The 54,597-nt window shown below is 70.8% G+C and carries 53 protein-coding genes (2 of these 53 cut by a window edge); 20 read left to right on the top strand and 33 right to left on the bottom strand.

Annotated elements, in window-relative coordinates; all coding sequences use genetic code 11:
• The 5 genes from ACFZDK_RS09825 to thpD all read left to right on the top strand — a co-directional run.
• On the top strand, positions 1-271 hold the 3' portion of the coding sequence (locus tag ACFZDK_RS09825; RefSeq protein ID WP_390971488.1) for a DUF664 domain-containing protein. Its footprint begins 257 nt before the window's first position; only the last 271 of its 528 coding nucleotides appear in the window; its start codon lies beyond the left edge, outside the window; it ends in the stop codon at positions 269-271.
• Between the two features lie 239 nt (positions 272-510).
• Positions 511-1,026 carry a diaminobutyrate acetyltransferase gene (gene ectA / locus ACFZDK_RS09820; protein WP_390971487.1) on the top strand — a complete coding sequence of 172 codons (516 nt, stop codon included), beginning with the start codon at positions 511-513 and terminating at the stop codon, positions 1,024-1,026.
• An 11-nt stretch (positions 1,027-1,037) separates the two neighbouring features.
• The gene (gene ectB, locus ACFZDK_RS09815) at positions 1,038-2,309 is read left to right on the top strand and encodes a diaminobutyrate--2-oxoglutarate transaminase (RefSeq protein ID WP_390971486.1); all 1,272 of its coding nucleotides are present in this window, start codon (positions 1,038-1,040) and stop codon (positions 2,307-2,309) included.
• 31 nt (positions 2,310-2,340) lie between these two features.
• Positions 2,341-2,769 carry an ectoine synthase gene (locus ACFZDK_RS09810; RefSeq protein WP_390971485.1) on the top strand — a complete coding sequence of 143 codons (429 nt, stop codon included), beginning with the start codon at positions 2,341-2,343 and terminating at the stop codon, positions 2,767-2,769.
• A gap of 2 nt (positions 2,770-2,771) precedes the next feature.
• Complete coding sequence (gene thpD / locus ACFZDK_RS09805; protein WP_390971484.1) at positions 2,772-3,659, top strand: ectoine hydroxylase; 888 nt, start codon at positions 2,772-2,774, stop codon at positions 3,657-3,659.
• A 71-nt stretch (positions 3,660-3,730) separates the two neighbouring features.
• On the opposite strand, the gene ACFZDK_RS09800 is transcribed toward thpD, so the two are convergent.
• From ACFZDK_RS09800 to ACFZDK_RS09780, 5 genes are all read right to left on the bottom strand, one after another.
• Positions 3,731-4,792: an aminotransferase class V-fold PLP-dependent enzyme gene (locus ACFZDK_RS09800; RefSeq protein ID WP_390971483.1), complete on the bottom strand. Its 1,062-nt coding sequence runs from the start codon at positions 4,790-4,792 to the stop codon at positions 3,731-3,733.
• A gap of 97 nt (positions 4,793-4,889) precedes the next feature.
• Complete coding sequence (locus ACFZDK_RS09795; protein ID WP_390971482.1) at positions 4,890-5,606, bottom strand: DsbA family protein; 717 nt, start codon at positions 5,604-5,606, stop codon at positions 4,890-4,892.
• Between the two features lie 75 nt (positions 5,607-5,681).
• Positions 5,682-6,185 carry a GNAT family N-acetyltransferase gene (locus ACFZDK_RS09790; protein WP_390971481.1) on the bottom strand — a complete coding sequence of 168 codons (504 nt, stop codon included), beginning with the start codon at positions 6,183-6,185 and terminating at the stop codon, positions 5,682-5,684.
• Positions 6,186-6,241: 56 nt separating this feature from the next.
• The gene (locus ACFZDK_RS09785; protein ID WP_359220646.1) at positions 6,242-6,850 is read right to left on the bottom strand and encodes a DUF1349 domain-containing protein; all 609 of its coding nucleotides are present in this window, start codon (positions 6,848-6,850) and stop codon (positions 6,242-6,244) included.
• Positions 6,851-7,002: 152 nt separating this feature from the next.
• Positions 7,003-8,532 (bottom strand): aldehyde dehydrogenase family protein, encoded by a 1,530-nt coding sequence (locus ACFZDK_RS09780; RefSeq protein WP_390971480.1) that lies wholly within the window; start codon positions 8,530-8,532, stop codon positions 7,003-7,005.
• A gap of 146 nt (positions 8,533-8,678) precedes the next feature.
• Here ACFZDK_RS09780 and ACFZDK_RS09775 point away from each other — a divergent pair, with 146 nt between their 5' ends.
• Together ACFZDK_RS09775 and ACFZDK_RS09770 are read left to right on the top strand one after the other, a co-directional pair.
• Positions 8,679-9,452 carry an IclR family transcriptional regulator gene (locus ACFZDK_RS09775; protein ID WP_351694752.1) on the top strand — a complete coding sequence of 258 codons (774 nt, stop codon included), beginning with the start codon at positions 8,679-8,681 and terminating at the stop codon, positions 9,450-9,452.
• Positions 9,453-9,537: 85 nt separating this feature from the next.
• Positions 9,538-10,998, top strand: coding sequence for a penicillin-binding transpeptidase domain-containing protein (locus ACFZDK_RS09770; RefSeq protein WP_390971479.1), 1,461 nt, complete (start codon positions 9,538-9,540; stop codon positions 10,996-10,998).
• Positions 10,999-11,100: 102 nt separating this feature from the next.
• On the opposite strand, the gene ACFZDK_RS09765 is transcribed toward ACFZDK_RS09770, so the two are convergent.
• Positions 11,101-12,552, bottom strand: coding sequence for a solute carrier family 23 protein (locus tag ACFZDK_RS09765; protein ID WP_390971478.1), 1,452 nt, complete (start codon positions 12,550-12,552; stop codon positions 11,101-11,103).
• Positions 12,553-12,795: 243 nt separating this feature from the next.
• Here ACFZDK_RS09765 and ACFZDK_RS09760 point away from each other — a divergent pair, with 243 nt between their 5' ends.
• Entirely contained in the window at positions 12,796-13,365 is a 570-nt protein-coding gene (locus tag ACFZDK_RS09760) for a SigE family RNA polymerase sigma factor (RefSeq protein ID WP_390971477.1), read from the top strand.
• The gene (locus ACFZDK_RS09755) at positions 13,362-14,204 is read left to right on the top strand and encodes a hypothetical protein (RefSeq protein WP_390971476.1); all 843 of its coding nucleotides are present in this window, start codon (positions 13,362-13,364) and stop codon (positions 14,202-14,204) included. Before ACFZDK_RS09760 ends, ACFZDK_RS09755 begins: the two co-directional genes overlap by 4 nt.
• A gap of 243 nt (positions 14,205-14,447) precedes the next feature.
• On the opposite strand, the gene ACFZDK_RS09750 is transcribed toward ACFZDK_RS09755, so the two are convergent.
• The 17 genes from ACFZDK_RS09750 to ACFZDK_RS09670 form a co-directional block, all read right to left on the bottom strand.
• On the bottom strand, positions 14,448-15,602 hold the full coding sequence (locus ACFZDK_RS09750) for a right-handed parallel beta-helix repeat-containing protein (RefSeq protein ID WP_390971475.1): 1,155 nt from the start codon (positions 15,600-15,602) through the stop codon (positions 14,448-14,450).
• Positions 15,603-15,735: 133 nt separating this feature from the next.
• Entirely contained in the window at positions 15,736-16,533 is a 798-nt protein-coding gene (locus ACFZDK_RS09745; RefSeq protein WP_390971474.1) for an HAD family acid phosphatase, read from the bottom strand.
• A gap of 108 nt (positions 16,534-16,641) precedes the next feature.
• Positions 16,642-17,754, bottom strand: a complete 1,113-nt coding sequence (locus tag ACFZDK_RS09740; protein ID WP_390971473.1) for a chondroitinase-B domain-containing protein — start codon at positions 17,752-17,754, stop codon at positions 16,642-16,644.
• Between the two features lie 22 nt (positions 17,755-17,776).
• Positions 17,777-18,898 (bottom strand): pectinesterase family protein, encoded by a 1,122-nt coding sequence (locus tag ACFZDK_RS09735; protein ID WP_390971472.1) that lies wholly within the window; start codon positions 18,896-18,898, stop codon positions 17,777-17,779.
• A gap of 105 nt (positions 18,899-19,003) precedes the next feature.
• On the bottom strand, positions 19,004-20,320 hold the full coding sequence (locus ACFZDK_RS09730) for a polysaccharide lyase family 1 protein (protein WP_390971471.1): 1,317 nt from the start codon (positions 20,318-20,320) through the stop codon (positions 19,004-19,006).
• Between the two features lie 17 nt (positions 20,321-20,337).
• Positions 20,338-21,108, bottom strand: a complete 771-nt coding sequence (locus ACFZDK_RS09725; protein ID WP_390971470.1) for a GDSL-type esterase/lipase family protein — start codon at positions 21,106-21,108, stop codon at positions 20,338-20,340.
• A gap of 81 nt (positions 21,109-21,189) precedes the next feature.
• Entirely contained in the window at positions 21,190-22,524 is a 1,335-nt protein-coding gene (locus ACFZDK_RS09720) for an extracellular solute-binding protein (RefSeq protein ID WP_390971469.1), read from the bottom strand.
• A 175-nt stretch (positions 22,525-22,699) separates the two neighbouring features.
• Positions 22,700-23,551 carry a DUF6807 family protein gene (locus ACFZDK_RS09715; protein ID WP_390971468.1) on the bottom strand — a complete coding sequence of 284 codons (852 nt, stop codon included), beginning with the start codon at positions 23,549-23,551 and terminating at the stop codon, positions 22,700-22,702.
• The gene (locus tag ACFZDK_RS09710) at positions 23,548-24,687 is read right to left on the bottom strand and encodes a Gfo/Idh/MocA family oxidoreductase (protein ID WP_390971467.1); all 1,140 of its coding nucleotides are present in this window, start codon (positions 24,685-24,687) and stop codon (positions 23,548-23,550) included. Before ACFZDK_RS09710 ends, ACFZDK_RS09715 begins: the two co-directional genes overlap by 4 nt.
• 94 nt (positions 24,688-24,781) lie before the next feature.
• Positions 24,782-25,666 (bottom strand): ABC transporter permease subunit, encoded by an 885-nt coding sequence (locus tag ACFZDK_RS09705; protein WP_390971466.1) that lies wholly within the window; start codon positions 25,664-25,666, stop codon positions 24,782-24,784.
• A complete protein-coding gene (locus tag ACFZDK_RS09700; RefSeq protein ID WP_390971465.1) occupies positions 25,663-26,598 on the bottom strand; it encodes an ABC transporter permease subunit in 936 nt (311 codons plus the stop codon). The genes ACFZDK_RS09705 and ACFZDK_RS09700 overlap by 4 nt, the downstream gene beginning before the upstream one ends.
• 116 nt (positions 26,599-26,714) lie before the next feature.
• Positions 26,715-28,457, bottom strand: coding sequence for an L-arabinonate dehydratase (gene araD / locus ACFZDK_RS09695; RefSeq protein ID WP_390971464.1), 1,743 nt, complete (start codon positions 28,455-28,457; stop codon positions 26,715-26,717).
• On the bottom strand, positions 28,454-29,365 hold the full coding sequence (locus ACFZDK_RS09690; protein WP_390971462.1) for a dihydrodipicolinate synthase family protein: 912 nt from the start codon (positions 29,363-29,365) through the stop codon (positions 28,454-28,456). The genes araD and ACFZDK_RS09690 overlap by 4 nt, the downstream gene beginning before the upstream one ends.
• Entirely contained in the window at positions 29,362-30,018 is a 657-nt protein-coding gene (locus tag ACFZDK_RS09685) for a GntR family transcriptional regulator (RefSeq protein ID WP_365680794.1), read from the bottom strand. The genes ACFZDK_RS09690 and ACFZDK_RS09685 overlap by 4 nt, the downstream gene beginning before the upstream one ends.
• A gap of 163 nt (positions 30,019-30,181) precedes the next feature.
• Positions 30,182-30,736: a GNAT family N-acetyltransferase gene (locus ACFZDK_RS09680; protein WP_390971459.1), complete on the bottom strand. Its 555-nt coding sequence runs from the start codon at positions 30,734-30,736 to the stop codon at positions 30,182-30,184.
• Positions 30,737-30,878: 142 nt separating this feature from the next.
• Positions 30,879-31,631: an MBL fold metallo-hydrolase gene (locus ACFZDK_RS09675; protein ID WP_390971457.1), complete on the bottom strand. Its 753-nt coding sequence runs from the start codon at positions 31,629-31,631 to the stop codon at positions 30,879-30,881.
• A 51-nt stretch (positions 31,632-31,682) separates the two neighbouring features.
• Positions 31,683-32,264 (bottom strand): TIGR03086 family metal-binding protein, encoded by a 582-nt coding sequence (locus tag ACFZDK_RS09670; RefSeq protein ID WP_390971455.1) that lies wholly within the window; start codon positions 32,262-32,264, stop codon positions 31,683-31,685.
• A gap of 170 nt (positions 32,265-32,434) precedes the next feature.
• On the opposite strand from ACFZDK_RS09670, the gene ACFZDK_RS09665 reads away from it, so the two are divergent.
• Positions 32,435-33,664 (top strand): MFS transporter, encoded by a 1,230-nt coding sequence (locus ACFZDK_RS09665; RefSeq protein ID WP_390971453.1) that lies wholly within the window; start codon positions 32,435-32,437, stop codon positions 33,662-33,664.
• Here ACFZDK_RS09665 and ACFZDK_RS09660 read toward each other — a convergent pair.
• The gene (locus tag ACFZDK_RS09660; protein WP_390971451.1) at positions 33,607-34,764 is read right to left on the bottom strand and encodes a hypothetical protein; all 1,158 of its coding nucleotides are present in this window, start codon (positions 34,762-34,764) and stop codon (positions 33,607-33,609) included. The two genes, ACFZDK_RS09665 and ACFZDK_RS09660, sit on opposite strands and share 58 nt — an antisense overlap.
• A gap of 26 nt (positions 34,765-34,790) precedes the next feature.
• Positions 34,791-35,732 (bottom strand): 5-dehydro-4-deoxyglucarate dehydratase, encoded by a 942-nt coding sequence (locus ACFZDK_RS09655; RefSeq protein ID WP_390971449.1) that lies wholly within the window; start codon positions 35,730-35,732, stop codon positions 34,791-34,793.
• A gap of 224 nt (positions 35,733-35,956) precedes the next feature.
• Here ACFZDK_RS09655 and ACFZDK_RS09650 point away from each other — a divergent pair, with 224 nt between their 5' ends.
• From ACFZDK_RS09650 to ACFZDK_RS09620, 7 genes are all read left to right on the top strand, one after another.
• Positions 35,957-36,781, top strand: a complete 825-nt coding sequence (locus tag ACFZDK_RS09650) for an NAD-dependent epimerase/dehydratase family protein (protein WP_390971447.1) — start codon at positions 35,957-35,959, stop codon at positions 36,779-36,781.
• A 285-nt stretch (positions 36,782-37,066) separates the two neighbouring features.
• Positions 37,067-37,837, top strand: coding sequence for a DeoR family transcriptional regulator (locus tag ACFZDK_RS09645; protein ID WP_390971445.1), 771 nt, complete (start codon positions 37,067-37,069; stop codon positions 37,835-37,837).
• Between the two features lie 77 nt (positions 37,838-37,914).
• Complete coding sequence (locus tag ACFZDK_RS09640) at positions 37,915-39,282, top strand: extracellular solute-binding protein (protein WP_390971443.1); 1,368 nt, start codon at positions 37,915-37,917, stop codon at positions 39,280-39,282.
• Positions 39,279-40,214, top strand: a complete 936-nt coding sequence (locus tag ACFZDK_RS09635; RefSeq protein ID WP_390971441.1) for an ABC transporter permease subunit — start codon at positions 39,279-39,281, stop codon at positions 40,212-40,214. The genes ACFZDK_RS09640 and ACFZDK_RS09635 overlap by 4 nt, the downstream gene beginning before the upstream one ends.
• Positions 40,211-41,056, top strand: a complete 846-nt coding sequence (locus ACFZDK_RS09630; RefSeq protein WP_390971439.1) for an ABC transporter permease subunit — start codon at positions 40,211-40,213, stop codon at positions 41,054-41,056. Before ACFZDK_RS09635 ends, ACFZDK_RS09630 begins: the two co-directional genes overlap by 4 nt.
• Entirely contained in the window at positions 41,053-42,042 is a 990-nt protein-coding gene (locus ACFZDK_RS09625) for an alcohol dehydrogenase catalytic domain-containing protein (protein WP_390971437.1), read from the top strand. Before ACFZDK_RS09630 ends, ACFZDK_RS09625 begins: the two co-directional genes overlap by 4 nt.
• Before the next feature lie 52 nt (positions 42,043-42,094).
• Positions 42,095-43,291, top strand: coding sequence for a TerD family protein (locus ACFZDK_RS09620; protein WP_390971435.1), 1,197 nt, complete (start codon positions 42,095-42,097; stop codon positions 43,289-43,291).
• Positions 43,292-43,325: 34 nt separating this feature from the next.
• Here ACFZDK_RS09620 and ACFZDK_RS09615 read toward each other — a convergent pair whose 3' ends face one another.
• The gene (locus ACFZDK_RS09615) at positions 43,326-43,892 is read right to left on the bottom strand and encodes a TetR family transcriptional regulator (RefSeq protein WP_390971433.1); all 567 of its coding nucleotides are present in this window, start codon (positions 43,890-43,892) and stop codon (positions 43,326-43,328) included.
• A 152-nt stretch (positions 43,893-44,044) separates the two neighbouring features.
• Here ACFZDK_RS09615 and ACFZDK_RS09610 point away from each other — a divergent pair, with 152 nt between their 5' ends.
• Positions 44,045-45,499 (top strand): MFS transporter, encoded by a 1,455-nt coding sequence (locus ACFZDK_RS09610; RefSeq protein ID WP_390971431.1) that lies wholly within the window; start codon positions 44,045-44,047, stop codon positions 45,497-45,499.
• On the opposite strand, the gene ACFZDK_RS09605 is transcribed toward ACFZDK_RS09610, so the two are convergent.
• Positions 45,500-45,682, bottom strand: a complete 183-nt coding sequence (locus ACFZDK_RS09605; protein ID WP_390971429.1) for a hypothetical protein — start codon at positions 45,680-45,682, stop codon at positions 45,500-45,502. It abuts the gene before it with no gap.
• Positions 45,683-45,928: 246 nt separating this feature from the next.
• Between ACFZDK_RS09605 and ACFZDK_RS09600 the strand changes: the two genes are divergently transcribed.
• The gene (locus ACFZDK_RS09600; RefSeq protein ID WP_390971427.1) at positions 45,929-46,591 is read left to right on the top strand and encodes a hypothetical protein; all 663 of its coding nucleotides are present in this window, start codon (positions 45,929-45,931) and stop codon (positions 46,589-46,591) included.
• A gap of 267 nt (positions 46,592-46,858) precedes the next feature.
• On the opposite strand, the gene ACFZDK_RS09595 is transcribed toward ACFZDK_RS09600, so the two are convergent.
• From ACFZDK_RS09595 to ACFZDK_RS09585, 3 genes are all read right to left on the bottom strand, one after another.
• Positions 46,859-47,875 (bottom strand): 1-aminocyclopropane-1-carboxylate deaminase, encoded by a 1,017-nt coding sequence (locus tag ACFZDK_RS09595; RefSeq protein WP_390971425.1) that lies wholly within the window; start codon positions 47,873-47,875, stop codon positions 46,859-46,861.
• Between the two features lie 22 nt (positions 47,876-47,897).
• Entirely contained in the window at positions 47,898-48,554 is a 657-nt protein-coding gene (locus ACFZDK_RS09590; protein ID WP_390971423.1) for an FCD domain-containing protein, read from the bottom strand.
• Between the two features lie 149 nt (positions 48,555-48,703).
• Positions 48,704-49,162 carry a MarR family transcriptional regulator gene (locus ACFZDK_RS09585; RefSeq protein ID WP_390971421.1) on the bottom strand — a complete coding sequence of 153 codons (459 nt, stop codon included), beginning with the start codon at positions 49,160-49,162 and terminating at the stop codon, positions 48,704-48,706.
• A gap of 63 nt (positions 49,163-49,225) precedes the next feature.
• On the opposite strand from ACFZDK_RS09585, the gene ACFZDK_RS09580 reads away from it, so the two are divergent.
• Complete coding sequence (locus tag ACFZDK_RS09580) at positions 49,226-49,594, top strand: VOC family protein (protein WP_390971419.1); 369 nt, start codon at positions 49,226-49,228, stop codon at positions 49,592-49,594.
• A gap of 160 nt (positions 49,595-49,754) precedes the next feature.
• Here the strand turns inward: ACFZDK_RS09580 and ACFZDK_RS09575 are convergent, their stop codons facing one another.
• The 3 genes from ACFZDK_RS09575 to ACFZDK_RS09565 all read right to left on the bottom strand — a co-directional run.
• On the bottom strand, positions 49,755-51,338 hold the full coding sequence (locus ACFZDK_RS09575; RefSeq protein ID WP_390971417.1) for a TROVE domain-containing protein: 1,584 nt from the start codon (positions 51,336-51,338) through the stop codon (positions 49,755-49,757).
• A gap of 446 nt (positions 51,339-51,784) precedes the next feature.
• A complete protein-coding gene (locus tag ACFZDK_RS09570; protein WP_390971415.1) occupies positions 51,785-53,227 on the bottom strand; it encodes an alkaline phosphatase PhoX in 1,443 nt (480 codons plus the stop codon).
• Between the two features lie 327 nt (positions 53,228-53,554).
• Positions 53,555-54,597 carry the 3' portion of a hypothetical protein gene (locus tag ACFZDK_RS09565; RefSeq protein ID WP_390971413.1) on the bottom strand. Its footprint extends 388 nt past the window's final position, so only the last 1,043 of its 1,431 coding nucleotides appear in the window; its start codon lies off the right edge, out of view — the gene reads right to left on this strand; it ends in the stop codon at positions 53,555-53,557.

Raw genomic sequence — 54,597 nt, 5'->3', positions numbered from 1 at the left:
TCCGGTGTACGAGGACGAGACGGGGTACGCGCTCGACCCCGGGCGCGGGCTCGGCGAGGCGCTGGACGTGTGGCGGCGGGAGATCGCGCGGGGGCGGGAGCTGTGCGCGGGGCGGTCGCTCGACGACACCGGGCGGATCTCCGGTGGTCCGCTGGACGGTGTCGAGGTCAGTCTGCGGTGGGTGTTCGTGCATCTTGTCGAGGAGTACGCGCGGCACAACGGGCACGCCGACATCCTGCGCGAGGGTATCGACGGCGTTACCGGAGCCTGAATTCAGAGCAATTCCGAATTCCCTTTCAGTGGATGGCTTACCCGAGTTCTTCTGCCCGCTTTTTGCGGAGCTAAACAGGGGAGATTTCATCCGGGTTTCAACCCTGTGACACACTCCACATAGCAGGGCTTTTTGTCTGGTTTGTGGTGGGAAATATCGGCACATAAGGGCACCCCTGGTTGAGCTGACAAGACCACCCGCCGTGCATTTTTGTATTTGCCTCGCTAAATTCAAGCCGCATGACTGCCCCACAAGCAGACCTGACCGTCGAGCGCCCGCTGGTGACCGACGGCGCCGCTCTCTGGCGTATCGCGAAGGATTCGAGAAGCCTCGATCTGAACTCCTCCTACAGCTATCTGCTGTGGTGCCGGGATTTCGCCGGCACGTCGGTGGTGGCGCGCGGCGCGGACGGTGAGCCCGTCGGGTTCGTGACCGGGTACACCCGGCCGGACCGGCCGGACACCCTGCTCGTCTGGCAGGTGGCCGTGGACGCCGCGCAGCGCGGACGCGGTATCGCGGCGCGGCTGCTGGACGGCCTCACGGCCCAGGTGGCCGCCGACCGGCCGCTCACCGCCGTCGAGACCACCATCACGCCGGGCAACACCGCCTCGGAGCGCCTGTTCACCTCGTACGCCGCCCGGCACGGCGCCACCCTGGAGCGCTCGGTGCTGTTCGAGGCGGGCGAGTTCCCCGACGGTCCGCACGACCCCGAAGTCCTGTACCGCATCGGCCCCTTGACCCCCACATCGCACTGAGGAGCCCTACCGTGACCATCATCCAGCCCGACCTGAGTATCTTCGAGACCCTGGAGTCCGAGGTCCGCAGCTACTGCCGCGGCTGGCCGACCGTCTTCGACCGTGCCCGGGGCAGCCGGATGTACGACGAGGACGGACACGCGTACCTGGACTTCTTCGCCGGCGCCGGGTCGCTCAACTACGGCCACAACAACCCTGTGCTGAAACGGGCGTTGCTCGACTACCTGGAACGCGACGGGGTCACCCACGGCCTCGACATGTCGACCACGGCCAAGCGGTCGTTCCTGCAGACGTTCCAGGACCTGGTGCTGCGGCCGCGCGACCTGCCGTACAAGGTCATGTTCCCGGGGCCGACAGGGACCAACGCCGTGGAGTCGGCGCTCAAGCTCGCCCGGAAGGTGAAGGGGCGCGAGGCGATCGTGTCGTTCACCAACGCCTTCCACGGGATGTCCCTCGGCTCGCTCGCCGTCACCGGCAACGCCTTCAAGCGGGCCGGCGCCGGGATCCCGCTGGTGCACGGGACGCCGATGCCGTTCGACAACTACTTCGACGGGACCGTGCCGGACTTCCTCTGGTTCGAGCGGCTCCTCGAGGACCAGGGGTCGGGGCTCAACAAGCCGGCCGCGGTGATCGTGGAGACCGTGCAGGGCGAGGGCGGCATCAACGTCGCCCGGCCCGAGTGGCTGCGCGCGCTGAAGGCGCTGTGCGAGCGGCAGGACATGCTGCTGATCGTCGACGACATCCAGATGGGCTGCGGACGCACCGGTGCCTTCTTCTCCTTCGAGGAGTCGGGGATCGTCCCGGACATCGTCACCGTGTCCAAGTCCATCAGCGGGTACGGGCTGCCGATGTCGCTGTGCCTGTTCCGGCCCGAGCTGGACGTGTGGGAGCCGGGCGAGCACAACGGCACCTTCCGCGGCAACAACCCCGCCTTCGTCACCGCGACCGCCGCCCTGGAGAGCTACTGGAGCGACGGCCCGGCGATGGAGAAGCAGACCCGGACCAAGGGCGAGCAGATCGAGCGGGGGCTCATCGCGATCGTCGAGGAGAACCTCGCCGACGTGCGCGAGTACCGGGGGCGAGGCCTGGTGTGGGGCCTGGAGTTCCACGACAAGGAGCGAGCCGGGCGGATCGCCGCGCGCGCCTTCGAACTCGGGCTGCTCATCGAGACGTCGGGGCCGGAGAGCGAGGTCGTCAAGCTGCTGCCCGCCCTGACCGTCACCCCGGAGGAGCTGGACGAGGGGCTGAGCATCCTCGCCCGGGCCGTCCGGGAAACCGCCTGACCAAGACCGAGCAAGGAGGCTGTACACCACCGTGATCGTCCGATCGTTCAAGGAAATCGAAGGCACCGACCGGCATGTGAGGTCCGCGTCCGGTACCTGGGAGAGCAAACGCATCGTCCTCGCCAAGGAGCGGGTCGGGTTCTCGCTGCACGAGACGATCCTGTACGCGGGCACCGAGACGTCGATGTGGTACGCCAACCACATCGAGGCCGTCGTCTGCGTCGAGGGCGAGGCCGAGCTGACCGACCGCGAGACCGGGACGTCGTACACGATCACGCCCGGGACCATGTACCTCCTCGACGGGCACGAGCGGCACACGCTGCGCGTCAAGGAGGACTTCCGCTGCATCTGCGTGTTCGACCCGCCGGTCACCGGGCGGGAGGACCACGACGAGAACGGCGTCTATCCTCCCCCAGAGCCAAATGCCTGGGGGGACCCCCAGCTGACGGAGGAGGGCTGACCATGACCACGATCACCGACCTGTACCCGAGCCGTGGCCCGGTCGAGGTCGCCGTACCCCGCAAGGACCCGGTCGTCTGGTCGGCGCCCGGCGCGCCCGGGCCGATCCCCACGGACCGGCTGGAGGCGTTCGACCGCGACGGCTTCCTCGCCGTCGAGCAGCTGATCGGGGACGACGAGGTCACCGTCTACCGGCGGGAGCTGGAGCGGCTGATCGCCGACCCGGCGGTCCGGGCCGACGAACGCTCGATCATCGAGCCGAAGTCGCAGGAGATCCGGTCCGTCTTCGAGGTGCACCGGATCAGCGAGATCTTCGCGAACCTGGTGCACGACGAGCGGGTGGTCGGCCGGGCCCGGCAGATCCTCGGCTCGGACGTGTACGTCCACCAGTCGCGGATCAACGTCAAGCCGGGGTTCGGCGCCAGCGGCTTCTACTGGCACTCGGACTTCGAGACCTGGCACGCCGAGGACGGCCTGCCGAACATGCGGGCGGTGTCCGTCTCGATCGCGCTGACCGAGAACCACGACACCAACGGCGGGCTCATGATCATGCCGGGCTCGCACAAGACGTTCCTGGGCTGCGCCGGCGCCACGCCCAGGGACAACTACAAGAAGTCCCTGCAGATGCAGGACGCGGGCACCCCGTCCGACGAGGCGCTCACCGCCATGGCCGGCGAGTACGGCATCAAGCTGTTCACCGGCAGGGCCGGCTCGGCGACCTGGTTCGACTGCAACTGCATGCACGGCTCCGGCGACAACATCACGCCGTTCCCGCGCAGCAACGTCTTCATCGTGTTCAACAGCGTGGAGAACGCGGCGGTGGAGCCGTTCGCGGCGCCGGTCCGCCGGCCCGAGTTCATCGGCGCGCGGGACTTCACGCCGGTGAGGTGACCGCTCGGTGAGCCGCCGGGCCGGGATCTCCTCGTGTGGGACGGGAGGTCCCGGCCCGGCCGTGTCGCCGGTCAGCCGGCCAGGACGTCCAGCAGCCGGTCCACGTCGGCCGCCGTGTTGTACAGGTGGAAGGCGGCCCGCAGGTTCCCGGCCCGGTTGGAGACCTCGATGCCCGCCCGGCTCAGCTCGGGCTGCCGGCCACCGAGCCCGGGCACCGAGACGATCGCGGAGCCGGGAGCGGCCACCGGCTCGTGTCCGAGGCGCGCCAGCCCGGCGCGGAACCGGTCGGCGAGGCCCACGTCGTGGGTGTGGACGGCGGCCACGCCGAGTTCCTCGATCAGGTCGAGCGAGCGACGCAGGCCCGCGCACGTGAACAGGGCGTGGGTGAGGTCGAACCGCCGGGCGGAGTGAGCGAGTTCGGCGACCGGGCCGTAACAGCTGTCCCACGGCTCCTCGGCCGCGACCCAGCCCGCGAGCACGGGAGTGAGCCCGCCGAAGTCCTCAGGAACCACGAGGAAGGCCGCGCCGTGCGGGCCGAGCAGCCACTTGAAGGCGACGGACGCGGTGAAGTCGAAGGCGTCGGCCTCCATCGGCAGCCAGCCGGCGGCCTGGGAGAAGTCGACGTAGGTCCGCGCCCCGTGGGTGCGGGCGGCCTCGCGCAGCGCGGGCAGGTCGGCGATCCGGCCGTCCGCCGACTGGGCCGCGCTGACCGCGACCAGGGCGGTGCCCGGGCGGACGGACTCGGCGATCCGCTCCAGCGGCACCGCGCGGACCTTGAGGTCGCCGCGGACGTGGAAGGGGTTCAGTACGGAGGTGAAGTCGTCCTCGGCGGTGAGCACTTCGGCACCCGCCGGCAGCGAGGCGGCGATCACGCCGGTGTGCGCGGCGACCGAGGCGCCCACCGCCACCCGGGTCGGCGGGACACCGGCGAGCCGGGCGTACCCGGCCCGGCACGCCTCCACGTCTTCGTACAGGGAGGTCAGCGGCCGGCCCTCGGCCCGCAGCAGCGCCGCCGCGTGCAGGGCGGCCACGGTACGGGCGGGCAGCAGGCCGTTGCTGGCGGTGTTGAGGTAGGTGCTCTGCGGGGTGAACTCGGCGCGGACGAGGCTCTCGAACGTCTCCGTGGTCTCCATGCGTCCACTCTGCGGCCCACGGAACCCCCCGTCCATTGCGGATTGTTACGTGGAACCGCTAAGCGATGCTTATACGACCGTCCCGACCTGGACTTTCTCAGTGCTGCGGGACCGCACACCCGTCCGGCCCACAGGCCTCGGCGCCGCCCTCGTCGATGAGCTTCAGCGGGGAACGCGCGTCCCAGGCCTGGCCGAGCGCCTGGGCGAAGAGCTCGGTGGGCTGGGCGCCGGAGACCCCGTACTTCCGGTCGAGCACGAAGAAGGGCACCCCGTTCGCGCCGAGCTCGGCGGCCTCGCGCTCGTCGGCGCGGACCTCGTCGGCGTAGGCGGCCGGGTCGGCGAGCACCTCGCGCACGGCCGCCGCGTCCAGTCCGGCCTCCGCGGCCAGCTCGACGAGCCGCTCGGGGCCCTCGGTGAACAGGGACCGCTCCTCGGCGAAGTTCGCCCGGTAGAGGATCTGGACCAGCTCGTCCTGCCGGCCCTCCGCCTTGGCGAGGTGCAGCAGCCGGTGCATGTCGAAGGTGTTGCCGTGGTCACGGCCCCGGGTGCGGTAGTCGAGACCCTCGGCGGCCGCCTGCGCGCCCAGGTTGTCCTCGCCCGCCTGGGCCTGCGCCTCGCTCATGCCGTACTTCTTGCCGAGCATGGCGAGCACCGGCTGCACGTCGTCCTTGGCACGGCCGGGGTCCAGCTCGAAGGAGCGGTGCACGACCTCGACCTCGTCACGGTGCGGGAAGGCCGCAAGGGCCTTCTCGAAACGGGCCTTTCCGACATAGCACCAGGGGCAAGCGATATCGGACCAGATCTCGACGCGCATGTTGTCGGCTCTCCAGGTAGTTGCAGGTGGTGAATAAAACGCCTCTCAACTGCCTGAACCTTCAACCAGTCCGCTTCATTCCCCGCGCACCGCGTACCGCAGGTAGAGGTGGTGATCGTCCTCGGCGGGCGGCTGCTCCGGGTCCGGCACCCAGCCCTGCCGGGCGTAGAAGGCCTGGGCCCGCCGGTTGTCGACGTGCACGTCCAGTACGGCCGTCCGCCTGCCCTCGGCCCGCCACTGCTCCACACAGGCGGTGTGCAGGGCGGTGCCGATACCGGCCCGCCAGCGGCCGGGGTCGACATGGAACTGGAACAGCTTGACCGTTTCGGCAGGGGCGCCCTGCGGGGGGCGGAAGGAGGCCACGCCGATGATCTCGCCCGCCTCGACCGCGCACAGCACCTGCCCGTCGGGCCGTTCGACGGCGGAGCGCCAGGCGGCCGTCCAGTCCATGCCGTCGTCCGGCAGCCCGTCCGGGTAGTACGTCGACCGGGCCCGGTGGTGCAGTGCGGCGATCTTCTCCGCCTCCGCGGACAGCGCCGTACGGATCACACGGAGTCCCTTCACACGGTCACTGATCATGCAACGGAGGACGCGTCCGGACCCGCGCCGGTTCCGTGCCGCCGCGACGCCCCCGCTCAGCTGCCGTCGCGCAGATCGGCCGGCCAGTCGGTCCTGAACTCGAGGTGGTCGTACGTCACCACGCACCCCTCTCCCATCGGCGACTGCGTCATGAAGCCGACCAGCGCGCCACCCGTCTCCTTCTCGCCGCCCAGGGTGAACAGCCGGACGAAGACCCACTTCTTGCCGTCGCGGGAGGCGTGGAAGGCGAGTGCCCGCCCGGTCCGGCTGATCCGCAGCCACACCGAACTGCCCTCCACCGTGAAGGCGTTGGAGTCGTCGGAGTGCCCCCGGGTGACCACCGTGCAGACGGTGGGCACGTCCGGGGAGTTCTCCAGACAGAGCTTGGCCCAGGCCCGGTCGCCGACGTGCACGTACAGCACACCGGCGTCGAAGGCGGCACCGAACCCGACGGTGACCCGGGCGATCAGCTGGAAGTCCCCTTCGGGCGCCCCGAGCAGCCGGGGCGCGTCCGAGGCGGGATCCAGCGCCTCCCCGGTCGGCGAGACGAACCGGTCCTGCCGGGCCCCGGCCCACCCGGTGAGCACACCGTCCTCATAGAACCAGTGCCCGTCGGGCCCATAGGTACGGAGGGGGAAAGGAAGTTCGGGAAGTTCCACGTCCATGGTCGGATTGTGTCAGCAGAACAATGTGACTTGCTCAGGGGCAGCCAACGTGAAGGGGCGCTGGGGGTACCCCCGGCCGAAGGCTGGGGGAGGAACTGCGCGAGCAACCACCTCGAACCGGCACCCCGCGACGCACCCGCACCCCCACGGCGCTACCGCTCCAGAACCCCGTTGAACCGCCGAGGAAGCCCCAGGGGATTCTCGTCCTTCAGCTCCGCCGGCAGCAAAGCCGACGGCGCCCCCTGATACGCCACCGGCCGCAGCCACCGCTCGATGGCGGTCCCGCCCACGGAGGTCGACGTGGACGTCGTCGCCGGGTACGGCCCGCCGTGATGCTGGGCAGGCGCCACGGCCACCCCCGTCGGCCACCCGTTGACCAGCACGCGCCCGGCCAGCGGCGTCAGCTCCGCGAGGATCTCCGCGCCGAGCCCCTCCCCCGCGGCCTCCCCGTCGGAGACATGGACCGTGGCCGTGAGGTTCCCCGGCAGTCGCGACAGCACGGCCGTCGCCTCGCCCCGGTCCTCGTAACGGACCACCACGGTCACCGGCCCGAAGCACTCCTCCAGGAGCAGGTCGTACGACCCCGCCTCGGCCAGCCGGCTCGCCGGCACGGTGAGGAACCCCGCGCTGACGGTGTGCTCGCCGCCCGCCCCGGGCGTCACCGGGCTGTCCACGTCGGGGAGTTCGCCGCGCTCGGCGACCCCGGCGATGAAGTTGTCCCGCATCCGGTGGTCGAGCAGCACCCCCGCGTCGGTGTTGCTGACCGCGTCCGTGAGGGACTTGACCAGGCCGTCACCGGCGGCACCGGCCGGTACCAGGACCAGGCCCGGCTTGACGCAGAACTGCCCGACGCCCAGGGTCATCGACCCGGCGAGCCCGGTGCCGATCTCCTCGGCGCGCTCGGTGGCCGCGGCCTCCGTGACGAGGACCGGGTTCAGGGAGCCCAGCTCGCCGTGGAACGGGATCGGCACCGGACGCGCGGCGGCCGCGTCGAACAGCGCGCGTCCGCCGCGGATGGAACCGGTGAAGCCGGCCGCGGCGACCAGCGGGTGCCTGATCAGTTCGATGCCGGCCTCGAAGCCGTGCACGAGTCCGAGGACGGCGTCCGGGATGCCGTGCTCGGCGGCGGCCCGGCGCAGCACCTTGGCGACCAGTTCGGACAGCGCCGGGTGGTCGGGGTGGGCCTTGACGACGACCGGGTTGCCGGCGGCCAGCGCGCTCGCGGTGTCGCCGCCGGCGACGGAGAACGCGAAGGGGAAGTTGGAGGCCGAGTAGACGGCGACGACGCCCAGCGGGACCTTGTAGCGGCGCAGGTCCGGGACGGGCGGGGTGGCGGTGGCGTCGGGGTGGTTGATGATGACGTCGAGGAAGGCGCCCTCGTCGACGATGTCCGCGAAGGCCCGCAGCTGGTAGACGGTGCGGGCGAGTTCGCCGGTGAGCCGGACCGGGCCCAGCGCGGTCTCCGCGTCGGCGGCCTCGACCAGCCGGTCCTTGGCCGCGTCGAGTCCGGCGGCGGCCGAGCGCAGGAAGGCGGCGCGGACGGTGCGGTCGGCGAGGGAACCGCGTACGGCGTGCGCGGCCGTGACGACGGCGTCCACCTCTTCGGCTGTGGCCTCCACCGCAACCTGTTCACGCTGCTTCCCGGTGCGCGGGTCGACACTCCAGACTGGTGCTGCTGCCACCGCGGGTCCCTCCATGTATTGCGTTAGTGCCGCAGTATCCGGGTCATTCACCAGGGATGTTCGATATACTGAACGCTGTCTCTGATGATGAATATGTGTTGGAGACTATAACTTCAGTTTCTCGTCCAACGAAGGGGTCAAGGGCGATGTCGGCAGGCGAGACAGGCGGCGGGGCGCAGGTCAAGTCCGCGGTGCGGACCGTGGAATTGCTCGAGTACTTCGCCGGCCGGCCCGGTATGCACTCCCTCGCGGCGGTCCAGGAGGCCGTCGGATATCCCAAGTCCAGCCTCTACATGCTGCTGCGCACGCTGGTGGAGCTGGGCTGGGTGGAGACGGACGCGACCGGCACCCGGTACGGCATCGGGGTGCGGGCGCTGCTGGTCGGCACCTCGTACATCGACGGCGACGAGGTGGTCGCGGCGGCCCGTCCGACCCTGGACCGGCTCTCCGACGACACCACGGAGACCATCCACCTGGCGCGCCTGGACGGCACCAACGTGGTCTACCTGGCCACCCGCCAGTCCCAGCACTACCTGCGCCCCTTCACCCGGGTCGGCCGCCGCCTGCCCGCGCACTCCACATCCCTCGGCAAGGCGCTGCTCGCCACCCACACCGACGAGCAGGTCCGCAAGCTGCTGCCGGAGACCCTCCCGGCACTCACCGAGCACACCCTCACGGACCGCGAGAAGCTCATCGAGGAGCTCCACCAGATCCGTGAGCAGGGCTTCGCGATCGACCGTGAGGAGAACACGCTGGGGCTGCGCTGCTTCGGCGTGGCGATCCCGTACCGCACCCCGGCCCGCGACGCGATCAGCTGCTCGGTCCCGGTGGCCCGCCTCACCCCCGCCCACGAACAGATGATCAAGGACGCCCTGTTCGACGCGCGGGACCGCCTCACGCTGGCGACGCGCAGGCTGTGAGGCGGTCGTCCCTCGCATGAGCGAACGATGAGAAATCGGCTCCACGGGAACGAACACCCCGCCTTCGCTCGTCTGTCTGAGCGGGATGAACAAGACGATCAGGCGGGCGTCCGTCTTCGCACTGCTGCTCGTGCTCGCCCTGCTGGTCAGGGCGACATGGGTGCAGTTCTACGACGGACAGGCCCTCGCGGACGACACGCACAACCGGCGCAACGTCATCGAGACGTACTCACAGCCGCTCGGGAACATCATCGTGGCCGGTGAGGCGATCACCGGCTCGACCAGGTCCTCGGGCAACAGCGACCTCAAGTACAAGCGCACGTACACGGACGGAAAGCTGTACGCGGCGGTGACGGGCTACGCCTCGCAGAGCTATGCCCCGACCCAGCTGGAAGGCATCTACCAGGACCTGCTCAACGGCACCGACACCCGGCTCAAGACCGCCATGGACACGGTCACCGACCGGCGCGCCGACCCGGGTGACGTGATCACGACGATCGACCCGGCCGTCCAGAAGGCGGCGTACAAGGCGCTCGGCGGCAACAAGGGCGCGGCCGTCGCCATGGACCCGAAGACCGGCAAGATCCTGGCGGTGGTGTCGACCCCGTCGTACGACCCCTCCTCGCTCACCGACGCCAACACCGCCGGCACGGCCTGGAAGAAGCTGAACGCCGACAGCGACAAGCCGCTCACCAACCGGGCGCTGCGCCAGCCGCTGCCGCCGGGTTCGACCTTCAAGCTGGTGGTCGCGGCGGCGGCCCTGGAGGACGGCCTCTACGCGAACGTCGACACGAAGACCGACAGCCCCGACCCGTACACCCTGCCGGGCACGACGACCCCGCTCAAGAACGAGAACACCTCGGCGCCCTGCGAGGACGCCTCGATCCGCACCGCCCTGCGCTTCTCCTGCAACAACGTCTTCGGCAAGATGGCCGTCGACCTCGGTCAGGACAAGGTGCGGGCGATGGCCGAGAAGTTCGGCTTCAACGACGACAAGCTGGACGTGCCGGTGCGCGCCTACACCAGCGTCTACCCCAAGGACATGGACAAGGCCCAGACCGGCCTGTCCGGCATCGGCCAGTTCGACGTCACGGCGACCCCGCTCCAGATGGCCATGGTGTCGGCCGCCATAGCCAACGGCGGCAAGCTGGTCTCGCCGCATATGGTCTCGCAGATCACCGACAGCGGCGGCGACGTGCTGAAGAACTACGACGACGAGGCGAGCAGCAAGGAGATCGTCAGCTCCTCGACCGCCGAGCAGCTGCAGTCCGCGATGCAGACGGTCGTCGAGGACGGCACGGGCACGAACGCGCGGATCGACGGCGTGACCGTGGGCGGCAAGACGGGCACGGCCCAGCACGGCGAGAACAACAGCAAGACGCCGTACGCCTGGTTCACGTCGTACGGCAAGTCCGACAGCACGGGCAAGGAGGTCGCCGTGGCGGTGATGGTCGAGCAGTCCGACGCGGCCCGCTCCGAGGTCAGCGGCAACGGCCTGGCGGCGCCGGTGGCCAAGGCGATGATGCAGGCGGCTCTGAAGAATTGAGCGGTTCTCTGCGCGATCGGCTGCGGCTTTCGTCGTGGCTGGTCGCGCCCGCGCGGCGGTAGCCGCATATCGACTACCGCCCCGCGCCCCTTACGGGGCGCTCTACTTCACGCCCAGCACCTGCTCCACCGGATCAATCGCGAAGTACACCAGGAACAGCGCCGAGACCACCCACAGCAGCCAGTTGACCTCCTTCGCCTTCCCCAGCACCGCCTTGATCACGACGTACGACAGGAAGCCCGCCCCGATGCCGTCCGTGATGGAGTAGGTGAACGGCATCGCGGCGATCGTCAGGAACGCCGGGATGGCGATCTCGTACTTGTCCCAGTCGATGTGCTTGACGTGGGTCATCATCAGGAAGCCCACGGCGATCAGCGCGGGCGCCGCCGCCTGCAGCGGGACGATGGTCAGCAGCGGGGTGAGGAAGAGCGAGAGCCCGAACAGGCCGCCGGTGACCAGGTTGGCGAAGCCGGTGCGGGCCCCCTCCCCCACGCCCGCCGCCGACTCGATGTACGCGGTGTTGGAGGAGGCCGAGCCGATGCCGCCGGCCACGGCCGCCGCGCCGTCGATGAACAGCACCCGCCCGATGCCCGGCACCTGCCCCTTGTCGTCGAGCAGCCCGGCCTCCGCGCTGATGCCGACGATCGTGCCCATGGCGTCGAAGAAGTCGGACAGGATCAGGGTGAAGACCAGCAGCACGGCGGTGAGCACACCGGCCTTGGCGAAGCCGCCGAACAGGCTGAAGTGACCGACGAGCCCGAAGTCGGGAGCGTCCACGATCTTGTCGGGGACCTTCGGCGTGGTCAGGCCCCAGCTCTTGATGTCGGCGACCGAGTCGATGACGATCGCGACCACGGTCATGGTGACGATGCTGATCAGGATCGCGCCCTTCACCTTGCGGGCGACCAGCGCGATGGTCAGGAGCACGCCAAGACAAAAAACGAGTACGGGCCAGCCGGTGAGCCGGCCGACGGCGCCCAGCTGCACCGGCACCGTGGTCTGCGCGGCGTCCGGGATCCGGCTGACGAAGCCCGCGTCGACGAAGCCGATGAACGCGATGAACAGGCCGATGCCGACGCCGATCGCCTGCTTCATCTGCTGCGGGATCGCGTTCATGATGGCCTCGCGCAGGCCGGTCACCACGAGCACGCAGATCAGCAGGCCTTCGAGGACGACCAGGCCCATCGCGTCGGACCAGCTCATCAGCGGCGCCAACTGGAAGGCCACGACGGCGTTGAGGCCGAGACCGGCGGCGATGGCGAGGGGCAGGTTGCCGCCGACCCCCATGATGATCGTCATCACACAGGCCACCAGCGCGGTGGCGGTGACGAGTTGGCCGGTGTCGAGGCTGTGGCCGAACTTGTCCTTGGCGCTGCCGAGGATGATGGGGTTCAGGACAAGGATGTAGGCCATGGTGAAGAACGTGGCGAAGCCGCCGCGTATCTCCCGGCCGAAGGTGGACCCCCGTTCGGAGATCTTGAAGAACCGGTCGACGCTGTTCCCGGCAGGTGGCGCCGCGCCGCGCGGCGGGACCACCTTCTGCGTCTCGGACATGGTCGTACTCCTCGTCGACTGAGCGTTCGTGCGCGGATGCTGGCTGGATTGTTCCCGCGTTGAACCAGTTTCAGGTTTTCCCCGTGTTACGGAATCAGGCTCGGCACACCGAACCCCCGTACGAAGCACACGAAATGACCACTGCTACGCTCCGGATCTCGCCGAAACGTCTCTCCGGACGTTCACATGTCATCTGCATGACACAAACACCCTGCCAGAAGCACCCGACAGAAGAGGTCACCCGTGGGCACAGTCGTCGACGACGCCGCCTCCGTGGAGTTCCATGCCTTCTTCGAACGCCACTACGCGGAGCTCTCCCGCCTCGCCTACATGCTGACCGGTGAGTCCGACGCGGCCGACGACCTGGCGGCCGACGCGCTGCTGGCCCTCTGGCACCGCTGGGACCGGGTGCGCGCGGCCGACCACCCGGTGGCCTACGCCCGGGGTGTCGTCGCCAATCTGGCCCGCACCCGCATCCGCAGCGCCGTGCGCGAGCGGCGCCGTATCGCCCTGTTCTGGTCGCAGCGCGAGGAGAAGACCGAGAACCCCGATGTCGCCGGGGTGGTGGACGTCCAGGGGGCGTTGCGCCGCCTGCCCTTCCGCAAACGGGCGTGTGTGGTGCTTCGACACGCGTTCGACCTGTCGGAGAAGGACACCGCTCTCGCCCTGGGAATCTCGGTGGGTACGGTTAAGAGCCAGACGTCGAAGGGCATGGCCGAGCTGCAGAAGCTCCTGGGCGACCAGGGTGTTCCGCAGCGGGTGCACGCGGCGATGGCGCCGCGCGCCGGTCAGAGCGGAGGAAGGAACCGATGAGGCAGCAGGACGTGCACGACGAGCTGCGCGCCCGGCTGCACGAGGCGGCCGAGGCGCACGAACCGGACCGCGCCCGCATCCTGGCCCGGATCGAGCGGGGCATGGCACCGCAGGCCCGCTCCAGTCATCGCGCCACCCTGCCGCCCGTGTTCGGCTGGGTCCGGGTGGTCAGCGCCACGGCCGCGGTCGCGGCGGTCCTCGGAGTCGGCGGCTACGCGGTCGCCTCGGCCGTGAAGGACACGCCCACCGAGAAGACGGTCGCCGTGTCTCCGGCGCCCTCCGGGTCCCCGGACGCCACCTCGCGCCCGCCCTCCCACTCGGCCGCCCCGCCGGCCCCCAGCACGTCCGCCTCCCCCCGGGCGAGTGCGACGCCCTCGTCGACCCCGAAGGCCTCCGCCACCCCGGTCACGCCCGTCGCGAAGGGCGAGGAGGACGGCCCGCTGTGGTCGGACGGCTCGGTGGACCCGCACAGCAACGACTTCTGGGCCCAGTCCGACGTGACCCTGAAGACCTCGCGGCAACTGACCTCGCTCACCGTCCGGCTGAAGGTCGCCCAGACCGGCGGGGTGTCCGACACCGGAGCCTGGCGCTCGCTGCCGGAGAGCGACTTCACGCAGACGGTGGCCGAGCAGGACGGGTTCCTGGTCTACACGTGGACGCTCAAGCCGGGCAGCAAGGTCGCCGTCGGCGAGTGGGTGTTCGCGGGCCAGTACAACCACCGGCAGGGCGGCCGCGACGCCAAGAAGGACAGCTACACGATCACGGGCGGCGCGGACGGCAAGCAGTACGCGGTGACCGGCGACTTCGCGACGCACACGACAGCCGACGGCGACTCGTAGAGAAGTTCCGCGGACACGGCAACCTTTTCCCCGCCGGCGGCAACCGGGAAGTGACGGGCGAGCCCGGCCGTACTGCGGCGAACCGGCTCGCCCCGGCGGTCGCGAGGGCGGTGGCTCGACCCCCGGCGGTGAGGTCCGGGAACAGGCCTCCTGGGCGGCCGCACGGACACGGTTCCCCGTGCCCCCAGAAGAAGCGGCAGGGGCGCGGGGAACCGTGAGCCGGGGCCAAAACCCTCGGCGGCCTCAGTCCATGGTCGCCCCGATGGCGGTGGACCCCGTGGTCAGGAAGGTCGTGGCGGGCAGCGAGCCGTCGGAGCCCCGGGCCCCGTACGCGGTCGTCGCGTCCGTCGACTTGAAGGCCGGCGCGCTCACTGCGCTGTCCCAGTTGTTCGCGGCGGAGACCGTGGCGGAGCCGAGCGTGGCCTTGCCGCCCTTGTTGCTCACCGACAGGTTCCGCGCCAGCCGCGACTTGCTGGTCCGGAAGAAGAACCCGGCCTCGCCGTTCGCGTACGCCGTGTTCCGGTTCAGCACGATCGCGCCGGTGTTGGAGTTCTCGGTGAACCCGTTGAGCGTGTTGTCCCAGGACACGTCGTCGTTGACGACATGCGCGACGGCGACGCCGCCACCGCCCAGCTTGAACCCGTTCCCGTTGCCCTCGAACGCGGAGTCGTTCCACCGGTTCTTGCCGTTGCCGAAGGCCCAGCTGTGCTCGATCCTGACCGGCGAGGAGAACTGCCAGAGGTCCAGGCCGTCGTCCGAGTTGTTGTAGAGGCGCGCGCCGGTCACCTTGTTGCCCGTGCCCGAACCGAACTTGATGGCGATGCCGTCGGCGTTCTGCCCGTGCCCGGCCTTGTCGTAGTTGCCGTAACTGTCCAGGTTCTGCACGAGGTTGTTCACGGTGTTGTCGCCGCGCAGGGTGAACCCGGAGTCGCCGTTGTTCGCGGTGACGAGGTTCTTGAAGATCCCGCCCGTGGACGAGGTGACGACGAAGCCCTGGGCCGGGGAGTTCTGGAAAGTCAGGTTCCGCACGGTCCAGTAGCTGCCGTAGATCCCGGTGAGCCAGGAGCCGGCGGGCAGCTTGGAGCCGTCGATCTTCACCTTCTCGCTGCCGTAGGCCTCAAGGGTGATGCGGGCGGAACCCGTGCCGCTGGCCGTCGACTTGAGGGTGGCGGTCGGGTAGTAGGTGCCCGCGCGCACCTGGATGACGGTACCGGCGGCGGCGCCCGCGACGGCCGACTCCAGCTGTGCGGTGGTGGAGACGGTGACCGTGCTGGTGGCGGCCTGGGCACCGCCGTTCGACAGGCCGAGGTAGACGCCGCTCGCGCCCGCGGCGACGGCCACCGCCGCGGCGATCGAGAGGGTACGCGTCCTGCGGTGGCGTCCGGTGCTGAAGCGCACTGGCCGTTCCTTTCCTTGACGCCCCTGGCGGGGCGTACTGACGAGGGGGAGCGAAACGGGCCGGAGGGGCCGCCCCGGCCCGTTTCTGTCTCCCAGTCGACGCCGTGGCCGGAAAGGGTTGCCGCCTTTCTGACTACGACACGAAGTACGTCGGGTTCGGCAGCTTGTACGTGCGGTCCGCGTAGCCGCCGTCCAGGTCCGAGTACTGGTCGCCGAAGTTGGCGACGATCTCGTAGCCGAGGTCGTCCTCGATGTGCTTGCGGGTGCCGGACTTGTACTGCACGGTGGTGCAGGTCCAGGTGCCCGGGGTGGCGCAGGCGCTCAGGTAGGACGGCGGGTTGGCCTTGTCCTTCAGGAACATGTGCGCGGTGTCGAGGTTGACGTCGGCGCCGATCTTCTTCAGGTTCTCCACGGCGGCGGTGCGCTGCGCCTCGCTCAGACCGGAGTTGTAGAAGACCTCGACGCCCTTGCTCGCCGCGTACTGCACGAGCTCCGCGCTGCCGAACACGCCCGGCCGGTCGGCCTTGTTGACGTAGTCGGCCCAGGTGGTCGAGTTGTACGTGTAGTTGTAGCGCTTCTCGTAGTCGAGGCTGAGCAGCAGCGTGTCGTCGATGTCGAAGACGACCGCGGGCTTCTCGCCGCGGTGGTGCGCCTTGCGCGCGGCCTGGTCGATCTGGCGCCTGGCGGCCGCGTCGATGCGCGCGAGGTCCTGGGCGTACGGGCTGTCCGCGGACGCCTGGTACACACCGTTGGCGTCGGCGGTGGTGCCGTAGTAGGTGTCGATGTCCTTCACCAGGAGCCCGATGTTGTACGGCTCGTGGGTGGAGTTCGCGGTCGACTGACCGGCGGTGGCGGCACCGGCGCCGTAGAGGGCGCCTCCCGCGACGGCACAGGCGGCGGTGATCGCCGCGATCCGAAGTGACTTATGCATGACAGGAGTTCTACGCGCGTCACCCCGGTGGGCGCGAGACCCGTTGCCTGATCGATATCTCATCCACAGGCAAAAACCGGGTCAAGCGCCCCGGACCGCGGACTCCGGTCAGTTCATCGTGGCGCCGATCGTGCTGCTGCCGGTGGTGAGGAACGTGGTCGCCGGCAGGGAGCCGTCCGACTTGCGGGCGTTGTACGTGGTGGAGGCGTCCGTGGAGACGAACGACGGCGTGGAGATGCCGCTGTCCCAGTTGTTGCCGGCGGAGACCACCGACGAGCCCTTGCTCACCGAGCCGCTGCCGTTGCTCACCGCGAGGTTCTTGCCGAGGCGGGCGGCGCTGGTGGCGAAGTAGTAGCCCCAGCCGCCGTTGACGTAGGCGGTGGTGCGGTTGATGACGATCGCGCCGGTGTCGGAGTTCTCGGTGAACCCGTTGCCGGCGTTCCCCCAGGCGGCGGAGTTGTTGACGACGTGGGCGACGGTGACGCCGTTGCCGCCCAGCTTGTAGCCGTTGCCGTTGCCCTCGAAGGCGGAGTCGCCCCAGCGGTTGACGCCGTTGCCGAAGGACCAGGTGTGCTCGATGGTGACCGGCGAGGAGAAGGACCACAGGTCGATCCCGTCGTCCGAGTTGTTGTACAGCCGGGCGCCGGTGACGAGGTTGCCGGTGCCGGAGCCGAACTTGATGGCCACGCCGTCCGCGTTCTGGCCGTGGGTGGCGGCGTCGTAGTTGCCGTAACTGTCCAGGTTCTTCACGGTGTTGTTGACCGTGCCGTCGCCGGTGAGCGTGAAGCCGGAGTCGCCGCCGTTGATGGTCTTGATGTTGGTCCAGTTGGTGCCGGTGCAGGACTGGCAGACCACCGCGCTGTCCGGGGAGTTCTGGAAGGTGATGTTGGAGACGTTCCAGTAGTCCGCGGTCAGCTTGAAGATCCAGGAGCCGGCGGCGAGCGAGGAACCGTCGATCTTGACGGTCTCCGAGCCGTACGCGGTGAGCGTGATCGGCGCGGAGGAGGTGCCGTTGGCCGTGGACTGGAGGGTGGCCGTCGGGTAGTAGGTGCCGCCGCGGACCTGGATGACCGTGCCGGCGGTGGCGTTCTTGATGGCGCTGGTCAGGTCGGTGGAGTTGCTGACCACGACGGTCGCCGCGTGGGCCGGGGTGGCGATGACGGCGAGTCCGAGCGAGGCCGTGGTCACGGCGAGCGCGGTGAAGGTGCTGAGTCGACGCATGACGTGCGGGTCCTTTCGTCGATCAGGGGAAGGGAATGCGCTGGGGCTTCCAGTCGCCGAGGTAGGTCGCGGGGGTGTGCGAATCCGCCTCGGCGTCGGTGAGCTGGGGCCGGTTCTCGGGGACGGAGACGACCGCGCCCGGTCCGGTGTTGCGGTACTCGGCGAACCGCATGGACTGCCAGGGGAAGCTCGCCGACATGTCGGTGTAGGGGGCGACGGCGTCGATCCCGGGACCGAGGACGGTGTCCCGGACGACGAGCGAGGGCCGGGCGGTGGTGTCGGAGCTGGGTACCCAGGGCCGGGCCAGCTTGTAGAAGGCGTCCGGGGCGGCGCTGCTCACCCGGCCGCGGGTCACCAGGTAGCCGCGTGGGTTGGCGCCCGCCGTCGAGGGCGCCAGGACGAACCCGTACGGGGCGGTGGCGAGGTCGCCGCGGTCCAGGGTGCGGAAGTGGCAGCCCTCGTACACCGCCGTGGCCCGCCCGAAGACGAAGTCGACATCGCCCTCGACGTAGCAGTGCGCGAAGTACTGCCGGGCGAGGACACCGAGGGCCGTCGAGTCGGCGTACAGGGTGTCCTGGTGGCCGAGGAAGCGGCAGTGGTGGAAGGCGCTGCGGTCACCCTGCACCTTCAGGGCCACGGCCTGGGTCCCGCTGATGTCGGGGTGGTCGGCGCGCAGCCAGTCGTTGGCGAAGGTGATCCAGCGGGCGGTGAAGCCGTCGCCCTGCACGGTGGCGGTGGCGGACCCGGTGGTGCCGTACGTCCCGCCGCCCGGCTTGGGGGTGCCGGCCGCCTTGTCGTAGACGATGACGACGTCACGCGGGTTCTCGGAGGCGCCGATCCAGGTGGCCTCGGTACGGGTGGTGTCGGCGGCGACCGTCTCCCGGTAGACGCCCGGGGCGAGGACCAGGGTCCATCCGCTGCCGGTGGCGGCGGTGACGGCGGCCTGGACGGTGGTGAAGTCGCCGCGCCCGTACGGGTCGACGTACAGGGTCTGCGGGGTGAGGCGGCGCTCCGGGGAGCCGTAGCGGCCGAAGGGGCGGCCCGAGGCGTGCGCGGGGAGGGCGGCCAGGCCGAGCGCGGCGCCCGCCCCGGCGCCCGCGAGCAGGAAACCCCGTCTGGACAGGGGAAGGTGGGGCGAGGACATGCGGGTGCTCCTTGACGGTGGTGAAGAAGAAGGAGGAGTGGCGGTACGTCCTTTGCCGTGGGGGGCGTGGGGGCCGGGGCGCGCGCTGCCCCGGCCCCGGGGGTGTCAGCGCAGGCGGCCGGCGCCCGCGCCGCAGTCGACGACGCGCGGCACGGCCTGCGCCGGGTCGATCCCCGTGCGCAGGGTCGGGGTCCAGCCGGCGCCGGACTGGAGGATCTCGCCGGGGACCTCGGTGTTGTGGACGGCGATGAGGTCCGTCGGTTCACCGTTGACGTAGTTGTCGTCGGCGGTGACCGGCGCCTCCTTCCACTTCTTCAGGATCGTGCCGGCGCCGATCCCGTCCGCGAGGGTGAACGCGTTGTGCTCGGCGACGAGTTGGGACTCCGTGCCGATGCCGTAGCTGTAGCCGTAGCCGTCCTCGGCGACGAAGTGGTTGTTGTAGGAGTCGACCTGCCCGAACCGCACCCGCGGGGCCCGCTCCACCAGGTTGGCGAACAGGTTGTGGTGGAAGGTGACCTTGAGGTGCCCCCGGTCGACGGCCGCGGTGGACGCGCTGTCGCTGTTGCCGATGAGGATCGTCTTGTCGTGGTCCTCGAAGACGTTCCAGGAGGCGGTGACGTAGTCGGCGCCCTTGACGATGTCCAGTTCGCCGTCGTGCTGCTCGTAGATCCGCCCGAAGTAGTACGGCAGCGTGCTGTCCGGGTGGTCGCCGTCGGTGAACGTGTCGTGGTCCATCCACACATGGGTCGCCCCGTAGATCACCGCGCTGTCGTACTCGGAGTTCCAGTTGCCGTCGGCGGTGTCGGTGGGGTCCCACTGCGGGAAGCAGTCGAGGGGGCTCTCGAACGCCAGGTTGCGGACGATGACGTTGTCGACGGCCTTGATCTGCACGCTGGCGCCCTTGAAGCCGGCGTCCTTGCCGATGCCGACGATGGTGGTGTTGGCCGGGACGTAGGCCTTGATGTAGGCGTCCTGCTGGGCCTGGGAGGCGCGGCGCAGCCCCTCCGGGCTGTCGTCGGGCTCGTTGTCCAGGGTGGTGGAGTGCCCCCAGGCCTCCGGTGAGTACGTGGCGAGGTAGGCGGCGAAGTCGTAGCCGGGCACGGCGAACGAGTCGCAGCTCGGCCCGTCCGCGTCGATGGTCCCCACGACCCTGACGATCTTCGGCGCGCTGCCGCCGTCGGCGAGGGCGGCCTTGAACTCGTCCCAGGTGGTGACGGTGTAGACGTGCGCGGCGTCGGCGGCGGACCCGCCGGTGGTCCCGGTGGTGGCCGAGCCCCAGCCGTCGTTGGCGGCGAGCACCTGGCGGTCGAGCGCGGTCCGGTGCGGGGCGGCGGCCTGGGCGGTCCCGGTCACGGCCAGCACGAGAGCCGTGCAGCCGGCCAGCGCGCCAATGACGCGTCCATGACATGTCTGTGTACACACTGTGCGGTTCTCCTCGGCTATGCGGGTGGCCAGGTGATCCAGGACGTCGGTATGTCCTCGTGCAGCCGGACGACGTCGTGCCGGGCCAGCACCCGGGTGCGCAGCAGCTCCTGCGCCACGAGCCGGGCCACGGCGATGGCCCCCGGCGGGTTGAAGTGCGTGTTGTCCTGCTCGGTGTCGGTCCAGTTGAAGTACGTCTTCGTCGCCTCGACCCCGAGCGACTGCCACAGCGCGAGCGACAGCGCCTCGATGTCGAGCAGCGCCACGTGCTCCTGCTCGGCCAGCGCACGCATCGCCGCCGGGTAGTCGCCGTGGGTCGGCACGGCGTTGCCGTCGGCGTCGAACTTCCTGCGCTCGACCGGGGTGGCGAGCACCGGCCGGGCTCCGCGCGCCCGGGCGCCGTCCACGTACAGCCGCAGATAGTCCTGGTACGTCGACCAGGGCTCGGTGTACCGGGTCGGATCGGCGCTCTTCTCGTCGTTGTGCGCGAACTGGACGAGCAGCAGATCGTGCGGCCGGATGGTGGCGAGGATGGCGTCCAGCCGTCCCTCGTCGACGAAGCTCTTGGAACTCCGGCCGTTCACGGCCTGGTTGGAGACGGTGATCTCGCTCCGGAGAAAGAAGGGAAGCGCCATTCCCCACCCGGTCTCGGGAGCCGCGTCGGCGTATTTCTGGGCGGCGGTGGAATCACCGGCGATGTAGAGGGTTCGAACCCTCTTGGAGGTACGACCCACGAGGGGGACTGCGGCAAGCGCGGCCGAGGTGACCTGTCTACGGGTAAGTGACAAGACCGTGCACCTTTCTGACCTCAGGGGCGCGGGGAACTGCGCGACCAGCCACAACGGACCCGCAGCTCCCCACAACCGCTCTCAGTGATGGGCCTTCCAGTCCGCCTGGGCCTTGTTCAACTGCGAAGCCAACGTGTCCAGGAATTCCTTCGCCGTCATCTTCCCGAGCAGCACCTTCTGGAAGTTCGGCTCGTTGTCGGCCTTGGAAATGGTGTTCCAGTCCGGCAGGTAGTAGGGAAGCTGCACGATCTTCGTCGTCGCCCCGTTCAGCGCCTCGGCCGCCAGCTTCGTCGGCTCGGACGACTGCACCCACGCGTCCTGCGCCGCCTCGTTGTTCGCCGGCACCTGCCCCGCCGACTCGTTCCACTTGCTGTTGGCCTCGTGGGACGCGGCGAACTCGATGAACTTCCAGGCGGCGGCCTTGTTCTTGCTGGACTTGAACAGCCCCAGACCGTCCACCGGGTTGGACACCTGCACCCGGGTGCCGTCGTCCAGCGTCGGATTGGGAATCCCCTTGAACTTGCCGCTCAGCGCCTTCTCGTGGTCGGCATAGGAGCCGAGGTTGTGGCTCAGCATCCCGATCGTGCCGGAGTCCCACTGCGCGACCATCTTGGTGAAGTCGTTGTTGACGTCGGCGGACGGGGTGTCCTTCTTGTACAGCGCGACGTACTTCTCCAGGGCGGCGACGTTCTTCGGGTCGTTGACGGTGGTCGTGTCGCCGTTCCAGAAGGAGGTGATCCCGCTCTGGCCGTACGTGGCGTCCAGCGCCTGGGCGATGGATCCCTCGCCGCCCCGGATGGTGTACCCGAACTTGTTCTTCGCCTTGTCGGTGAGCTTGTCGGCGGCCGCGTAGAACTTCGTCCAGGTGGTCGGCGCGTCCAGCTCGGCCGCGGCGAACAGATCGGTCCGGTACCAGAGCGTGCCGTTGTTCGCCGAGGTCGGCACGGAGTACGTCTTGCCGTCGCCGCCGGCGGCCGTGACGCTCTCCAGGAACTTCTCGTTGAGCTTGCTCTTCAGCGGGCTCTTGGCGAGCCGGCTGTCCAGCGGCTCCAGCGCGCCCTGCGCGGCGACCTCCGCGAGCATCGCGGTGCCGACCCCGCCGACGTCGGGGAGGCCGCCGCCCTGGATGGCGGTGTCGTACTTGGACTGGACGCTGGCGGCGGGCACACCGACGTAGGTGACCTTGATGTCGGGGTTCTGCTTCTCGAAGTCGGCGATGATCTGCTTCCAGACGTCGGTGCGGACACCGCCGTTGTTGTCCCAGAAGGTGATCGTGCCCTTGCCGGAGCCCTCGCCGCCCTTGTCCCCCGCGCTGCCGCTGCCGTCGTCGCCGCAGGCGGTGGCGGTCAGCGCGAGCACGGAACCCAGGGCGACGGCGAGGGCCGCGCGCCTGCTTCTGCGAATGCTGCTCTTCATCGGTCGGCTCTCTTCTCCGGGTCTCTGCTTCGGGATCCAGCGGACATGTGCGGGCGTGGGGGGAGTCGGCTCCTGACCTGGTAAGCGCTTGCTACGGAGGTGCGACATTGCGGCTCCCAACGGGGTTACGGAGGTGCGGACTAGGCGACGCCGGTCCGGGACTGCGGGTACGTCGTCACTGGGCCACCGCCTTGCGGACCAGCGTGGCCGCCTCGTCCCGGCCCAGTCGGCCGTCGGCGACGACGGTGACGATCCGGCGTACGGCGGTCTCGCCGGCCGGGATCGGCAGCCGTGCGGCGGCGGCCAGCGAGGAGCCGACGCCCGGGTACTCGGCGGTACGGACGAACCAGGGGTCGCGGCGGGTGTCCTCGGTGGCCCCCGCGAAGACGAGCGTCCAGTCGGTGCCCGCCAGCGCCAGCCAGTCGGCGCTCCGGCCGTGCACCGCCGGCTCGCCCTCCCGGTCCGCCGTGAACACGTCCGGCGCGACGGCCTCCTTGCGGGCCCGCCAGAAGAAACCGCCGTAGGCGGCGCCGGGGCGGCCGTTGGTGGCCGGGCTGCCGATCGAGAGCGGTCCGCCGCTGACGTTGGTGAGGGAGAAGGTGAAGTCCAGTGCCCAGGCGGTGTCGGTGAGTTCGGTGGCGGCGACGGTGCGCCGCTCGCGCAGCAGGTCCGCCCCGCCGGCGACCCAGCGCAGCTCCTCGACGAAGCCGTCGGGGTCGCTGAGCTGGAAGGCGACGTGGTGCTGGGTGCCGTGATCGTCCAGTTCGGTCGGGCCCTGGTCCCGTACGTAGGTCCGCCCGCCCCAGAAGTTGAATCCCTCGACGTCGGGAACGGCGACACCGACGCCGAGGTGGTGGGTGTGGTCGGCCGGGGTCAGCTCGGTGACCGTGGTGCCGGCCAGGGTGGTGACGGGGTGGAGGTGGGGGCGCGGGGAGAGACGGACGGGGAGCCTGTGGTGTGTCACATAGCGGCCCACCGGCCGCCCACCCACCCGCAGCACCGCTCCACCCGTCCTGCTGTCCGTCATGTGCTCACCTCTTTCGGCGCGGCCCAGGGGGCGCCCAGCTCGGAGTAGAGGGCGAGGGTGTCGGCGGCGGCCGCGACCAGTCCGTCGATGCCGGTCACCACCCGGCGGTCCTCCTCGGGGAGAAGGCGCCAGGCGTCGGCGGGCAGGACGGCCGGGTCGTCGGCCAGTCGAATCGCTTCAACGACCTTCATGAAGGCACCCGTCGAGTCCGGCTCGACCAGCAGCTCGGCGCCGGTGGTGAGGTGGTCGACGAGGTTCTCCAGCAGGTCCGTGCTGCCGTACTCGGTCTCCTCCGGGCCGTGTCCGGCCCGCTGCACCAGCACCCGGTCCTGCTTGTACCAGAAGGTGATCCGGCCGCCGGCGCCGTGCACCAGGACGTACGGGTCCCCCGGCTGCTCGGCGCAGAGCGTCGCGGCGACCGTGACCGGGCCGCGCGGGGTGGAGACGCGGACGCAGGAGGTGTCGTCGGACTCGATGTCGTTGGCGCGCAGCAGTTCGGTCTCGATGCCGGTGACGTCCTCGGCGCGGGTGGTGCCGAGCAGCGCGAGCCCGGTGGCGACGGCGTGCGCGAGCGGGTTGGTGAGGACGCCGTCGACGACGTCGACCCCGTTCAGGCGGCGCTTGCCCGCCCAGGGCGCGCGCCGGTAGTAGGACTCGGCGCGGGCCCAGGCGCCCGCCCCTCCGACACCCGACACCGCGCCGATCGCGCCCGCCTCGATCAGCTTGCGGATCGCGGGCACGGCGTGCGAGCCCAGCGACTGGAAGCCGATCTGGCACACCACCCCGGCCTTGGCGACCCCGTCGGCCATCCGCCGGAACTCGGCGTACGACGGCGCCGGCGGCTTCTCCAGCAGCAGGTGCACTCCCCGCTCGGCCGCGGCCAGGGCCAGGTCGGTGTGGGTGGGGATCGGGGTGCAGATCACGGCGATCCGGGCGCCGGTCTCGTCGAGCAGGGTGCCGAAGTCGGCGGACTGGGCGGGCCGTCCGAGGCCCTGAGGCAGCTCGTCCGGGCCCAGCGGGTTCAGCTCGCAGATGCCGGCGAGCCGTACGACCCCCTTCTCCTGTAGCCGCCGGATGTTCTCCAGGTGCCAGCGGCCGTGGCCCCGCGCGCCCGCCAGGACGATGTCGATGGTCATGGGGTCCTCCCTGCGTCGTCGATCTTTGCGTGCAGGGTAAGCGTCCGGCCCGGCCGGTCCGGGAGGTGTCTCATGAGGTGTCCCGCGAGGCGTGTCATCCCTTCACCGCCCCCGCGCTGAAGCCGGTGATCAGCCACCTCTGGATGAAGGCGAAGACGATCACGACGGGTACGGCGGCGATGATCCCGCCCGCGGCCAGCGCGCCCAGGTCGACGCTGTCGGCGCTCATCAGGGTGTTGAGGCCGACCGGGATGGTCTGCTTGCTCTGGTCGGAGAGGAACATCAGGGCGAACAGGAAGTGGTTCCAGGCGTGCACGAAGGCGAAGGAGCCGACCGCGATCAGCCCCGGCCGCAACAGCGGGAGGACGACGATCCGGAACGCGGTGAACCGGTTGCAGCCGTCGACCCAGGCGGCCTCCTCCAGGGAGTACGGCACGTTCCTGATGAAGCCGCTGATCAGGATCATCGACAGCGGGAGCTGGAAGACGGTCTCGGCGATGACGACGCTGCCGAGGGAGTTGATCATCTGGAGCCTGGCGAAGATCTGGAAGAGCGGGACCAGGAGCAGCGCGCCCGGCACGAACTGGGAGCAGAGCAGGGCCAGCATGAAGCCGCGCTTGAGCCGGAAGTCGAAGCGGGCCAGGGCGTAGCCGCCGGCCAGGGCGACGACGGTGGTCAGCACCAGGGTCGCGACGCCGACGTAGACGCTGTTGGTGAAGTAGGTGGCGAAGCTGCGCTCGGTCCACACCTTCCGGAAGTGGTCGAAGGTGACCGGCCAGGGGACGAGGGAGGTGGAGCCGGCCGGGCGGAGCGCGAAGAGCAGGATCCAGTAGAAGGGGACCAGGGTGAAGAGGAGGTAGATCCCGAGGGGGAGGTAGATCTGCCAGCGCGGGACCTCGTCCCAGGCGCGGCGCCGCTTCCCCGGCCGGGCGGGTTCGGACACGACGGGCTCCGCGGTGGGTGCGATCTCGGTGATCACTTCGCCTCGCCTCCGAACTTGCTCAGCCGCAGATAGACGACCGAGCAGAAGAGCAGGATCACGAACGCCACGGTGGTCAGGGCGGAGGCGTAGCCGAAGTTGTGGGCGTCGACGCTGGTGTTGGCGATGTAGAGGGGCAGGGTCGTGGTCTCCCCCGCCGGTCCGCCGCCCGTCAGGGTGTAGAGCAGGTCGACGTTGTTGAACTCCCAGACCGCGCGCAGCAGCGTGGACAGGACGATGGCGTCCTTGAGGTGCGGCAGCGTGATGTGCCAGAACTGCTTGAGCCGGGTCGCCCCGTCGACCTCCGCGGCCTCGTACAGGTCCTTGGAGACGGACTGGAGGTCGGCGAGGATGAGGATCGCGAAGAAGGGGACGCCTCGCCAGAGGTCGGCGACCACCGCCGCCGGGAAGACGGTCGAGGTGTCGGAGAGCCAACTGGTGCCGTACGACCCGATCCCGGCGTCCGCGAGATACCGCGTGATGCCCGTCTGGGAGTTGTAGAGCAGCACCCAGATCGCCGAGGTCAGCACGCCGGAGACGGCCCACGGCGAGAAGACCAGGGCCCGCCCCAACGCCCGCCCCACGAACGTCTGGTTGACGATCAGCGCCAGCGCGAGCCCGAACAGCAGCTGCAACCCGACTTCCACCACGACCCACTTGGCGCTGAAGGTCAGCGTGTCCCAGAACTGCGGGTCGTGGGCGAAGGCCTGGGTGAAGTTGCCGAGGCCCGCGAAGCCGTTCCGCCAGGGCTTGGTCGGGTTGTAGTTCTGCAGGCTGTAGTAGAAGACGCTGAGCACCGGGTAGGCGATGAAGCCCAGCATCAGCAGGGCGGCCGGCGCGATCAGCAGATACGGCAGTCTGCGCGGCGTCGCCGAGACACGGCGCCGCCGGGGTGGCGCGGGCGGTTTCGCCACGGCTGCGGCTTGGGCCATGACCTGTTCTCCGTTCGCGATGGGGCGGTTACAGCGGGTGCAGGAAGCGCTTGCTGCATACACATGGTTGAAGCGCTTCGACGATCGTCAGAGGAAAGCAGGGGGAAAGAGGGGGGTCAGCCCGCGTACGGGTCCGGGACTTCTCCCGGCCGGGCCAGGAACTCGAAGTCGCAGCCGGTGTCGGCCTGGGTGATCTGCTGGTCGTAGAGCGCTCCGTAGCCGCGCTCGTGCCGCACGGGCGGCGGTGTCCACTCCGCCCTGCGCCGGTCCAGCTCCTCGTCGTCCACGTTGAGCTGGAGGGTGCGCGCCTCGACGTCCAGGGTGATGGAGTCGCCGCTGCGGACGAGTGCAAGGGGCCCGCCGACGTACGACTCGGGTGCGATGTGCAGCACGCAGGCGCCGTAACTCGTGCCGCTCATGCGGGCGTCGGAGATCCGGACCATGTCCCGGACGCCCTGCTTGAGGAGGTGGTCCGGGATGGGCAGCATGCCGTACTCGGGCATGCCGGGGCCGCCCTTGGGCCCGGCGTTGCGCAGCACGAGCACGCTGTCGGCGGTGATGCCCAGCGACGGGTCGTTCAGAGTGCGCTGCATGGTCCGGTAGTCGTCGAAGACCACGGCCGGACCCGTGTGCTTGAGCAGGTGCGGCTCGGCGGCGATGTGCTTGATGACGGCGCCGTCCGGGCAGAGGTTGCCGCGCAGCACGGCCACGCCGCCCTCGCTCGCGACCGGGTGGTCGCGGGGCCTGATGACGTCGTCGTTGTGGACCTGGGCGCCGGCGAGCTGCTCGCGGTAGCTGTCGTACGACACCGTCGGCCGGTCGAGGTGGAGCAGGTCGGGGATGCGGGAGAGGAAGCCGGGCAGGCCGCCCGCGAAGTGGAAGTCCTCCATGAGGTACGTCTGACCGCCGGGCCGGACGTTGGCGAGGACGGGCACGGTACGGGCGATGCGGTCGAAGTCGTCGAGGGTGAGCCGCACCCCGGCCCGTCCGGCCATGGCGATGAGGTGGATGACGGCGTTGGTGGAGCCGCCGAGGCCGAGCACGGTGGTGACGGCGTCCTCGAAGGCGTCGGCGGTGAGGAGCTCGGAGAGCCTCCGGTCCCGGTGGACGAGTTCGACGATCCGCAGGCCCGCCTGGGCGGCCATCCGGTCGTGCCCGGAGTCGACGGCCGGGATGCTGGAGGCGCCCGGCACGGTCACGCCGAGGGCCTCGGCCGCGGCGGTGAGCGTGGAGGCCGTCCCCATGGTCATGCAGTGACCGGGCGACCGGGCGAGTCCGCTCTCCAGCTCCGTCAGCTCGCAGTCGCCGATCAGGCCGGCGCGCTTGTCGTCCCAGTACTTCCACATGTCGGTGCCGGAGCCGAGGACCTCGCCCCGCCAGTGGCCGGGGAGCATGGGCCCCGCGGGCACGAAGACGGTCGGCAGGTCGACGGAGGCGGCCCCCATGAGGAGGGCCGGGGTGGACTTGTCGCAGCCGCCCATCAGCACGGCGCCGTCGACCGGGTACGACCGCAGCAGCTCCTCGGTCTCCATGGAGAGGAGGTTGCGGTAGAGCATCGGGGTCGGCTTCTGGAAGGTCTCGGAGAGGGTGGAGACCGGGAACTCCAGCGGGAACCCGCCCGCCTGCCAGACGCCCCGCTTCACCGCCTGGGCCCGGTCGCGGAGGTGTACATGACAGGGATTGATGTCCGACCAGGTGTTGAGGATCGCGACGACCGGCTTGCCGAGGTGCTCCTCGGGGAGGTAGCCGAGCTGGCGGGTGCGGGCGCGGTGGCTGAAGGACCGGAGGCCTTCGGTGCCGTACCACTGGTGGCTTCTGAGTTCCTCGGGCTTCTTCACAGGGACCGTCGGCTTCGTCATAGGGACCATCCGGAGGCTATGGCGGCGACCTCGGCGCGTTCTTCCTCGGGCAGGTGCCTGCTGGGCGGCCGGACGTCGCGGCGGCACAGGCCGAGGGAGGCGAGGGCCTCCTTGACGACGGTGACGTTGTCGGCGGAGCCGTTGGCGGCGCGGAGTTCCTCGAAGCGGCGGATCTGTTCCCAGACCTTCATGGCGGCCTGGTAGTCGCCGGATCGAAGCGCTTCGATCATGTTCAGCGAAACGGCCGGGGCGACGTTCACCAGACCGGAGGTGAAACCGGTGGCGCCGGCCGAGAAGTAGGAGGGCGCGTAGGGCTCGGCGAGCCCGGCGACCCAGACGAAGCGGTCGAGCCCCGCGTCCCGGGCGAAGGCGGCGAACTTGGCGGCGTCCGGGACCGCGTACTTCACGCCGATCACGTTGGGGCAGGCGTCGGCGAGTTCGGCGAGGCGGGCGCCGGTGAGCTGGGCGTTGCGGACGTAGGGGACGACGCCCAGTTCGGGGACGGACTCGGCGATCGCGCGGTGGTAGTCGACCCAGCCGGACTGTGCGACGTACGGGTGGACGGGCTGGTGGACCATCACCATCTGGGCGCCGTGCTCCCGGGCGTGCCGGGCGGAGGCGACGGCGGTCGGCACGTCGTGCCCGACCCCGACGAGGACGGCGGCCCGGTCCCCGGTCTCGTCGAGGGTCGACTCGGTGACGAGCCGCCGCTCCTCGGGGGTGAGGGCGTAGAACTCGCCGGTGTTGCCGTTGGGGGTGAGGGTGCGGATCCCGCCGTCGAGGAGGCGGCGCAGCAGGGCCCGGTGGGCGTCCTGGTCGACGCTGCCGTCCTCGGCGAAGGGGGTCACCGGGATGGCCACGACGTCGGCCAGGGCCGCCCGTTGGGTCTCGAATGCCACGCTGCTCATTCCTGTCCTTCCTTTGCCTGGGCTTCGGGGTAGGCGCGCTCGACGAAGGACGCGATGTGGGCGTGCAGGGTGCGGGCGGCGCCGTCGGCGTCCCCGGCCAGGGCGAGCCGCAGGATCTCGCGGTGTTCGCCGGCCTCGCGCTCCCAGGAGGGAGAGGCGGCCCAGGCCACGGCGGAGACGAGGGCGGCCTGGTCACGGACCTCGTCGAGCATCCGGGCGAGCAGCGGGTTGCCGCACGGGAGGTACAGGGCGCGGTGGAAGTCCCGGTTGGCGAGGGAGCGTTCGGCGGTGTCGGTGGCGTCGTCGGCGCGGGTGAGGGCATCGCGGGCGGCGTCGAGGGAGGCGCCGCGCCGCACGGCCCGCCGCAGCGCCTCGGGTTCGAGCAGGAGCCGTACGTCGTAGACCTCGCGGGCCATGTCCGCGTCCACCATCCGCACCGTGACGCCCTTGTACTGGCTCATCACGACCAGCCCGGTCCCGGCGAGGGTCTTGAGCGCCTCGCGCACGGGGGTCTTGGACACCCCGAACTGCGCGGCGAGCTCGGTCTCCACCAGGGCCTGACCGGGCGTCAGCTGCCCGGTGAGGATGCGGTGTTTGATCGCGTCCAGCACGTACTGCGTGCGGGACGGGATCGGCATGGGCACAGAGGTCATGCGCGCCTCTCGGGGTCACGTACCGGGTCCGGGGACCCGGTCTGACGTATCTGATCTCGCGTATCGCGTCTCATATATGACGTACGAAGTACGACGCGGATGAAGGTAGGAGGACGGCCGTGTTTCGTCAATGCTTCTGACAAAGGTGAGCGGGAAGTGCTGGTCAACTGCCGCGCCGCGTACGGTCCTTCGTGGCCCGGTACTCCGAGGCGAGCAGGCCGAACAGGAGGTCGTCGGTCCACTCCCCCTTCATCCAGGCGCTCTGGACGAGATGGCCCTCACGGCGGAACCCGACACGCTCCAGCAGCCTCGCCGAGCGGACGTTCCGCGCGTCGCAGTCGGCCGAGACACGGTGGCGCCCCTCGTCCACCAGCAGAAGATCCACCACCCGTGCCACGGCCTCGGTGGCGTAGCCCTGCCCCTGGTACGCCGGGGCGAACGTGAACCCCACCTCCGCCTGCCGCCCGTCCCGGCTCCGGCACACCCCGACATCGCCGATCAGCCCCGGAGTGTCCCGCAGCGCGACGGCGTACTGGAACCACCCCGGATCCCGCGGGTCTCCGGCCGAGAACGCGGCCACGAGCCGCTCGGCGTCCCCGATCGGCACCGGCGCCTCCCACGACTGGTACCGGCTCACCTCCGGATCCGACCGGTACTCCGCCAGCGCCGGCGCGTCCGCCGACTCGAACCTCCGCAGCACAAGCCTCGCTGTCTCCATGCCCCTCACCTTCGCCGATGGCCCCCGCCATCTCCACCGCGATTCGATCAGGCGCCGGTCGTGGAGGCGGATCGCGTGGCCGCCCGGGAGGGCTCCCGGGCCCGGCCCGGTGGCCCGGTGCCGCGGGACCGCTCCGGCCGTTTCAGAAGCCCCGGGCCTCGCCCTCCCGGGCCACCGCGGTCCCCCGGCCGAACACGACTCCGGCGCGGGCCGCCGCCATCTCCCGGGTCAGGGCCGGTCCCACGTGGGTGATCAGCAGCTCCCGCGCCCCCGCGTCCCGGGCGGCGCGGCCCGCGTCCTCCGGTGTCAGATGGACCCGTTCGCCGTCGCGATGCTCGTCGAGGTCGGACTCGCACAGGAACACGTCCGCGCGGGCGGCCAGTTCGGTCAGCGCGTCGCAGGGGCCGCTGTCCCCGGAGTAGGCCAGCACGCTCCCCTGGCACTCGGCGCGCAGACCGTACGCCTCGGTGCCGTGCGCGACCGCCCGCGCGGTGAGCCGCAGGTTCCAGTGCCGGACGGCATGGCCGTCGTACAGGGGCCGGAAGTCGAACACCCCGCGCAGGAAGCCCAGATCGGGTCGGCCGAAGAAGGCCGCCAGGCGCGGTGCGCACTCCTGCGGCGCGTACACAGGGATGGGCGCGGCCGGCGTCATCCCGCCGAAGGCGTAGGCGTAGGCGGCGGCCAGCAGATCCGCGCTGTGGTCGGCGTGCAGGTGCGAGATCCAGATCGCCGTGAGCCGCGCCGGATCCGTGTGCCGCTGCAACTCCGCGAAGGTCCCGGTGCCCGCGTCCACCCACACCTCGGCGCCGCCGCCCCGCACCAGGTAGCCGGAGCACGGGCGGCCGGGTCGCGGGTGCGGGGAGGCGGTGCCGAGGACGGTGAGACTCAGGGGCATGGCGAGGAGAGTACGGATCCGGGTCCCCGTCCGCTCACCGTTTGCGTCCCGTTACGGCTTCCACCCCGGATCCCGGCCGCTCAGCCCCACCGTCCGGTCCAGCGGCGACGCCTCCTCCGGTACCGGCACGACCGGCCCGAACGGGCCGCGGTCGCCCTGCGCCGCCATCCGCAGGAAGCCGTGCGCCGCCGCCAGCGCCGCCGGGTCCGGGACGTACTCCTGGCCCGTGGCCCGGGCCAGGTCCCAGCCGTGGACGACCAGTTCGTCGGCGGCGACCGCGGCCGCCACCTCCCCCGGCAGGTCGATCCCGCCCGCCCGCGTCATGCCGCTCCACGCGTCCGGTTCCCGCCAGGCCGCCGCCAGTTCGTCGAGCGCCTTGGGCAGCTCCGCCCGCCAGCCCGGCCCGATGTCGGGCGTGACGGTGCCGGGCGGCGTGGCGGTCGTCGCCCCCAGGTCCTTGCGGGCCGCGTCCCGGAACGCCACGGAGAGTCCCGCCACGTGGCCCAGCAGGTGCCGGACCGCGTAGGCCGGGCACGGTGTCGCCCCGGCCAGCTGTTCGTCCGTCACCCGCTCGGCGAGCGCCGCAACGATCCTCGCCTGCGGACCGAGGTCGATCATGGTCGTGCCGGTCATTCCGGTTCCTCCTGCCGATGCGGAAACAGCCTTCGGGAGGTGGACCGCGGCGACCGCCGAAACTCATCGGTCCGCCCCATCGCTCCGTACTTCTTCCGCCTCGTCGTTCCGTATTTCTAAGGCACCTGCCCGATCCCCGCACCCCCGCCTTAGACCCACGATGACCAGGCATGAAAGCCACCTCCTGGTCCGTGCTCCGGCTCCTGCGCGACCGCAACGCGGGCCTCTACCTCACCGGCGTCGTGGTGTCCGGCTTCGGCACGTCGGCGCTCTGGCTGGTGTCGGGCGTCTGGGTCAAGGACCTCACCGGCTCCGACGGCCTCGCCGCCCTGTGCACCGCCGCCCTGTGGGCCCCCACCCTCGCCGGGCCGGTCCTCGGCACCCTCGCCGACCGCGTCCGCCGTAAACCCCTGCTGATCTGCGTCAACCTCGGTCTCGCCGGTCTTGTGCTGTCCCTCCTCACCGTCGACTCCCCCGCCTCCGTCCGGCTCCTGTTCGCGGTCCTCCTCGTATACAGCGCGGCGGGTGTCGTGGAGGACGCGGCGAACTCCGCCCTCGTCGCCGCCGCGGTCGATCCCGCCCTCCTCGGCGACTTCAACGGGCTGCGGATGACCGCCCGCGAGGGCATGAAACTGGTCGCCCCGCTGACCGGCGCCGCGCTGTACACGGCGTACGGCGGGCCGGGCGTTGCGCTGCTGGACGCGCTGACGTTCGTGCTGGCAGCGGGGGTGTGCGCGCTGCTCCGGGTGCGCGAGGAGCGGCCGGGGCCGGCCGCCGGGAACTGGCGGCGGCAGACCGCCGAAGGCGTCCGGCTGCTGTGGGCGCACCCGGTCCTGCGGCCGTTGGTCCGCGCGGGCGGCGCCACGATGTGCCTGGCCTCGCTCGGCAGCAGCCTGAACTACGCCGTCGTGGACGCCGTCGGCCACTCGCCCGCCTATGTCGGCGTGCTGTACACGGTCCAGGGCGTCGGCTCGGTCGCGGTCGGGCTGGTCTCCGGGCCCGCGCTGCGGCGGCTGGGCGAGCGGCGGTTCGCGGCGTACGGCATCGCGCTGACGGGGGTGGCGGTGGCCGTGCGGGCCGTGCCATGTGACATATCACTGCTCATCTGCAGCCTGGCCGGCGGCCTCGGCCTCCCCTGCGTCCTGATCGCCGCCTACACCGCCGTCCAGCGCGAGATCCCGGCCGCCGCGCTGGGGCGGGCGACCGCGACCGCCGACACACTGATGTTCACCCCGAACGTGATCGGGCTGGCGGCGGGCGCCGCTCTCGTCGAACTCGTCGACCACCGGTGGCTGTTGGCGGCCCTCGGTGGTGCGCTGCTGGCCACCGCCGGGTCACTGGGTCAGCGCAGCGCGTCCCGTACCGCCGCCAGGTCGCCGTCGGACGCCAACCCGGCGTGATACAGCCGCAGTTCGGTGGCGCCCAGCTGCCGCGCGCGCTCCGCGTCGGCCGCCAGGGTGGCCGGGCTGCCGCCCATGCCGGAGACCACCCCGAAGTTGGCGGCCAGCACGGTGTCCACGCGCGCGTGCTCGGCAAAGGGCGCCAGCAGGGTCGTACCGCCCGCGCAGGGGACCACGACCCCGTCCGCGACCGCGAGTACGTGCGCGGGATCCACGCCCGCGTTGGCGCCGCAGTGGTAGGCCACCGGGTCGGCGTGCAGCAGCACCTGGAAGCCCTTGGGTGCTGCCGCGCGCACCGCCGCGACGGCCGCCTCCTGGAGGGTGCGGGCCTGCCCGTCGCGCCACGCGCGCGTGGCCGCCGCGACCGGTTCGCCGAGCAGCTTCTCCACCGTGGGCCAGCCGGTGTCGTCGGCCGCGCCGCGCCACAGCGGTTCCAGTGCCTCGCGTACGGCTGTCACCAACTCGTCGGCGTCCAGGCCCTGTTCGCCGTAACCGGCCCGGCACGCCGGGCAGAAGCAGAGGGCCATCAGGTACTGGCCGGCGTCCCCGAGCGGGACCCCCGCCGTCTTGTCGTGGGCGTGCAGATGCTGAAGGCCGTACCAGCCGAGGGACTCCAGTTCGGTGCCGGCGGCGCCCGGGCGTACGGCGGCCTCGGCGGCGAGGTCGGTGAGGTACGCGCGCGTGGCGGGCTGGGCGATGCAGGGGGCCCAGGGGTAGCGGTCGCCGTAGGCGTTGACGACGGAGGTGTCCGGATGTTCGGCGCCCATACGGGAGTTGTGGGCGAGGATCACCCAGGTGTGGACCTCGAGGCCGGCCCCGCGCAGGGCCTCGGCCGCCTCGCCGCAGGCGTCGCCGGGGGCCCAGTCGCCCGCCGGGTACGGGCGGAGTTCGCGGCCCGTCCAGCGCCCGTCCGTCGGGTAGTACACGGCCGCGTGCTCGGCGGTGACGATACGGCGGCGGGGGTGGCGGGGGGTCAGGGCCCGGGTGGAGTGGTAGGCGGAGGCCAGGGTCACCTGGTCCACGCCGAGCGCGGCGATGCGGTCCGGGGCCCCGGGGTCCCCGTTGACGTCCCAGGGGTAGACGAACGTCGACGTCTTCATGCGGCCTCCTCCGGACGCGGACGTGCTCACGCGTCCTCCTCCAGCAGCGCGTACCCACGCTCGATCAGCTGAGCGAGCTGCTTCACATGGTCCTCGCCCGGCTCGTGCAGCGGGGGGCGGACCTCGCCGACGTCCAGACCGCGCAGGCGTACGCCCGCCTTGACGAGCGAGACGGCGTATCCCCGTCCCTGAGCGCGGAGTTCGACGAACGGGCGGTAGAAGCCGTCCAGCAGGCGCTCCGCCGTCGCCCGGTTCCCCTCGCGCAGGGCGGCATGGAAGGCGAGGGCGATCTCGGGGACGAAGCAGAAGACGGCCGAGGAGTAGAGGCTGATGCCGATGGCCTGGTACGCGAGCTGGGTCTGTTCGGCGGTGGGCAGGCCGTTGAAGTAGAGGAAGTCGCCGGGGATCTCGGTGCGGACGGCGCTGACGATGCGCTGCATCAGGTCCAGGTCGCCGAGGCCGTCCTTGAAGCCGATGATGCCCTCGGTGCGGGCGAGTTCGACGACCGTGGGCGGAGTGAACACCGCGTTGTCCCGCTGGTAGACGATCACCGGGAGTTCGGTCGCCGCGGCCACCTCCCGGTAGTGCCGCAGCAGCCCCTCCTGGCCGGCGACCACCAGGTAGGGCGGCATGGCGAGCAGGCCGTCGGCGCCCGCGGCCTCGGCGAGACGCGCGTAGCGTACGGCGAGCGCGGTGCCGTAGCCCGCGCCCGCGACCACCGGTACCCGTCCGTCGGCCGCCGCCACGGCCGCGCCCACGCAGGCCTCGAACTCCTCCGGGAGCAGCGCGTGGAACTCCCCGGTGCCGCAGCAGGCGAACACGGCGGCGGCGCCGGCCTCGACGCCGCGGCGGACGTGCTCGCGGTAGACGTCGAGGTCGAGGGAGCCGTCGGGGCCGTAGGCCGTGACGGGGAAGAAGAGCGGTCCGCGCGGGTCACGAAGCCGGGCGGCGAGCGGGGCTGGCGTCACGGGCGCTCCCTGTCGATGCATGTTTCTGATCGGTGTCCATATTCATGAACGCGACCACGTTACGAGTCCCCCCGAGGGCCGGTCAAGGAGGCAACCGACCGACATGCGAGCGGATTTCCGCACTCCACGGCGCACTTGACTCGGTACGCCCCAGCTCCCTAGCGTGTCCACGCATGTGAATATCATGCATGTAGGCGACCCGTGCCGAGTCAAGGAGACCGTGGATGCCCACTCCCCGCACGCTACTGCTGACCGGCGCCGCAGGCGGGCTCGGCACCCTGATGCGCTCCCTGCTCCCGCAGTACGGCTACACCCTGCGCCTCTTCGACGTGCGCCCGGTCGAGGGCGAGCCGGACGCGGTCACCGCCGACCTCTCCGACAAGGAGGCGCTGCGCGAGGCCGTGCGCGGCGTCGACGCGGTCCTGCACCTCGCGGGGATCTCCCTGGAGGCACCCTTCGAGAAGATCCTGCGGTCGAACATCGAGGGCACGTACAACCTGTACGAGGCGGCCCGCGAGGCCGGCGTGCCGCGCATCGTCTTCGCCTCCTCCAACCATGCCGTCGGCTACACCCCCGCCCCGCGGGCGGGCACGCCTCTTGAGTCGAGGGTGCTGATCCCCGTCGACACCCCGCACCGCCCGGACACCTTCTACGGCCTGTCCAAGTCCTTCGGCGAGGATCTCGCCCAGCTGTACTGGGACCGGCACGGCCTGGAGACCGTCTCCGTCCGTATCGGCTCCTGCTTCGGGGAGCCCACCGACGTTCGGATGCTCTCGGTGTGGATGAGCCCCGCCGACGGCGCCCGCCTCTTCCACGCGGCCCTGACGGCCGAGGAGGTCGGCCACACCGTCGTCTACGGCTCCTCCGCCAACACCCGCCTGTGGTGGGACCTGAGCAGCGCGCGGGCGCTCGGCTACGACCCGCAGGACGACTCCGAGCAGTACGCCGGGAAGCTGATCGCCGAGTACGGCGAGCTGGACCCGGAGAACCCGGCCCACACCCACCTGGGCGGCCGCTTCGTGAACGACCCGCCGATCTGGCCGTACTAGGACGCGGCCCGGCACACCACCAGGACGCGCGACGGCGCGAAACGATCGCACGCGGCGGCGGGCGGGCACCGAACGGGCCCGCCCGCCGCCGCGTTCGGGCATCCGGGCCGCCCGATCCCACCCCTCCCCGGACAGCCGTGCAGGTCCGAGGCGGGCACTCCGCCGGGCAAACGGGCCCACACGGGCAGTATCGGGCCCGCAACAGACCTGGTCAGCCCCGCACACCCGCTGTAGAACTTGCTGCATGGCCCGAACGGGCACCTCCACAAGGAAGTGGGTGACGAGATGAGCACGCAGACGGCGGAGGAACGCCAGCGCGAGATCGTGCGGGCCGCACGCGCCACGGGCTCCGTCGACGTCACCGCGCTCGCCGGCGCCCTGGGCGTGGCCAAGGAGACCATCCGGCGCGATCTGCGCGCCCTGGAGGACCACGGCCTGGTGCGCCGCACCCACGGGGGCGCCTACCCCGTCGAGAGCGCCGGTTTCGAGACCACCCTCGCCTTCCGCTCGACCAGCCACGTGCCGGAGAAGCGGCGGATCGCGGCGGCCGCCGCCGAGCTGCTGGGCGACGCCGAGACCGTCTTCGTCGACGAGGGCTTCACCCCCCAGCTCATCGCCGAGGCGCTGCCGACGGACCGGCCGCTGACCGTGGTCACCGCGTCACTGCCGGTCGCGGGCGCGCTCGCGGAGACCGAGAACATGTCGGTCCTGCTGCTCGGCGGCCGGGTGCGGCCCGGCACGCTGGCGACCGTCGACCACTGGACGACGAAGATGCTCGCCGGTTTCGTTCTCGATCTCGCCTACATCGGAGCCAACGGCATCTCGCGCGAGCACGGACTGACCACCCCGGACCCCGCCGTCAGCGAGGTCAAGGCGCAGGCCGTCCGGGCCGCACGCAGGACGGTCTTCGCGGGCGTGCACACCAAGTTCGGAGCCGTCAGCTTCTGCCGCTTCGCCGAGGTCGGCGCCCTGGAGGCGATCGTGACGAGCACCCTGCTGCCCACCGCCGAGGCCCACCGCTACTCCCTGCTGGGCCCCCAGGTCATCCGGGTCTGACCCCACTCCACTCCCTCCCCCAGGCCCCTCCACACCCTCCACTGCCCCTTATATCCCGATTCCTCCAGGAGCGATCCATGCGAACCCCGAGCCGACGGAGGCCGCGCGTCACCCTCGCCATGGCCGCCGCAGGGACGCTGCTCGCCCCGCTGCTCTCCGGCTGCTGGGTCGGCGCGGGCGGGTCCGGTTCCGGCGGCGACTCGATCAACGTGCTGATGGTCAACAACCCCCAGATGACCGAACTCCAGAAGCTCGCCCCGCGCTTCACCAAGGAGACCGGCATCAAGGTCAACTTCACCGTCCTGCCCGAGAACGACGTCCGCGACAAGATCAGCCAGGACTTCGCCAACCAGGCCGGCCAGTACGACGTGGCCACCCTGTCCAACTACGAGATCCCGATCTACGCCCGCAACGGCTGGCTGCACGAGATGGACTCGTACGTCGCGAAGGACCCGGGCTTCGACCAGCAGGACATCCTCCAGCCGATGCGCGAGTCCCTGACCGCGAACGACGGCAAGCTCTACGGCGAACCCTTCTACGGCGAGTCGTCGTTCCTGATGTACCGCAAGGACGTGTTCGCCGCGAAGGGCCTGACGATGCCCGCGCACCCCACCTGGCAGCAGGTCGCCGACCTCGCCGCCGAGGTGGACGGCGCGCAGTCCGGGATGCGCGGCATCTGCCTGCGCGGGCTGCCCGGCTGGGGCGAGATGACGGCGCCGCTGACCACGGTGGTGAACACCTTCGGGGGCACCTGGTTCGACAAGGACTGGAAGGCCCGGCTGACCGGGTCCGGCTTCGAGAAGGCGACGAAGTTCTATGTCGACCTGGTCCGCGCGCACGGCGAGTCCGGCGCCCCGCAGTCCGGCTTCGCCGAGTGCCTCAACAACATGACCCAGGGCAAGACCGCCATGTGGTACGACGCGACCTCGGCCGCCGGTCTCCTGGAGGCGAACGGCTCCCCGGTCAAGGGCAAGCTCGGCTACGTCCCCGCGCCCGTCGAGCAGACCAAGTCCTCCGGCTGGCTCTACACCTGGGCCTGGGGCATCCAGAAGGCCTCCCGCAACCCGGACAAGGCCTGGAAGTTCATCTCCTGGGCGTCCAGCAAGCAGTACGAGCAGCTGGTCGGCGAGACCAGCGGCTGGTCCAACGTCCCTGCGGGCAAGCGGGCGTCGACGTACACGAACCCCGACTACGTGAAGTCGGCCGCCGCCTTCCAGGAGATGACCAAGGAGGCCATCGAGAGCGCCCGCCCGAACGACCCCGGCGTGCAGCCGCGGCCCGCGCCCGGCATCCAGTTCGTCGACATCCCCGAGTTCACCGATCTCGGCACCAAGGTCTCCCAGGAGATCAGTTCGGCCATCGCCGGACGGCAGTCCGTCGACTCGGCCCTGAAGAAGTCCCAGCAGCTCGCCGAGAAGATCTCCAAGGAGTACGTGGGACGATGACCGCGACGACAGCCCCCTACGCAGCGACACCCGTACGCGCCTCGCGGCCGCCCTCCGCCCGCCTGCGCGCCTGGGCCACCCGGGCCCCGCTCCTGCCCGCCCTGGTCTTCATGATCGTCGTGACCCAGCTGCCCTTCGTGGCCACGGTGGTCATCTCCTTCTTCGACTGGAACGCCCTCTACCCGAAGGCCCGGCACTTCGCCGGCGTCGACAACTACCGCCAGGTGCTGACCGACGCGGACCTGCGCCACTCGGTCTGGACGACGGTCCTCCTCACGGTCACCGTGGTGCTGGTCAGCCTGGTCATCGGACTCGCGCTGGCGCTGCTCCTGAACAACAGGTTCCGCGGCCGGGGCGTCGTCCGCACCCTGCTGATCGCCCCCTTCCTGGTGGTCCCGGTGGCCGCGGCCCTGCTCTGGAAGCACGTCCTCTACAACCCCGAGTACGGCCTGCTCAACGGCCTGTTGCACTACGTCGGCGGCCCGCAGCCCGACTGGATCTCCAACACCCCGCTGCTGGCGGTCGAGGCCGCCCTGGTGTGGCAGTGGACGCCGTTCATGATGCTGATCCTGCTCGCCGGGCTGCAGAGCCGGGACCCCGAGCAGATCGAGGCCGCGCGGGTGGACGGCGCGGGCGAGTGGCAGATCTTCCGCCATCTGACACTCCCGCACCTGCGCCGCTACCTCGAACTCGGCGCCCTCCTCGGCTGCATCTACATCGTGCAGAACTTCGACGCGGTCTTCACGATCACGTCCGGCGGCCTGGGCACCGCCAACCTCCCTTACACCGTCTACCAGAGCTTCTACCAGGCCCACGAGAACGGCCTCGCCTCGGCCGCGGGCGTCCTGGTGGTCATCGGCTCGATCATCATCGCGACCTTCGCCCTGCGCGTGGTGTCGTCCCTGTTCCGAGAGGAGGCGTCCCGCGCATGAGCAGCCTCGCCCTACGCGTCAGGAAGCACCGGGGCCTGAGCATCGGCCTGGTGGCCTGGCTGGTCGGCATCGTCTTCTTCTTCCCCATCGCCTGGATGGCGCTGACGTCCTTCCACTCCGAGGCGGACGCGGCGACCAACCCGCCCTCCTTCGGGGCCGCCCTCACCCTCGACGGCTACCGCGAGTTCTTCGGCGCGGGCGGCGGCGCGAGCCCCTGGCCGGCTCTGATCAACTCGGCGGTCGCCTCGATCGTCTCGACCCTCTTCGTCCTCGTCCTCGCCTTCCCGGCGGCCTACGCGCTGTCGATCCGGCGGGTGCGGAAGTGGACGGACGTCCTGTTCTTCTTCCTCTCCACGAAGATGCTGCCGGTCGTCGCCGGCCTGCTGCCGATCTACCTGTTCGCGAAGAACACCGGGATGCTGGACAACATCTGGTTCCTGGTCATCCTCTACACCTCCATGAACCTGCCGATCGCGGTGTGGATGATGCAGTCCTTCCTCGCCGAGGTCCCGGTCGCCGTCATCGAGGCCGCGCAGATCGACGGCGCGCGCCTGCCGACGATCCTCGCGCGCGTGGTCGCCCCGATCGCCCTGCCCGGCATCGCCGCGACCTCCCTGATCTGCTTCATCTTCAGCTGGAACGAACTGCTCTTCGCCCGAGTCCTGACGGGCGTGGTCGCCGAGACCGCCCCCGTCTTCCTGACCGGCTTCATCACCAGCCAGGGCCTGTTCCTGGCCAAGGTGTGCGCCGCGTCGCTCGTCGTCTCCCTGCCGGTGCTCGCCGCGGGGTTCGCCGCCCAGGACAAGCTGGTCCAGGGTCTGTCGTTGGGAGCCGTGAAATGAAGGCCGCCGTCATCGAGTCCGTGGGCCGTGCCGTCGTCACCGAGGTCCCCGACCCGACACCCGGCCCCCGCGAGGTCGTGGTGGAAGTCGCCGCGTGCGGGCTCTGCGGGACCGATCTGCACATCCTCCAGGGCGAGTTCGCGCCCAAGCTGCCGATCGTGCCGGGCCACGAGTTCGCCGGCGAGGTGGTCGGCGTCGGCGCCCAGGTGACCGAGGTGGCGATCGGCGACCGGGTCGCCGTCGACCCGTCCCTGTACTGCTACGAGTGCCGCTACTGCCGGGACGGCCACAACAACCTGTGCGAGCGGTGGGCCGCGATCGGCGTGACGGTACCGGGCGGAGCCGCGCAGTACGCCGTGGCCCCCGTCGCCAACTGCGTGAAGCTCCCCGAGCACGTCCGCACCCAGGACGCGGCCCTGGTCGAGCCGCTGTCGTGCGCGGTGCGCGGCTACGACGTCCTGAAGTCGAGGCTGGGCGCGCACGTGCTCATCTACGGCTCGGGGACCATGGGCCTGATGATGCTGGAGCTGGCCAAGCGGACCGGCGCGGCGAGCGTCGACGTCGTCGACCTGAACCCGGCCCGCCTGGAGACCGCCCGCCGGCTGGGGGTCTCGGCGTCCGCCGCGAACGCGGACGAGCTGGACCGGCCGCGGGGCTGGGACGTGGTGATCGACGCCACCGGCAACGCGGCGGCGATCCAGGACGGCCTGGAGCGGGTGGCGAAGGCGGGCACCTTCCTGCAGTTCGGCGTCGCCGACTACGCGACCCGGGTGACCATCGACCCGTACCGCATCTACAACCAGGAGATCACCATCACCGGCTCCATGGCCGTGCTGCACAGCTACGAGCGGGCGGCGGAGCTGTTCGCCAACGGGGTGCTGGACCCGGAGATCTTCATCAGCGACCGGCTGCCGCTCGACAGCTACCCGCAGGCGCTGGAGCAGTTCGCGGCAGGGGTGGGGCGGAAGATCGTGGTGGTGCCGTAGAAGTTTAAGGGAACGGTAAAGAGAGGTCGTTCGTTCACCCGGCATGACAGCTATGACCCCTGGCTCGAACATCCCTCTCTCCGCCTCCCGGGTGGCGGTGGACGTCGCCGCTCCCGTGCGGCTCGACGTGTCGGGCCTGCTGCTGACGGTCGACGGCAAGGTGCGCTCCGACGACGACTTCATCTTCTACAACCAGCCGGCGGGCGCGGGCGTGACCTACCGCTCGGGCGGTGGCACGGCGCCCGACGCGATCATCGTCGACACCGCGTCCGTCCCGCCGGGCATCGAGAAGATCGTGGTCACGGCGAGCCCGGATGCCGCGGGCCAGACCTTCCAGGGCATCGAGCCGACGGCGACGATCCGCAACGCGGCCGACGGCTCGGTGCTGGCCACCTTCACACCTCCGCAGCTCGGCACGGAGACGGCCCTGGTGGTCGTGGAGATCTATCTGCGCAACGGCGCGTGGAAGGCCCGCGCGGTCGGCCAGGGGTACGCCGACGGTCTGGCCGGCATCGCCACGGACTTCGGCGTGACGGTGGAGGAACCGGCCGCCGCACCGGCCCCGGCCTCCGCGGCCCAGTCGGCCTCCGCACCCGCACCCGCGCCCGCGCCCGCCGCCACCCAGCCGGTCCCGCCCGCCGCTCCCCCGGCACCGCCCGCCCCCGGCGCCGGGAAGATCAACCTCGACAAGGGCAGGGTCAGCCTCCAGAAGAACCAGACGGTGTCCCTGGTCAAGGGCGGCCGCCCGCTGCTCGCCCAGGTCAAGATGGGCCTGGGCTGGGAGCCGGCGTTCCGCGGCAAGGGCATCGACCTGGACGCCTCGGTCATCGCCTACGGCCCGCAGCGCAACCACATCGACAGCTGCTACTTCGGCAAGCTGTCCATCCTGGGCGGCGCGATCAAGCACTCCGGCGACAACCTCACCGGTGAGGGAGGCGGCGACGACGAGGTGATCGTGGTCGACCTCGGCCGGATCCCCCCGGAGGTCACCGGCCTGGTCTTCACGGTGAACTCCTTCTCCGGCCAGAAGTTCACGGAGGTCGCCAAGGCCTACTGCCGTCTCCTGGACGCCGCGACCGGCGAGGAGTTGGCCCGCTTCGACCTCACCAACGCCGAGGCGCAGACGGGCGTGATGATGGCCAAGCTCGTCCGCCAGTTCTCCGGCGAGTGGGACATGACCGCGATGGGCCAGTTCGTGAAGGCCCGCACGGTCCGGAACATGGTGAAGCCGGGGGCGGAGTCCCTCTAGACGTACCTCGGGGGCGGGTGCGCGGCCGTGGGCGCTACGGCCGCAGCCCCTCCGTGAGCAGCGACAGATACCGCTGGATGTCCTGGCCCTGCCCGTTGGCCAGCTCCGATGCCGTGGCGAGACCGTGCGCGAGGCGCAGCAGTTCGATCGGCTCGATGTCCGGGCGCAGGGTGCCCTCCTCCTTCGCCGCGTCCACCAGGCGGGTGGCCGTGCCGCGCACCAACCGGCCGCAGGCCGTCAGCGGGGCCGAGCTGCCGTCGGTGACCGCCGAGCCCAGCAGGGCCTTCAGACCGCGTACCTGGATGGTGGCGACGCACAGTTCGTTCAGCCACTCCATGAGCGCCGCCCCCGGCGGCAGCTCCGCGGCGAACGCGTCACCGGTGGCCGCCAGCGCCTCCATCCGGTCGGTCATCGCGGCCTCCAGCAGCGCCCGCCGGGTCGGGAAGTGCCGGTAGAGCGTGCCGGAGCCGACGCCCGCCCGTTTGGCGATGTCGTCCAGCGAGGCGTTCTCCCCATGCTCGGCAAAGGCCTCGACGGCCACCTTCAGCAAGCGCTCGTAGTTGCGCCGAGCGTCCGCGCGCATGGGCCTGACCTGCGTCATCCAGTTACTCCTTGCAAACCGGGGAGCCTCTCCGTATCTTATCGAGCACTAAACGGAGACAGTCCCCGGTTATCGCCGTGTGCTCCGCGGGCAGTCGGCCTGCCCGTTCGTGCCGAGGGCGTACAGGGGGACGCACAGACCGGGAGAACCTCATGTCCGCCCCGTCCAGCCCGTCCGTATCCGCCACCGCCGCCGGTGTCCCGCCGGGCTCCCCGCATCCCGCCGGGCTGCGCTCCGCCCTCCTCGTCATCGTCGCCGCCTACATGATGGTCGGCGTCGACTCCACCGTCGTCAATGTCGCGCTGCCCGACATCCAGCGGGGCCTGGGGTTCAGCCGCACCGGCCTGTCCTGGGTGCTCAACGCCTACACCCTCGCCTTCGGCGGTCTGTTACTGCTCGGCGGGCGGGTCGGCGACATCGTCGGCCGCCGTCGTACGCTCGGCGCCGGAGCGCTGCTGTTCGCCCTGTCCTCGCTGCTCGGCGGGGTGGCTGCGGAGGGCGGCTGGCTGCTCGCGGCCCGGGCGCTGCAGGGGGCGGGCGCCGCGCTGATCGCCCCCAGCACCCTGGCCCTGATCACCACCAACTTCCCCCAGGGACCGCGCCGCCATCACGCCCTGAGCGTCTACTCCTCCATGGCCGGCATCGGCGCCTCCGTGGGTCTGGTCCTCGGCGGCATGCTCACCTCCTGGGCCTCCTGGCGCTGGGCGCTGCTCATCAACGTCCCCATCGGCATCGCCCTGTTCCTGGCCCTGCCCCGGTTCGTCGCCGAGACCCCGCGCCACACCGGCCGCTTCGACGCGGCGGGCGCGCTGACCGGGACCGCCGGGATGACCTCGCTGGTGTACGCGTTCATCCGGGTCTCCGAGGAGGGCTGGACCGACACCCAGTCCCTGCTCGGGTTCAGCTGCGCCGTCGCGCTGCTCTGCGGCTTCGCCCTGATCGAGTCCCGGGCCGGGCAGCCGATCATGCCGCTGCGGCTGTTCGCCGACCGCGACCGGGCGGGCGGCTATCTCACCATCATGCTGCTGCCCGCGGGCATGTTCGGCGCCTTCTACTTCCTCACCCTCGTCTGCCAGCAGGTCCTGGCCTACAGCCCGTTGCGGGCCGGGTTCGCGTTCCTGCCCATGACCCTGGCCATGTTCACGGTGGTGCGGCTGCTGCCGAAGCTGCTGGCCCGCTTCGGGGCCAAGCCGATCCTGCTGACCGGCACCACCCTCCTCGTCGCCGCCGGCGGCTGGCTGTGGCGGCTGCGGCCCGGCGACGGCTACGCCACCGGGCTGCTCGGCCCGCTGCTGTTGCTGGGCATGGGCATCGGGTTGAGCTTCATGCCGCTCAACGCGACCATCCTCGCCCGCATCGAACCCCGCGAGGCAGGTGCCGCCTCCGGACTGATGCAGACCCTGCAGTGGCTCGGCGGCACCCTGGGACTCGCCGTCCTGGTCACGGTGTACGGCACCGCCACCCGGCACGCCACCGGCACCCCGGCGCGGATCCTCACCCACGGCGCCGCCAGCGCCTTCGGCATCGGCGCGCTGGTCGCTGCGGTCGCGTTCCTGGTGGCGGCCTTCGTGATCACGAGCCCGCGCCGGGAGCAGGCCCAGCCCTGATCACATCTTCGTCGCCCCCGCCGCCAGGTCGCGCAGGAACTGCCGGGCCCGGATCAGGAACACCACGATCAGCGGGAGCACGCTCATCAACGCGCCCGCCATCACCACCGCATAGTCCGTGTTGTAGGCGACGTTGAGGTTGGCGAGGGCGACCTGGAGGGTGACCTTGTCGGGGTTGACCATGACGACCAGCGGCCAGATGTAGTCGTTCCAGAGGCTGATGAAGGAGGCGTGAGTCGAATGCGGCCTCGTGGCCCTCGGGCACCGGGGCGGTCGGTCGGTTGCCTTGGGGTGGTCGGCACGGGCCGTTCGGCGTGGTCTGGACGCGGCTGCCGTGCTCGGACAGCCCCCTTCGGCGTTCACGCGGTGGGCGGATGGGGGCCCGACAAACCGGTCGAGAAAGCCTTTGCGGGCTGTCACCATGGCCAGGTGTTGCTCAAGCTGACCGGATCCAGCGGCGCGGGCAAGACCACGCTCGCCTTCGCCGTCACCGACCGACTGGACGGGGTCGTGGTGCACGACTTCGACGAAGTCGGTGTCCCGGACCCTCCGATCCCTCCCCACTGGCGCAACCGCATGACCGAGGTGTGGGTGCGCCGCGCGCTGGAGTACCAGGATCGTGGAATGGACCTGCTGCTGTCCGGGAACTCACCGCTGGGCGAACTCCTGGCCGCCCCCTCCGCCCCGTCGCTGAACGGGATCGCCGTCTGCCTGATCGACGTCGCCGACCACGACCGGCGCGACCGGCTCGCCGCACGCGACGGCGGCCGATGGGACCAGGCCGCCACCGACGCCTTCTGCGGCTGGGCCGCCTGGCACCGCGGGCACGCCCGCGACCCGCGCTTCCGGCCCGACATCATCATCGACGGGAGCTGGCCGGAGATGGCCTGGCACCGCTGGACCACGTGGACCGCCGAGGACCCGCGATGGCGCACCCACCTGATCGACACCACCGGCCAGTCGCTCGCGACCTCCGTGAACCAGGTCGAGCAATGGGTCACCGAACAGCGCAAGGCACACCGGTCAGGCCGACTGGCCCTTCCCCGAGGCTGGACAGACGAGACACCCGGCCCAGCCCACCACGATGCTTGACCCCCTGACGGAAGCCGCCGCAAAAGCGCTCTTCACAGGTTCCATGGCAGGCCGCGGCGATCAAGCCGACCGTGCGTGGCAGAGCCGAGCTCCTGTTGGCACACCCGCACAGGGCATCCCGCACTGACCGCCTGCCGGGACCAGGCCATCCCGCCGGCGTGCCGAGCTCGTCCCACGTCGTGATGATCGGTCACCCCAGGGTCGTCGCCGATCTCGTCGGGGGCGCCGCCGGGGAGGTCGGCTGAGGCTCGCGGGATGTCGTTCTGCCTAGATCACCGCGCTGTACGCGTTCAGCGCCGGCTGGCCGCCGAGGTGGGCGTAGAGGACCGTGGAGTCGGCGGCGATCTCGCCCCGCTCGACCAGGTCGATCATCCCCGCCATCGACTTCCCCTCGTACACCGGGTCCGTCACCATGCCCTCGGTGCGGGCCGCGAGGCGCATCGCCGCCAGGGTGGTGTCGTCCGGGATGCCGTAGATGCCCGCGTGGTAGCGCTCGTCGAGTTCGACGTCGTCGACGGTCAGCTCCCGCTCGACGCCTATGAGCTGGCCGGTGCGGTGCGCGATGCGGGCGATCTGTTCGCGGGTCTCGGTGGGCTTGGCCGAGGCGTCGATGCCGATGACGCGGCGCGCACGGCCGCCCGCCTGCTCCAGCGCGGCGAACCCGGCGACCATGCCGGCCTGGGTCGACCCGGTCACCGAGCAGACGATCACCGTGTCGAAGAAGACGTCCGACTGCCGCTCCTGCTCCGCGACTTCATAGGCCCAGCCCGCGAAGCCGAGGCCGCCGAGCGGGTGGTCGGAGGCGCCGGCCGGGATGGCGTACGGCTTGCCGCCGGACTCCTCGACCTCGCGCAGCGCCAGTTCCCAGCTCTCCTTGAACCCGATCCCGAACCCGGCCCGGACCAGCCGTACGTCGGCTCCCGCCAGCCTGCTGATGAGGATGTTTCCGACCTTGTCGTACACGGAGTCCGGCCACTCCACCCAGCTCTCCTGCACCAGCACGCACTTGAGCCCGGCGCGGGCGGCTACGGCGGCCACCTGGCGGGTGTGGTTGGACTGCACCCCGCCGATGGAGACGAGGGTGTCGCAGCCCTTGGCGAGCGCGTCCGCGACCAGGTACTCCAGCTTGCGCGTCTTGTTCCCGCCGTACGCGATCCCGGAGTTGCAGTCCTCCCGCTTGGCCCACAGCGCCGGGCCGCCGAGGTGGGCGGTGAGGCGCTCCAGGGGGTGCACCGGCGAGGGGCCGAAGAGGAGCGGGTAACGGTCGTACGAGGAAAGGGACATCGAGGCCTCCTGGAGGAGCGGGTCAGTCGGTGGTGTCGTCGTCGGCCAGGTCGGCGAGCGTGCGCCAGATCTCCGCGGTGACCCGGACCGCCGCCTCCGTGTCACCGGCCGCGCAGGCCCTGATCAGCCCCTCGTGCAGCCCGGCCGAGCGGCAGGAGCCGCCCTCGCCGAAGCGGCGGCGCTCCAGACGGCGGATGAGCGGGGTGTAGCGGGCGACGGTGGCGGCGGCCGCGCGGTTGCCCGCCACGCGGATCAGTACGTCGTGCAGCTCGTCGTCGGCGCGGAGCGCCTCGTCCACGTCACCGTCCTGTACGGCGCCGGCGAACCGCACGTTGGCCGCGCGCATCTCGTCCAGGTCCGCGTCCCGGAGCCGGGGCAGGGCGGCCCGGGTGGCCAGTTCGTGCATGGCGCCGACCACGGCCGCCGCGTCCCGTACCTCGGCGGCCACGACCGGGGTGACCCGGGTGTAGCTCTGCGGCTTGCTCTCCAGCAGCCCCTCGTCGACGAGCCGCGCGAACGCCTCCCGCACCGGCGCCCGGGACAGCCCTAGCCGCTCCGCGAACTCGGCGTCACGCACCACCGCACCGGGTTCGATCTCCCCGGCGACGATGGCGTCCCGGATCGCGGTGTAGGCGCGGTCGCGGAGCAGGGTGCGGGGCAGGGGTCGTAGGGCCTCCATAACTGAAATGTTAGATATCAGTAGCGCGGGCGGGCAAGGGTGCGGTGGGGCGGGTATCGGTGTGGCGGGCATGGGGCGCCACACCAGGCACAGAGGTGGCTCATCGCAGGGGAGGCCCGAGCGCGACGGGACGCGCGCCGCCGAGCGAGCTATGCATCCTCGTTGTCACCACGCAGGGAATGGATCATGCTCTGCAGGATCCGGAACGCGTCCGACTGCTCGGTCCCGGTCAGGCCGGCCAGCATTCTGGCCTCGACGGACCGGACGGCCGCGCTCGCCTTCTCGAGGCTTCGCCGGCCGCGAGGCGTCAGACGCGCGGGAAGCGCCTTCCCGACGGGTGCCTCCGCGGGCCTGGTCACGTAGCCGTCTCGTTCCAGGGCCTGGAGCAGCACGTTCATCGTCTGCCGTGTCACGAACGCGCCCCGCGCGAGCTCGGAGTTCGACAAGCCCGGCCGTTGCGCCAGCAGTTCGAGGCAGGAGTAGTGCGTCACGCTCATCCCGAGCGGCCGCAGCACCTCCTCCATGGCCGCACGCAGGGCGCTCGACGTTTCTTTGAGCAGGTAGCCCAGTGACGTTTCCAGGTCGACGCCGACACCTTCTTGACTCATGTCAGCATTCTGACATAGGTTCCCACGTGTCAGAAAACTGACATGAAAAGAAGGAGCGTCACCATGCCCGCCACCGGCCCCGACTTCATCTCGCTCCAAGTACGCGACCTCGGCGCTTCGCAGGCGTTCTACGAGCAGTACCTGGGCCTCGTCCGCTCGCCGGCCGGCCCTCCGCACGCCGTCGTCCTCGAGACGAAGCCGATCGCGTTCGCACTCCGCGACGTCATTCCCGGCACCGACCTCGCATCCGTCGCCCAGCCCGGCATCGGTGTCGCGATCTGGCTCCACGCCACCGACGTCCAGGCCATCCACGACGCGCTCGTCGCCGACGGCCACACCGTCGTCTCCGCGCCGATCGACGGCCCCTTCGGCCGGACCTTCACCTTCGCCGACCCCGACGGCTACCAGGTCACGCTCCACGACCGCGCTTGACCGGCCGGACGCCGAGTGGTGTCACGCCCGCGGCTGTCCGGGCTGGACACCTGCGCGGCACCGTCCCCCACACCCTGAGCCGTACAGTCGCCACGGCACGGGTGTGACCCGCACCCCCCGTGAAGGTGCGGGTCACGTTCGGTGGCCGGCCGTAAGGCGGTCAGGCTGCCCACGGCCAGTCGGCGTCCCGGGCCGCCTCCAGCAGCGGCACCATGCGGAAGGCCGCGTCCGAGAGGCCGCCGAAGGTGTGCCGGCCGGCCTTTCCGGACGGGCCGTGGCCGACCCGGTAGCCGGCCAGGTTCCAGGTGTAGACCGGGATGTGCGCCGGGACCTGCTGGGTCGGGTCGCCGTGCCGGTTGTAGGTGTACTGCTCGTCGGTGACGATCAGCACCCGGTCCTGCCCCCGGTAGTGCGAGCGGATCGCCGAGGTGGTGTCGGTGCCGCCCAGGTCGCCGAAACGGCCGAGGATCTTCAGCACCGACTCGGCCCGGTCGAAGTCCAGCCGCTTGCTCGTCGTACCGAACTCGACGAGGTCCGCGTCCGCCGCCCGCAGCGCGAGCGCCGCGCCGAAGATCGCCGCCGCGTCGGCCCGGTTGAGCTCCGAGCGGTCGGACAGCCGCGAGTAGAACATCGAGCCGGAACGGTCGACGAGCACCAGCGTCCGCCCCGGCAGCGCGGGCACGTTGGCCAGCGAGTGGCCGAGCGCCCGCTCCAGCGGATAGGACCAGCGCAGCGACGGCGCGTGCTGGTACGCGGCGAGGTACCGGAAGGGGAACTGCCGCGACCGCGCCACCTCCGCCGGGTCGCTGATCCGGGCCGCGACCTGGGCGGCGACCTCGTCGCAGACACCGGCCTCGTCGAAGTTGCGCAGGTTGCGGACGAGCGCCATGGTCCCCATGGAGGGGATCACGGCCTCCCAGGCCGCCTTGTCCATCGGCCCTTGCAGCCAGCCGGCCAGCGCCTCCCAGGTCAGTCCGGCCGCCGCGAGCCGCTCGGCGCCCCCCGCCCCGGTGACGACCGCGCGCCGCCGCTCGACGGGCAGTGCCATCAGCTCGCGGTGCGCGGCGAGCACCGGGCTCGACCCGGGCGGTACGGCGGTGTCCGGGTGGTGCCGCCGGTCGAGGGCGTACCGGAACAGCTCGCCCTGCCACGGCTTGTCCGGGTCCGGCGCCGCGTGCACCAGGTTGAGGATGTCGCCGAAGCGGTAGCCCTTGGACGCGGTGTCGTACTTCAGCAGCGACTTGCCGTGGTAGAGCCGCCGTACCGCGTCGGCGATCCCCCGCTTGACGGGCTTGGGGACGGCACGGCCGTGGGTGGCGGTCCAGTAGGCGAGCAGCTCGCCGGGCTCGTCCGGCCGCCGCAGCACGGACGCGACGACCTGCCGGTTCGAGGGGCCGCCGGTGGCGCCCACGGCCAGCCGTGCGTGCACGTACTCCGCGGCGCCCACGAGCGAGGCGGTCCGCATGTTGCCCTCACCGCGCAGCCAGCCGAGCAGGCCGGCGGTCCAGTCCGGGTCGGTGACGGCGAGCTCACGCACGAGCTTCGCGAACCGGTCGTCGCGGTCGGCACCGGTCTCGTAGAAGGTCTGCTGCGAGACGAAGTTGGAGACGGCGAGCAGGAAGAGCTCGGAGCGGGCGTCCCGCTCCCGGCCGAGGCCGCCCTGGTAGGTACGGAGGACCCGTCCCGTCGACGTGACACGGGACGTGGGCTGCGCCCGGGCCGCCTTGGTGTTGAATCGCGCCATGATGAATTCCCCCCGAATTCATATCGGTTTCGGAGAGAGGCGCGGCAGAAGGAGGGCGTCCGAGATCAGGGATCGGCGACGGACTTTAGTCAGATGCTCTGTCCATTGAGCTACACCGACCCGAAGCCGATGACGGGAGTCGAACCCGCAACCTTCTGATCCCCAAGAAGTAACCGCTGCCTGCGCACCGGACCCCCACCATGAGCTGCGCCTCCCGAGTTCACGTACACACGCACCGGGAGGTGCATGAAGTTTTTGGTGTCCAGAGATCGAAGTCGGCGGAACCGACGTAGGTGCTCTAACCCCTGAGCTACACCGGCGCGTTGTACCGGTGGCGGGACTCGAACCCGCGGCCGCCCCATTATCAGTGGAAGTAGGTCCTGCCTTCGCACCTGGACGTGCATAACCTTAGGAGGACGGCCGCGAATCGAGCGAACGAATTAAGCTCAGCAGTGCTTCTGGCGCTTCCAGGGCCCGGTGATGGCGAGCATGATGCCCGGGGTCTGGATGTTGGCGTAGAGGGTCCTGCCGTCGGGCGAGAAGGTGACGCCGGTGAACTCGCTGTACTCCGGCTCCTCTTCGGTGCCGATGTTGAGTTCGTTGCGGGCGATGGGGTAGGTGCGGCCGGTGTCGGTGGCGCCGAAGAGGTGCTGGAGGCCCTCGCCGTCCTCGGCGATGACCAGGCCGCCGTACGGGGAGACGGTGATGTTGTCCGGGCCGTCGAAGTTGCCTTCCGCGGACGGGTCCGGGTTGACGCCGATGAGGACCTTCAGGGTGAGGGTGCGGCGCTTGGGGTCGTAGAACCAGACGGCGCCGTCGTGCTGGACGGGGCTCTCGTCACGGGCGTAGGAGGAGACGATGTAGGTGCCGCCGTCGCCCCACCACATGCCCTCCAGCTTGCGGGCGCGGGTGACCTGGCCGGCGGTGAACTGCTTGCGGACGGACGTGGTCCTCGCGTCGCGGTCCGGGACGTCGATCCAGTCGACGCCGTAGACCGTGCCGATCTTGGTGGCGCGGGAGAGGTCGTCGACGAACTGGCCGCCGGAGTCGAAGCACTTGAAGGCCTGGAGGACGCCGGCGTCGTCGGCGAGGGTGCGGAGCCTGCCGCGGCCGTGGCGGAAGCCCTCCGGCGGACTCCAGCGGTAGAGCAGGCCGTTGGGGCCGGAGGCGTCCTCGGTGAGGTAGAGGTGGCCGCGCTTGGGGTCGACGACGACGGCCTCGTGGGCGTAGCGGCCGAGCGCCTTGATCGGCTTGGGGTCGCGGTTGGCCCGGCGGTCCTCGGGGTCGACCTCGAAGACGTAGCCGTGGTCCTTGGTCATGCCGTTGGCGCCGGCCTTGTCCTCGGTCTCCTCGCAGGTGAGCCAGGTGCCCCAAGGGGTGTTGCCGCCCGCGCAGTTGGTGGAGGTGCCGGCGATGCCGACCCACTCGGCGACCTGGCCGCCGGGGCGGACCTCCACGACCGTGCAGCCACCGGAGGCGGCGGGGTCGTACACGAGGCCCTCGGTGAGCGGCACCGGGTACGCCCAGGCGGACCGGGGGCCCTTCAGCTCGTGGTTGTTGACGAGGAGGGTGGCGCCGCGCGGGCCGTCGAAGGTGGAGGTGCCGTCGTGGTTGGAGGGGGTGAACTCGCCCGACTCCAGCTTGGTCTTGCCGCTGTACGTGATGATCTTGTACTTGAAGCCGGCGGGGAGCGCGAGGATGCCGTCGGGATCCTCGATCAGCGGCCCGTAGCCGACCCCGCCGTGCGCGTCCGCCGAACCGGCCTCGGCGGACTCGGTGGCGGCGAGGGCGTTCGGGGCGGTGGCGAGGGAGCCGACACTGCCGGCCAGCGCGACACCGGCACCGGTGATCGCGGATTTCCTGGCGAAGTCCCTGCGGGTGAGCGACATGGTGTCTCCTGTGACGGTCGGGAGTGCCGTGGAGGGTGGCGGACCTCAACTCGGCGCACACGCTCGCGCCCACCCCTGAACACCGGTTGAACACCAGGCGACTTCAAAGACGCCACTTCCATGAATCCGTATACACCGACCCACAGCATCCAAAAGAACCGCCCAAGAACGCACCCAGCGGTTCCCCGGTTTCCCGCCTCAACGGCGCCCGGCCCGAACGGCGCAGCCCGGCGGCGCCCGTCACGCAGCCACCGGACAGCACGCGCACGCGTCGGTAGCGGACCTCCAGGGGCACGCCCCCGCAGTCCGCCTCCTTCGTCGGCCGCCCTACCCCCCGTGCTGCGACCGCGCCTTGAACGCCGCCTTGCGGGCCTCCTTCGCCACCCGCTTGTCCGGGTGCAGGCGGCCCATCGCCTCCAGGACGTCGGCGGTGTCCGGGTGGTCCACCCGCCAGGCCTCGGCGAAGAAACCGGCGTGCTGCTGGGCCAACCCCTCGACCAGGGCCTGGAGTTCCTCGGAGTTGCCTTCGGCGGCCAGCTGGGCGGCGACCGTGTCGATGGTCAGCCAGAAGATCATGTCCTGGGAGGGCGCCGGCACGTCGGCGGCGCCGCCCTCGGTGAGCCAGACCCGGGCCAGGCCGCCCAGTTCGGGGTCGTCGAGGACCTCGCGGAGGGCCGGCTCGGCCTCGGGGCCGACCAGGGACAGGGCCTGCTGGCAGCGGAGGCGGCGCAGCGGCGCGCCGGCGTCCTCGCCGCGGGCGGCGGAGAGCAGCTCCCGCGCCGCGGACAGGGATTCACGGCGCGCCAGCCACTGCTCGGTCTCGGCCTGCGCAGCCCCCTGCGGGAACGCGGCCGTGCCGTCGAGCAGCGCGTCCGCGCCCTTGTCGGCGAGGTCCCCGACCGCCGGCGCCTCGAGGCCCGCCTCCAGCAGCCGCGCCCGCAGCCCGTACGCGCCGAGCGGGGTGAGCCGCACCATGCCGTACCGGGAGACGTCGGCGTCGTCGACCGGCCCCGCCGCGGGCTCCTCCTCGGCGTCGGCCATGAGCGCCTCGTCGACCGGCTGGTACTCGACGAGCCCGACCGGCTCCAGCATCCGGAACTGGTCGTCGAGCCGCATCATCGCGTCGGAGACCTGTTCGAGGACGTCGTTGGTCGGCTCGCCCATGCCGCTGGGCACGATCATCGAGGCGGCGAGCGCGGGCAGCGGCACCGGCGCCTCGCCGGGCCCGCCCTCGCTCGCCGTCAGCAGGTACAGGTTGCCGAGGACGCCGTCGAGGAAGTCCGCCTCGGCCTCGGGGTCCCAGTCGAGTGACGAGAAATCGACCTCGCCGCCCTCGCCCAGCGCGTCGACAATTCCGTTCAGGTCGGGCA

Source organism: Streptomyces sp. NPDC007901 (assembly GCF_042959465.1).
Taxonomy (GTDB): Bacteria; Actinomycetota; Actinomycetes; order Streptomycetales; family Streptomycetaceae; genus Streptomyces.
Note: the sequence above shows the minus strand (reverse complement) of the source record. Positions and strands in the feature narration are given on the sequence as shown.

What these genes read in the sequence shown, in the direction of transcription:
- ectA (WP_390971487.1), top strand. Translation starts at nt 511, where the DNA reads ATGACTGCCCCACAAGCAGACCTGACCGTCGAGCGCCCGCTGGTGACC.
- thpD (WP_390971484.1), top strand. Translation starts at nt 2,772, where the DNA reads ATGACCACGATCACCGACCTGTACCCGAGCCGTGGCCCGGTCGAGGTC.
- ACFZDK_RS09800 (WP_390971483.1), bottom strand. Translation starts at nt 4,792, where the DNA reads ATGGAGACCACGGAGACGTTCGAGAGCCTCGTCCGCGCCGAGTTCACC.
- ACFZDK_RS09795 (WP_390971482.1), bottom strand. Translation starts at nt 5,606, where the DNA reads ATGCGCGTCGAGATCTGGTCCGATATCGCTTGCCCCTGGTGCTATGTC.
- ACFZDK_RS09790 (WP_390971481.1), bottom strand. Translation starts at nt 6,185, where the DNA reads ATGATCAGTGACCGTGTGAAGGGACTCCGTGTGATCCGTACGGCGCTG.
- ACFZDK_RS09785 (WP_359220646.1), bottom strand. Translation starts at nt 6,850, where the DNA reads ATGGACGTGGAACTTCCCGAACTTCCTTTCCCCCTCCGTACCTATGGG.
- ACFZDK_RS09775 (WP_351694752.1), top strand. Translation starts at nt 8,679, where the DNA reads ATGTCGGCAGGCGAGACAGGCGGCGGGGCGCAGGTCAAGTCCGCGGTG.
- ACFZDK_RS09770 (WP_390971479.1), top strand. Translation starts at nt 9,538, where the DNA reads ATGAACAAGACGATCAGGCGGGCGTCCGTCTTCGCACTGCTGCTCGTG.
- ACFZDK_RS09765 (WP_390971478.1), bottom strand. Translation starts at nt 12,552, where the DNA reads ATGTCCGAGACGCAGAAGGTGGTCCCGCCGCGCGGCGCGGCGCCACCT.
- ACFZDK_RS09755 (WP_390971476.1), top strand. Translation starts at nt 13,362, where the DNA reads ATGAGGCAGCAGGACGTGCACGACGAGCTGCGCGCCCGGCTGCACGAG.
- ACFZDK_RS09745 (WP_390971474.1), bottom strand. Translation starts at nt 16,533, where the DNA reads ATGCATAAGTCACTTCGGATCGCGGCGATCACCGCCGCCTGTGCCGTC.
- ACFZDK_RS09740 (WP_390971473.1), bottom strand. Translation starts at nt 17,754, where the DNA reads ATGCGTCGACTCAGCACCTTCACCGCGCTCGCCGTGACCACGGCCTCG.
- ACFZDK_RS09735 (WP_390971472.1), bottom strand. Translation starts at nt 18,898, where the DNA reads ATGTCCTCGCCCCACCTTCCCCTGTCCAGACGGGGTTTCCTGCTCGCG.
- ACFZDK_RS09720 (WP_390971469.1), bottom strand. Translation starts at nt 22,524, where the DNA reads ATGAAGAGCAGCATTCGCAGAAGCAGGCGCGCGGCCCTCGCCGTCGCC.
- ACFZDK_RS09715 (WP_390971468.1), bottom strand. Translation starts at nt 23,551, where the DNA reads ATGACGGACAGCAGGACGGGTGGAGCGGTGCTGCGGGTGGGTGGGCGG.
- ACFZDK_RS09710 (WP_390971467.1), bottom strand. Translation starts at nt 24,687, where the DNA reads ATGACCATCGACATCGTCCTGGCGGGCGCGCGGGGCCACGGCCGCTGG.
- ACFZDK_RS09700 (WP_390971465.1), bottom strand. Translation starts at nt 26,598, where the DNA reads ATGGCCCAAGCCGCAGCCGTGGCGAAACCGCCCGCGCCACCCCGGCGG.
- araD (WP_390971464.1), bottom strand. Translation starts at nt 28,457, where the DNA reads ATGACGAAGCCGACGGTCCCTGTGAAGAAGCCCGAGGAACTCAGAAGC.
- ACFZDK_RS09690 (WP_390971462.1), bottom strand. Translation starts at nt 29,365, where the DNA reads ATGAGCAGCGTGGCATTCGAGACCCAACGGGCGGCCCTGGCCGACGTC.
- ACFZDK_RS09685 (WP_365680794.1), bottom strand. Translation starts at nt 30,018, where the DNA reads ATGACCTCTGTGCCCATGCCGATCCCGTCCCGCACGCAGTACGTGCTG.
- ACFZDK_RS09680 (WP_390971459.1), bottom strand. Translation starts at nt 30,736, where the DNA reads ATGGAGACAGCGAGGCTTGTGCTGCGGAGGTTCGAGTCGGCGGACGCG.
- ACFZDK_RS09675 (WP_390971457.1), bottom strand. Translation starts at nt 31,631, where the DNA reads ATGCCCCTGAGTCTCACCGTCCTCGGCACCGCCTCCCCGCACCCGCGA.
- ACFZDK_RS09670 (WP_390971455.1), bottom strand. Translation starts at nt 32,264, where the DNA reads ATGACCGGCACGACCATGATCGACCTCGGTCCGCAGGCGAGGATCGTT.
- ACFZDK_RS09665 (WP_390971453.1), top strand. Translation starts at nt 32,435, where the DNA reads ATGAAAGCCACCTCCTGGTCCGTGCTCCGGCTCCTGCGCGACCGCAAC.
- ACFZDK_RS09660 (WP_390971451.1), bottom strand. Translation starts at nt 34,764, where the DNA reads ATGAAGACGTCGACGTTCGTCTACCCCTGGGACGTCAACGGGGACCCC.
- ACFZDK_RS09650 (WP_390971447.1), top strand. Translation starts at nt 35,957, where the DNA reads ATGCCCACTCCCCGCACGCTACTGCTGACCGGCGCCGCAGGCGGGCTC.
- ACFZDK_RS09645 (WP_390971445.1), top strand. Translation starts at nt 37,067, where the DNA reads ATGAGCACGCAGACGGCGGAGGAACGCCAGCGCGAGATCGTGCGGGCC.
- ACFZDK_RS09640 (WP_390971443.1), top strand. Translation starts at nt 37,915, where the DNA reads ATGCGAACCCCGAGCCGACGGAGGCCGCGCGTCACCCTCGCCATGGCC.
- ACFZDK_RS09635 (WP_390971441.1), top strand. Translation starts at nt 39,279, where the DNA reads ATGACCGCGACGACAGCCCCCTACGCAGCGACACCCGTACGCGCCTCG.
- ACFZDK_RS09630 (WP_390971439.1), top strand. Translation starts at nt 40,211, where the DNA reads ATGAGCAGCCTCGCCCTACGCGTCAGGAAGCACCGGGGCCTGAGCATC.
- ACFZDK_RS09625 (WP_390971437.1), top strand. Translation starts at nt 41,053, where the DNA reads ATGAAGGCCGCCGTCATCGAGTCCGTGGGCCGTGCCGTCGTCACCGAG.
- ACFZDK_RS09620 (WP_390971435.1), top strand. Translation starts at nt 42,095, where the DNA reads ATGACCCCTGGCTCGAACATCCCTCTCTCCGCCTCCCGGGTGGCGGTG.
- ACFZDK_RS09615 (WP_390971433.1), bottom strand. Translation starts at nt 43,892, where the DNA reads ATGACGCAGGTCAGGCCCATGCGCGCGGACGCTCGGCGCAACTACGAG.
- ACFZDK_RS09610 (WP_390971431.1), top strand. Translation starts at nt 44,045, where the DNA reads ATGTCCGCCCCGTCCAGCCCGTCCGTATCCGCCACCGCCGCCGGTGTC.
- ACFZDK_RS09605 (WP_390971429.1), bottom strand. Translation starts at nt 45,682, where the DNA reads ATGGTCAACCCCGACAAGGTCACCCTCCAGGTCGCCCTCGCCAACCTC.
- ACFZDK_RS09595 (WP_390971425.1), bottom strand. Translation starts at nt 47,875, where the DNA reads ATGTCCCTTTCCTCGTACGACCGTTACCCGCTCCTCTTCGGCCCCTCG.
- ACFZDK_RS09590 (WP_390971423.1), bottom strand. Translation starts at nt 48,554, where the DNA reads ATGGAGGCCCTACGACCCCTGCCCCGCACCCTGCTCCGCGACCGCGCC.
- ACFZDK_RS09585 (WP_390971421.1), bottom strand. Translation starts at nt 49,162, where the DNA reads ATGAGTCAAGAAGGTGTCGGCGTCGACCTGGAAACGTCACTGGGCTAC.
- ACFZDK_RS09580 (WP_390971419.1), top strand. Translation starts at nt 49,226, where the DNA reads ATGCCCGCCACCGGCCCCGACTTCATCTCGCTCCAAGTACGCGACCTC.
- ACFZDK_RS09575 (WP_390971417.1), bottom strand. Translation starts at nt 51,338, where the DNA reads ATGGCGCGATTCAACACCAAGGCGGCCCGGGCGCAGCCCACGTCCCGT.
- ACFZDK_RS09570 (WP_390971415.1), bottom strand. Translation starts at nt 53,227, where the DNA reads ATGTCGCTCACCCGCAGGGACTTCGCCAGGAAATCCGCGATCACCGGT.